Origin of the sequence: Streptomyces sp. NPDC093260 (genome assembly GCF_040683715.1) — a bacterium.
Lineage (GTDB): Bacteria > Actinomycetota > Actinomycetes > Streptomycetales > Streptomycetaceae > Streptomyces > Streptomyces sennicomposti.
The window spans coordinates 56,176-111,926 of the sequence record NZ_JBFBEK010000025.1 but is presented as its reverse complement, the minus strand read 5'-3'; the positions used below and the strand labels follow the sequence as shown (position 1 = coordinate 111,926).

Sequence of the window (55,751 nt, the reverse complement as noted above, 5' to 3'; positions counted from 1 at the left end):
GACCCCGGTGCGCGGTCCGTTGCGTACCTGGTCGGCGGGGACCGGCGTGCCCCGCACGATCCGGATCGGGGTGTCCCCGGGGGCGCAGGCGTCTGCCCCGTCGAGGGCACGGTCCACGTCGAGGGCGGTGGCGAGGCGGGCCGGCCCCTTGGCCAGTGCCTTGTCGCTGCGGGCGGAGGCCCGGCGCAGTCGGGCCAGCTCGGCGCCCTCGACGATCTCGCCGGCGCGCAGCAGCACTCCGCTCGCCTGTCCCTCCGGTCCGCACACCAGGTTCATGCAGTGCCACATGCCGTAGGTGAAGTAGACGTAGACGTGGCCGGGGGGACCGAACATCACGCCGTTGCGGGTGGTGCGGCCGCGGTAGGCGTGGGAGCCGGGGTCGTTCGGGCCGTCGTAGGCCTCCACCTCGGTCAGGCGCAGGGCGATCGGGCCGTCCGGGGTCGTACGGACCAGGACGCGGCCGAGGAGGTCGGGGGCGACCTCCAGAACGGGGCGGTCGAAGAACTCTCTGGGCAGGGGCGTACGGTCCGAGGGCGCGATCATGGCTTCCGAGCGTAGTCCAGACGGGTGCGTTTCAAGGACTGGTCAAAGATCCGCGGGCTTGCCAGGGTGGGGCGCGGAACCGGTCACGGCCGGGTCGCGTTTGTAGGTAGGGCAGGAGCCCCACTTCGTACGAGGGAGAGTCATGGCGTTCAAGAAGCTGCTCGCGAGTCTCGGAGCCGGCGGGGCGTCCGTCGAGACGGAGCTGCACGAGGTCAACGTCGTGCCGGGCGGGGTGGTCCAGGGCGAGGTGCGGATCCAGGGCGGGTCCGTGAACCAGCAGATCGAGGGGCTCTCGGTCGGCCTGCAGGCCAAGGTCGAGGTGGAGAGCGGCGACGAAGAGTACAAGCAGGACATCGAGTTCACCAAGGTGCGGCTCGGTGGCGCCTTCGAGCTGCAGGCGGGCGCGGTGCACGCGGTGCCGTTCGGGCTCGAGATCCCGTGGGAGACGCCGGTCACGATGATCGACGGCCAGGCGCTGCGCGGCATGAACATCGGCGTGACCACGGAGCTGGCGATCGCGCGTGCGGTGGACTCCGGCGACCTGGACCCGGTCAACGTGCACCCGCTGCCGGCGCAGAAGGCGATCCTGGACGCCTTCATCCAGCTGGGCTTCCGCTTCAAGCACGCGGACCTGGAACGCGGTCACATCCGCGGGACGCGGCAGCAGCTGCCGTTCTACCAGGAGATCGAGTTCTACCCGCCCTCGGAGTACCGGGGGCTGAACGAGGTGGAGCTGAGCTTCGTGGCCGACGAGCACGCGATGGACGTGGTGCTGGAGATGGACAAGAAGCCCGGTCTGTTCAGCGAGGGCAGCGACACCTACCGCTCCTTCCAGGTGGGCCTGCACGACTACCAGGCCACCGACTGGTCGGCCTACCTGCACCAGTGGATCTCCGAGGTCGGCAGCAAGCGCAGCTGGTTCTAGTGGTTCTAGGCTCGGGGCGGGGATTCCGCAGGCGGGATCCCGACGCGACGATCCAGGAGGTACCGAGGTGCCCGAGCTGAACAGGCGACCGCTCCCCCACGACTTCCATCCGCCCGTGCCGTCCTTCACGGTCACGAGCGACGACGTCCGGGAAGGGGCGACGCTCAAGGACGCTCAGGTCCAGGCGGCGGGTAACACCTCGCCGCAGCTGCGCTGGGAGGGTTTCCCGTCCGGGACGAAGAGCTTCGCCGTCACCTGCTACGACCCGGACGCCCCGACGGGCAGCGGGTTCTGGCACTGGGTGGTGTTCGACATCCCGGCCTCGGTGACGGAGCTGCCGGCGGGTGCGGGCGGCGGGAAGTTCGAGGGTCTGCCCGAGGGCGCGGTGCACGCGCGCAACGACTACGGGACGAAGGACTTCGGCGGCGCCGCCCCGCCGCCCGGCGACGGCCCGCACCGGTACGTGTTCACGGTGTACGCCGTCGACCAGGAGAAGCTCGGCCCGGACTCGGACGCCTCCCCGGCCGTGGTGGGCTTCAACCTGCGGTTCCACACGCTGGCGCGCGCTCAGCTGATCGGTGAGTACGAGGTGCCCGCCGAGGGCTGACGTGTCCCCTCGCCCGGTTCGGTGTTCACCGGACGTTTGCCCGTCTCCGGTCATGGAAGTGATCGGGGGCGGGCAGTTTTATTGCGTTGTCCATCTCGGCGTGCCCGTCCAGAGTTGATCCGAGCCCGCCGGGGGGTGGGCAGGTGCACACGGGAGGTGGGCCGGATGCGGGACACGCTGGTGCTGAACGCGAGCTTCGAGCCGCTGTCGACGGTGACGTTGAACCGAGCCGTCGTGCTGGTGCTCCAGGACAAGGCCGTCGTGGAGCAGGCCCACCCCGAACTGCGGATGCGCGGGGCCGAGGTGGACATCCCGGCGCCCCGCGTCATACGGCTGTGCCGGTACGTACGGGTGCCGTTCCGAAGACAAGCGCCGTGGTCGAGGCGGGGTGTGCTGGTGCGGGACCGGCACCGGTGCGCGTACTGCGGCGGCCGGGCGACGACCGTGGACCACGTGGTGCCGCGCTCGCGGGGCGGGCAGGACACCTGGCTGAACACGGTGGCCTCCTGCGCGGCCGACAATCACCGCAAGGCCGACCGGACTCCCGAGCAGGCGGGGATGCCGTTGTTGTGGGAGCCGTTCGAGCCGACTCCCGCGGATGCGATGTTGTTCGCCCTGGGAGCGGATGACCGTGCTTCGCTGCCGGAGTGGCTGGTGCGGGACGCGGCGTGATCTGTCGCCGGGGGGCGTTGTGCCGCTCGTCGGGTGCGGGTTCCGTGTGGCTGAGCGCGCAGTTCCCGTGCCCCTTGGGGGGTGGTTCCCCGCGCCCCTTGAGGGTGGGGGCGGGGGACGTCGGTTCGCGGCGTCAGTCGATGCGGGGCTTTTCGCGGCGTTCCGCGGGGTTGTTGCGGCCGTCGTTCTGGGGCGGGACCGTGGTGCCACCGCCTCCGTTGCCGCCTGAATTGCCGCCGAACGAGCCGAAGTTGCCCATCGCGCCGGAGAGGCCCTTGAGGGCGTCGCCGATCTCGCTGGGGACGATCCAGAGCTTGTTTGCGTCGCCCTCGGCGATCTTCGGGAGCATCTGGAGGTACTGGTAGGACAGCAGCTTCTGGTCCGGGTCGCCGGCGTGGATGGCTTCGAAGACCGTACGGACCGCCTGGGCCTCGCCCTCCGCCCGCAGGGCGGCGGCCTTGGCCTCACCCTCGGCGCGCAGGATCTGTGACTGCTTCTCGCCCTCGGCGCGCAGGATCTCGGACTGCCGGACGCCTTCGGCCTGGAGGATCGCGGCGCGCTTGTCACGGTCGGCGCGCATCTGCTTCTCCATCGAGTCCTGGATGGAGGTCGGCGGCTCGATCGCCTTCAGTTCGACGCGGTTGACGCGGATGCCCCATTTGCCGGTGGCCTCGTCGAGGACGCCGCGCAGGGCGGCGTTGATCTCCTCGCGGGAGGTGAGGGTGCGCTCCAGGTCCATGCCGCCGATGATGTTGCGCAGGGTGGTGACGGTGAGCTGCTCGATGGCCTGGATGTAGCTGGCGACCTCGTAGGTGGCGGCCCGGGCGTCGGTCACCTGGTAGTAGATGACGGTGTCGATGTTGACGACGAGGTTGTCCTGGGTGATCACCGGCTGCGGCGGGAACGGCACGACCTGTTCACGCAGGTCGATGCGGTTGCGGATGGTGTCGATGAACGGGACGACGATGTTGAGGCCCGCGTTCAGGGTCCGCGTGTAGCGGCCGAATCGCTCCACGATGGCAGCGCTGGCCTGCGGGATGACTTGGATCGTCTTGATCAGGGCGATGAAGACCAACACCACCAGAACGATCAGGACGATGATGACCGGTGCCATCGTTGCTTCCCGTACCCTTCTCCGCCTCGGCGCTTTCGGAAGATCTTATGGGCTGACGGCCGTTGAAGATCTTGCTGTCGAGTCTGACAGACCCTCACGTGCCGTGTGGGGTGTTCGGGGCAGTCACATGACGATGGCGGTCGCCCCCTCGATGTCCACGACGTCGACTTCCGCGCCCACGTCGTAGGCGTCGCCGGTGCCGAGCGAACGGGCGGACCAGATCTCCCCGGCGAGCTTGATCCGGCCGCCGGAGCCGTCGACGCGTTCCACCACGACGGCCCGCTTTCCCTTCAACGCGTCGATCCCGGTGGCCAGTTGGGAGCGCTGTCGGCTCTGCCGGGCGGCGATGGGCCGGACGACGGCGATGAGGGCGACCGAGACGACGACGAAGGTGAGCACCTGGGCGACGACACCGAGACCGAAGCCGGCCACGACCGCGGCGGCGACGGCTCCGACGGCGAACATGCCGAACTCCGGCATCGCGGTCACGACGAGCGGGATTCCGAGCGCGGCCGCGCCGACGAGCCACCACACCCATGCGTCGATGTCGTTCACATGGTCATGGTAGGGCCGGGGGCCCTGCGACGGACAGGGCGCACGGGGGGCGGCTCACGGCGAAGGGCCGCCGCGCGATGGGGTGTTCGGGATTCCGCGGTCCGGTCCGGCCGGTTCAGTCCGGCCGGTTCACCGCCGGACCGGGGGGCGGGGTCAGGACAGCGGGAGGCCCTGGGCGGTCCAGCGGTCGCCGATCTGCTCGACGACGAGCGGAAGGCCGAAGCAGAGGGAGAGGTTGCGGGAGGTGAGCTCCAGCTCCAGGGGGCCGGCGGCGAGGACCTTGCCCTGACGGATCATCAGGACGTGGGTGAAGCCGGGGGCGATCTCCTCGACATGGTGGGTGACCATGATCATCGAGGGGGCGATGGGGTCGCGGGCCAGCCGGCCGAGACGGCGGACCAGGTCCTCGCGGCCGCCGAGGTCGAGGCCGGCGGCGGGCTCGTCCAGGAGCAGCAGCTCGGGGTCGGTCATCAGGGCACGGGCGATCAGGGTGCGCTTGCGCTCGCCCTCGGACAGGGTGCCGAAGCGGCGGTCGAGGTACTCGGTCATGCCGAGGCGGTCGAGGAAGGCGCGGGCGCGCTGCTCGTCGATGTCCTCGTACTCCTCCTGCCAGCCGGCGGTCATGCCGTAGGCGGCGGTCAGCACGGTCTGCAGGACGGTCTGGCGCTTGGGGAGCTTCTCGGCCATGGCGATGCCGGCCATGCCGATGCGGGGGCGCAGCTCGAACACGTCGGTGCCGGGCCTGCCGAGGGTCTCGCCGAGGATGGTGGCGGTGCCCTGGCTGGGGTACAGGTAGCTGGAGGCGACGTTCAGGAGGGTGGTCTTGCCGGCGCCGTTGGGGCCGAGGATGACCCAGCGCTCGCCTTCCTTGACCGACCAGGAGACCTGGTCCACCAGAGCCCGGCCCTCGCGGACCACGGATACGTCCTGAAGCTCCAGAACATCGCTCATGAGCGCGTTGTCTCCCCTTGCAGTGTGCCGCCGGTCTCGGCTGTCGCGTACGCCTGTGGCTCGGTCCGCCGCGCCGGTGGGCGCAGCCCCCACCGAATCTACGCCACGGGACGGGCGGGCCGTTCCATCGGTCGGTCCTTAGGGTGGGGGCATGCTCTCGGAACCGCGCTCTGGACGCCTCGCCGCTTGGGGAAATGCCTTTCTTGCCGGACTTGTCTCACCGGATGACGCCGTGCTCGCCGTCGTGGGCGAGGACGCCGTCCACCGGGTGGTGGGGCTGCCCGGGGAACCGGAGCCCGTCGGGCTGACGCTCGCGCTGGGGCGGCTGCGGGGGTTGGGGGCACAGGCGCTGCGGGTGGCGCTGCCCGCGCCGGGGCATCCGCTGGGGGCTGAGCGGTCCGCCGGAGTTCAACGCGCGGGCGCTGGAGGCGGAGGAGGCGGTGATCTGTCACGGAGCCGCGTGGGGACTGGTGCCGGAGGTGACGGAGGCCGGGCCCGAGGGTGATGTGCACGTCGAGGTGGTGTGGCGGGCGCTGCCGGTGCGGGAGGCTCCGCCGGCCGATGTGCCGTCGTTGGGTGAGGCGGAGCGGGAGCTGGCGGAGGCGCTGCGGGAGGCGACCGAGGTGCTGGCGCGGCTGGACGTGGCCGGGTCGGGGCCGGTGGCCGAGGCGGCGATCGACGCGTACCGGGCTCGGGCGGAGCGGGGGCGGGAGGTGCTGGCGCCCGGGTATCCGCCCCGGGCGGTGCGGGTGCTGGAACTGGCGCAGCGGGTGGGGCTGCTGGTGTCGCTGGCGTACGGGAACGGGCACGGGGGTGCGGTGAGCGCGTCCGAGATGGCGGCGCGGGGGGCCGCGTTGCGGCCGGTGGAGCGGACGGCTCGGCGGGCGCAGGTCGCCGCGTACAACTCCGTTGTGGAGGAGCGGGAGAAGAGGGTGCGGTGAGGGGGCTTCCGAGGGGGCGGTGAGCCTCGGGACGGGCGGTGCCCGGCGGTATGTGTTTGGGTGCGGGCGTCGATCGGGGCGGCGCCCGGAGATACGTGGCTTCGGACGCGCGGCGAGCTGGACCGGCGCCCGGAGGGGGCGCGGCAGGCGAGGTACGCGGCCCGGCGTGTACGGAGTGCCTCCCCCGAGCTCTTCGAGCAGCGGGACTCCCAGCCCACCCGTGCCGCCCCAGGCGGCACGCATGCCCGCGGGACGGGGGACGAGAGGCGGGGGTGGGGTACGCCAGACGCCCGTGCCGCTCGGTTGTCGTCGCGGCTTTCGCAGCGCGTGTCCGCGCGGTGTGCCGAGGGGACGGCAGCGGCCGCCTGGAGGGGGACGAGAGGGCCCGGGGTCGGACACGCCCTGCGGTGGCATGGGCCCGCGGGGTAGTACGAGGACGAGACTGACGTCATGCACCGGGTGACTCGGCTCAGGGCCGCGGCCCCGGACGGGCGCGGGAGGCCGCGGCAGCGCCGGCCTGGCCAAGGGCCGGACGGCGGCCGGCCCCGCGCTTGCCGGTCGGCGGCCGGAGTGGCGGCCCGGGCCGGACGGTAGCGGCCCGCGCGTGTCGGCTCGCGGCCGGAGTGGGGAGGCGTGGCTCGGCGCAGGGGGCGTGGGGTGGGCCTCCCGGTGGGGGCCGGGAGGCCCTGGGCTCAGTGGTTGAGGCCGAGGTTGCCGAAGGCGGGGTTCAGGACGCCGATGACGTTGACGCTGTTGCCGACGGCGTTGACCGGGACGTGGACCGGGGCCTGGACGACGTTGCCCGAGAGGACGCCCGGGGAGGCGGTGGCGGCGCCGGCCGCGCCGCTGGCGGCGGAGGCCATTCCGGCGCCCGCGGCCACGAGCCCGCCGGTCACCATCGTCACGGCCACTGCCTTCTTCAGGTTCTTCACTTCTGAGCCTTCCTGGTGATCGCGCCGCGGCAGTCGCCGCGGTACGCCCTGGAGAACGGCCGGGCCCGCGGAAGGTTGCGCCATCCGGGGGACATTCCCACGACGGTATGAATCTCAGCCCGGAGGACCCGCCGGGTCAGTCCGTCACCCCGTGGCGTACGGCCCACAGCGCGGCCTGTGTGCGGTCCGCCAGGTCGAGCTTCATCAGGATGTTCGACACATGGGTCTTGACCGTCTTCTCGGACAGCACCAGCGCACGGGCGATCTCCCGGTTGGAGCGGCCGTCCGCTATCAGGCCGAGGACCTCCCGCTCCCGTTCCGTCAGGGTGCCGCCGCGTCCCAGCCCGGACTGCGCCTCCTCCTGGGACAGCAACGCGCCCGCGACCTCCGGCTGGAGCAGGACGTGTCCGGCGTGCACGGACCGGATGGCGCTGGCCAGGGCCTGCGGGTCCACGTCCTTGTAGACGTACCCGGCGGCGCCCGCCCGCAGGGCCGGGACCACCGTGCGCTGCTCGGTGAAGCTGGTCACGATCAGCACCCGCGCGCCGTTGCCGAGGTCGCGCAGCCGGCGCAGCGCCTCGACGCCGTCCAGGACGGGCATCTTCACGTCCATGAGGACGACGTCGGGGCGCAGCTCCTCGGCGCGGGCGACGCCCTCCGCGCCGTCCCCGGCCTCACCGACGACCTCGATGTCGTCCTGCACCTCCAGGAAGGTGCGCAGCCCCCGGCGGACCACCTGGTGGTCGTCGACGACCAGCACCCTGATCGCATCAGCCACCGGGCACCTCCATCTCGATCACGGTGCCCTTGCCGGGCGCCGATTCCACGGTCAGCGTGCCGCCGGCCCCGCCGGCCCGGTCGCGCATCGACACCAGCCCGAGGTGGCGGCCCGCGCCGCGCACGGCGTGCTGGTCGAAGCCGCTGCCGTCGTCGGCGACGCGCAGCACCGCGCCGCAGCCGCGGCGCTCCAGGGTGACGTCCACGTGCTCGGCACCCGAGTGCCGCAGCGCGTTGTGCAGGGCCTCCTGGGCGACGCGCAGCACGGCCTCCTCCTGCGCGGCGGGCAGTGCGCGGACACCGTGGGCGGTGAAGGTGACGCGCGCGCTGTGGGCGCGGTCGAGGACCTGGATCTGGGTGCGCAGGGTGGCGACGAGGCCGTCCTCGTCGAGTGCGGCGGGGCGCAGCTCCACGACGGCGGCCCGCAGTTCCTCGGCGGCCTCGGCGGCGAGCGCGGCCACCTGCTGGAGCTCCCCCTTGGCGCGGGCCGGGTCGCGGTCGACCAGGGCGGCGGCGGCCTGCGCGGTCAGGCGCAGGGAGAACAGCTTCTGGCTGACCGCGTCGTGCAGCTCGTGAGCGAGACGGGAGCGCTCCTCGGCGATGGTCAGCTCACGGCTTCGCTCGTAGAGGCGGGCGTTGGTGAGGGCGATGGCGGCGTGCTGGGCGAGGAGGGCGAGCAGGTCCTCGTCCTCCTGGGTGAAGCCGCAGCCGCCCGCCGGCTTGGCGCAGCGCTTGTTCGCCAGGAAGAGCGCCCCGATGACCTCGTCGCCGTCGCGGATCGGCAGGCCGAGGAAGTCGGACATGTCGGGGTGGGCGGCCGGCCAGCCCTCGAAGCGCGGGTCCTGGCGCACGTCGGCCAGCCGCTCGGCCTCCGCCTGGTGCAGCATCGCGGCGAGGATGCCGTGCTGGCGCGGGAGCGGGCCGATGGCCCGCCACTGCTCCTCACTGACCCCGTCGACCACGAACTGGGCGAAGCCGCCGTGGTCGTCCGGCACGCCGAGGGCGGCGTACTGCGCGTCGAGCAGCTCACGGGCGGAGGCGACGATCGTCTTGAGGACGTCGCGCACCTCCAGGTGCCTGCTCATGGCCAGCAGCGCGGAGCTGACCGCGGTGAGGCCGGACCGGGGGCCTTGGCTCATGCCCTCAAGGTACCGGCGGGGTCCGACAGCGCGGATCGGCCCTGTGGCGGCGTCGCCCCGGGCCGCTGGACCTAGGTCCAGGGCCCCGGCCTCGGTCCCGGCCCGCGGCCTCGGTCCGCCCCGGTGTCCGGGGGGCTCCGGGGCGTCCGGGGGGCTCCGGGGCGTCCGGGGTCGTTGCCGGGCTGTGCGGGAGCCTCCGGACACCCCCGTCGGAATCCGCTCACCGAGAGCATTGCAATGGCAACTTCCCGTAAGGAAGAACCGCTCCCGATGTGAGGACCCGCATAGGACGCACGTCACGTACGAAGGGGCATAGGAGACAAAGACCCCTGGATGAACGGGGCAGATAGCCCATTCTGTCCTGTTTTATGTGTTCCTGATCCACTATCCGGCTTCGTACGTCACACCTTTGCCACGAGATTTTGCGCGAGCTAAGAATTGCACTCGTCGCTCAGCGCCGCGGGTTTTCCGCTCGCGGCGTTCGTGTGGGTAGACCCCCTCCCGCAGTCCGGAGAGCGACCTCCGCGCTACTCGAAGAGGTCCATTTCGCATGTCCAAGAACTTCAGTTTCATCCGCGGTAGTCGTGCTCTGACCAAGACCCAGAAGCTCGCCGCCGCCGGTATCACCACGCTCGGCGCCGCCGCCATCGCCGTCTCCGCCGCCGTGCCCGGCGAGGCCCAGACCACCGTCGCCGCCGACACCGCCGCGGCCCCGGTCTCGGTCGCCTCGCAGCCGGTCAAGGACGTCAAGGCCAGCGTGACCGACCGGCTCGCCGGCGACAGCCTGAAGGTCCAGGCGATCGCGGCCCAGAAGCAGGCCGCCGCCAAGGAGAAGGCCGCCGTGGCCGTCAAGAAGGCCGCCGCCCAGCGCAAGGCCCAGGCCGCACACCACGCCAAGCAGGCCGCCGGCCGCTCCGCGCAGCGTCCGCAGATGCAGACGGTCGCCGCGTCGAAGACCTACGGCGACAACCTGAACGGCTGGATCCAGCAGTCGCTGGACATCATGAAGCAGCACAACATCCCGGGCTCCTACAGCGGCCTGCACCGCAACATCATGCGGGAGTCCTCGGGCAACCCGCGCGCGATCAACCTGTGGGACGTCAACGCCGTCAACGGCATCCCCTCGAAGGGTCTGCTGCAGGTCATCGACCCGACCTTCCGCACGTACCACGTCCCCGGCACCTCGTGGAACATCTACGACCCGGTCGCCAACATCACCGCCGCCTGCAACTACGCCGCCCACCGGTACGGCTCGATGGACAACGTCAACAGCGCGTACTGAGGTCGGCGCGGACCTCTGACAGACGCGGAAGGGCGGCACCGGTCGGGTGCCGCCCTAGGCGTAGCAGGGGACTTCGTGTGACCCGCGCTACTTGCGCATGACCTCCGGCTCGTGGCGCCGCAGGAAGCGGGCCACCAGGAAGCCGCAGACCGCGCCGAGCGCGAGCAGCGCGACCATGTCGATGCCCCAGGCCGAGACCGTATGGTCCCAGAGCGGATCGGTGCTGGTCGGGTCGTCGGTGTTCGGGGCGATGTTGTTGAAGTCCAGCGTGGCGCCAGCGGCGGCGACGGCCCAGCGCGACGGCATCAGATACGAGAACTCGTTCACGCCGAGCGTGCCGTGCAGCGTGAACAGGCAGCCCGTGAACACCACCTGGATGATCGCGAACATCACCAGCAGCGGCATCGTCTTCTCGGCCGTCTTCACCAGCGACGAGATGACCAGGCCGAACATCATCGAGGTGAAGCCGAGCGCCATGATCGGCAGGCACAGCTCCAGCAGCGTGCCGTTGCCCAGGACCAGGCCCTTCTCGGGGATCTCCCGGCTGGAGAAACCGATCACGCCGACCAGCAGGCCCTGGAGCACCGTGACCACGCCGAGCACGACCACCTTGGACATCAGGTACGCCGAGCGCGACAGGCCGGTCGCCCGCTCCCGCTCGTAGATGACCCGTTCCTTGATCAGCTCGCGGACCGAGTTCGCGGCGCCCGCGAAGCACGCGCCGACCGCGAGGATCAGCAGCACCGTGGTGGCCGTGCCGTTCGGGACGTGCAGGCCCGTCTTGGGGTTGACCGGGTTGACCAGCAGGCCCCGGTCGTGGTCGATGAGCAGGCTGACCGCGCCGAGCACCGCCGGCAGGATCACCGTCAGCGCCAGGAAGCCCTTGTCGGAGGCGATCACCGAGACGTACCGGCGGATCAGGGTCAGCAGCTGCGAACCCCAGCCCTGCGGCTTGGGCGGCTTCATGGCCTGCGGCGGGGGCATGGGTACGGACTGCGCGGCCACCGAGTCGATGTCCGCGGCGTACATCTGGTAGTGCTGCGAGCCCTTCCAGCGGCCCGCCCAGTCGTAGTCCCGGTAGTTCTCGAAGGCGGAGAACACATCGGCCCAGCTGTCGTAGCCGAAGAAGTTCAGCGCCTCCTCGGGCGGGCCGAAGTAGGCGACGGAACCGCCCGGCGCCATCACCAGCAGCTTGTCGCAGATCGCCAGCTCGGCCACCGAGTGGGTGACCACGAGCACGGTGCGGCCGTCGTCGGCCAGGCCCCGCAGCAGCTGCATGACATCGCGGTCCATGCCCGGGTCGAGGCCGCTGGTCGGCTCGTCCAGGAAGATCAGCGACGGCTTGGTCAGCAGCTCCAGGGCGACCGAGACGCGCTTGCGCTGGCCGCCGGAGAGCGAGGTGACCTTCTTGTCCTTATGGATGTCGAGCTTCAGCTCGCGCAGCACCTCGTCGATCCGGGCGTCTCGCTCGGCCGCCGTGGTGTCGGCGGGGAAGCGGAGCTTGGCCGCGTACTTCAGCGCCTTCTTGACCGACAGCTCCTTGTGCAGGATGTCGTCCTGCGGGACCAGGCCTATGCGCTGGCGCAGCTCGGCGAACTGCTTGTAGAGGTTCCGGTTGTCGTAGAGGACCTCGCCCTGGTCGGCGGGCCGGTAGCCGGTGAGCGCCTTGAGCAGGGTCGACTTGCCGGAACCGGACGGTCCGATGACCGCGATCAGCGACTTCTCCGGGACGCCGAAGGAGACGTCCTTGAGGATCTGCTTGCCGCCGTCGACCGTGACGGTGAGGTGGCGGGCGGAGAAGGACACCTCGCCGGTGTCGACGAACTCCTCCAGCCGGTCGCCGACGATCCGGAACGTCGAGTGGCCGACGCCGACGATGTCACTGGGGCCGAGCGTCGCCGAGCCGCCCTTGGGGATCGGCTGGCCGTTGACGTACGTGCCGTTGTGCGAACCGAGGTCGCGGATCTCCATACGGCCGTCGGGCGTCGCGTGGAACTCGGCGTGGTGGCGCGAGACCTGGAGGTCGGAGACGACCAGGTCGTTCTCCAGCGCACGGCCGATGCGCATCACGCGGCCGAGGGAGAACTGGTGGAACGTGGTGGGGCTGCGGTCGCCGTGGACCGGCGGCGCCCCCGCACCGACACCGGGCCCGCCCTGCTGCTGGTGCGGGATCGACGGCGCCGGCGGCTGCGCGTGCGCCTGCTGCCAGTCGGCCGGTGCGGCCTGCCGTTGCGCGACGGGCGGCTGCTGCGCCCAGCCGGCGTTCGCGCCCTGCGCGGCGACGGCGGCCGCGGCGGCCGACAGGTTCAGCCGCGGCCCGTCGGTCGCGTTGCCGAGGTGGACGGCCGAGCCCGGGCCGATCTGCACCTGCTGGACGCGTTGTCCCTGCACGAACGTGCCGTTGGTGCTGCCGTGGTCCTCGATGACCCAACTGCGGCCGTCGAAGCCGACGGTGGCGTGGCGCCAGGAGACCCTGGCATCCTCGAACACGATGTCGCCCTGGGGATCGCGTCCCAGGGTGTAGCGCCTGGACGGGTCGAGCGTCCAGGTCCGTCCATTGGTTTCCAGTACGAGTTCCGGCACTCCATGCCCCACTGAGTTGTCCCCCGAGTTACCCCCGTCACAGGGAGTGTAGGGATGTCGAACATCGTGAGGAACTATTTCAGGCTCGGCCCTCTGACCGAAAGCCGGGCCTTGTCATGAGTGGGTAACGCCCGCTCGACTTCCGTTGCACCGCCGGGGGTTGAAAACCGGGCGGAGAGTGGTATTCCCACCCGAGGGGGACCGGCGCGGCGGCCGTGCCGCGCCGCGGATCGGGGGGTCTGCCATGAGTGCTGCCACGGCGGTCGAGGACGGCGGGCGCGGTGCGCGCCCGCCGTGGCGGCACGTCCTGCTGTCCGCCGTCTCCTGCGTGAGCTGGACGTTGACCGGCATGGCCGGCACGGCCGCGCTCGGGCTGCACCTGCTGCGCGCGGACGCCGCCGGTTCGCTCGGCCCGATGACCGCCGCGGCGGTGGCCCTGGGGGCCGGCGGCACGGTGCGGCCCTCGGGCGACGTGTCCGCGTTCGGTCTGCACGGCGCGCAGGCGCACACCGCCGTCGAGATCACGCCACTGGGGGTGAGCCTGGTCGGGGCGCTGCTGCTGTCCTGGCTCTTCCTGCGATCCCTGCGCGCGGCCCCGCTCGGCTTCGGGCCGGCCGAACTCCTGGCCCGGGCGGGGGCGGTGGTGGCGCTGTTCGTGGCGATGCTGGGCGGTCTCGCCTGGGCGGGGCACGACGTCGTGACCCTGGACGGCAGTTCGCTCGGTCCCGACGGACTGCCGGGCGGGGCCGGTTCGGGGGGCGTGCGCGTCCCGGGGGTCGGTGACCTGGGCGACCTCGGCGGGCTGCTGCCCGGCCGGGTCGGCGGGCTCGTCGACGCGAAGGCCGCGGTCGGCTTCGCCGTCGACACCGCGCCCACGCTGCTCGGCGGGCTGGGCTGGTCGGCGGGCGTGCTGCTGATCGCGCTGCTCGCCTCGCGCCGTACCCCGCTGCCACGGGGCTGGGACGCCGTCCACCGGGTCGTACGGCCGGCCGTCTCCGCGCTCGTCGCGGTGCTGCTGGTGGCGGTGGCCGCGGGGCTGGCCGCCGCCGCGTACGCCGCGCTCGGCGACGACCGCCCGGGACGCGTCCTGGGGGCCGCGGTGCTCGGCGCGCCCGACGGGGTGTGGCTCGGCGTGCCGCTCGGGCTGTTCGTCCCCTGGGACGGCACGGCGACGGGCGGACTGGCCCACCTGCTGCCGGCTCCGCTGGACCGGCTGCTGGACGCGCACTCCGGGCGGCCGGTCACGCTGGGCCGTCTGGCCGAACTGGACGGCCGGGTGTGGCTGCTGGCGGTGGCGGCGGCGCTGATGATGCTGCTGGCGGGGGTGCTGACGGCGGTTCGGACGCCGGTGGGAACTCGGGCGGGATCGGCGGCGGGCGCGGGGTGCGCGGCGGGGCCGGGCGGGGCGGTGGCGGGTGCGCTGGTGGGTCCGGGACGGGTGGGGCCGGGCGGAGTCGCGGCTGGTGGAGGCAGCGGTCCGCCGACGGCGGGGGCGTCGGGCTTCGTGGGGCGGTGTGCGCTGCGGCTCGGGGCGGTCACCGCCCTCGCGTTGCCGCTGCTCGTCCGGCTGACCCGGGTTTCGGTGAACGCCTCGCTGTCCGTGTTCGGCCTCGACGCCTTCGGCACGGGGATCGAGTTGCACGGGCACCTGGGCGCGTCGCTGCTGCTGGGCGCGGTGTGGGGATGCGGGGCGGGGGCCGCCGGGGCCGTGCTGGCGACGGCGACCGGAGCGGCGGGGCGCCGGGCGGCGCCTTTCGCGCGGGGGACGGAAGACGCGCCCGGTGCCGTAGGGGTGGGCGGTCCGGGGGGCGTACGGGACGGTGCGGGTCGCGTAAGGGGTGCTGGGGACGTACGTGGGGCGGCGGGGGTGCCGGATACGGGCGCCGTGCGGGATGCCGCGGGCGGTCCCTACTCCCCCGCTGCTCCCTACCGGCCGCCGAACCCGGCGACCAACCCGTACCTCCGTCTCCCCGGCGGGCCGGCCTCCCGGGAGGAGGAGCGGGGCGGGGGCGGTGGGGCCGCGCGCCCGCCCCGGCCGACGAGCGCTCCCGACGACGTGCACGGCGCGCCCACACTGGCCGGCCCCCTGCCCCCGCCGCCCGGCAGGGGCACACCGTCCGGACGGACCCGGCCGTCCGGCGTCTGGCCGCCACCGCCGCCGGACGACGCGCCGCCGCCCCCGAAGCCCTCGGGACCCCCGCCTGCGCCGCGTCCGCCGGGGAAGTGAGCCGGCCCGAGACCGCGCCGCCGACGGGCCGTGTGTCTCCGGTGACGTACCACCGCAGACACACGGCCCGTGGGGGCGCCGGACCTCGCTCCGCGGCGCGGGCGGGTGGCCGCTACTTCGGCTCGCGGTCGAAGAGCGACCGGGACCAGAAGTAGCCGAGCAGGGCCAGCGCGAGGCACCAGACGACGGCCAGCCAGGCGTTGTCGCCGATCTCGGTGCCGAGGAGCAGCCCGCGGAGCGTCTCGATGGCCGGGGTGAACGGCTGGTACTCGGCGATCGGCCGGAACCAGCCCGGCATCGCGTCGACCGGCACGAAGGCGCTGGACAGGAGCGGCAGGATCATCAGCGGCAGGGCGTTGTTGCTGGCCGCCTCCGCGTTCGGGCTGGACAGGCCCATGCCGACCGCGATCCAGGTGAGGGCGAGGGAGACGAGCGTCAGCAGGCCCACCGCCAGCAGCCAGTCGAGGGCGGTGGCGTCCACGGACCGGAAACCGATGGCCACCGCCACGGCCCCGACGAGGACCACGCTCAGCACGCACTGGAGCACGCTGCCGGCGACGTGCCCGATGAGCACCGAGCCGCGGTGGATCGCCATCGTCCGGAAGCGGGCGACGATGCCCTCGTTCATGTCCGTGGAGACGGACACCGCGCTGCCGATCGTGGTGCCGCCGATGGTCAGCATCAGGATGCCCGGGACGAGGTAGGCCAGGTACCCGGACCGTCCCGCCCCGCCGCCCGTGATGCCGGCGCTCATCACGTCGCCGAAGATGTAGACGAAGAGCAGGAGCAGCATCACCGGGGTGAGCAGCAGGTTCAGGGTGAGGGACGGGTAGCGCCGGGCGTGCAGCAGGTTGCGGCGCAGCATCGTGGAGGCGTCGCGGGCGGCGAGGGAGAGGGAACTCATCGGGCGGTCTCCTCAAGGGGGTGGGGGTCGTCGGCGCTGCCGGTCAGGGCGAAGAAGACGTCGTCGAGGTCGGGGGTGTGGACGGTCAGTTCGCTCGCCTCGACGCCGGCCGAGTCCAGCCGGTCGAGGAGGGAGCGCAGGGCGCGCTGGCTGCCGTCGCCGGCGAGTTGGAGGGTGAGGGACTCGTCGTCGCGGGTGGCGTCGCCGAGGGCCGCGGCGGCGCGGCGGTGGGCGGCCGGGTCGGTGAAGCGGAGCCGGATGTGTCCGCCGGGAACGAGCCGTTTGAGTTCCTCGGCGGTGCCCTCGGCGGCGATCCTGCCGTCGTTCAGGACCGCGATGCGGTCGGCGAGTTCGTCGGCCTCCTCCAGGTACTGGGTGGTGAGGAAGACGGTGACGCCGCCGCTGACGAGGTCGCGGACGATCTGCCACATGGTGTGCCGGGAGCGCGGGTCGAGGCCGGTGGTCGGCTCGTCGAGGAAGATGATCCGCGGGGCGCCGACCAGGGTCATGGCGATGTCGAGGCGGCGCTTCATGCCGCCGGAGTAGGTGGCGGCGGGCTTCTTCGCGGCCTCCGTCAGGCCGAAGCGCTCCAGCAGTTCGGCGGCGACCCGCCTCCCCTCGCGCCGGGGGAGGTGGTGCAGGTCCGCCATGAGGAGCATGTTCTCCTCTCCGGTGATCAGGCCGTCCACGGCGGAGAACTGTCCGGTGACGCCGATCGCGGCGCGTACGGCCTGCGGTGCGGTGGCGAGGTCGCGACCCGCGACCTGGGCCTGTCCGGCGTCGGCCGTGACGAGCGTGGAGAGGATCTTGACGGTGGTGGTCTTGCCGGCGCCGTTGGGTCCGAGCAGTGCGAACACGGAGCCGGCCGGGATGTGCAGGTCGATGCCGTCGAGCACGGTCCTGTCGCCGTAGGACTTGCGCAGACCGAGGGCGGAGACGGCGGCGGGCGGTCGCGGGCCACCGCTCCTGCTGGACGTGGGCATGACAGATGAAGGCATGGTGCCTTCCCCCCTGGAGGCTGAAGTGACTGGGTGGGTGGTCGAGTTCACTGGCCGGCGGTCAGGGCCGGGCGCGGCGGACGTCGATGGTGCCGTAGCGGGTGCGGGCGTGGATCTTGACGGTCTCCTCGGTCTCCACCGGGGCCTCGGAGGCGGTGAGCGCGTTGCGCACCTGCCCGGAGTCCGAGTGGGCGTCGAGCCAGGCGGCCGTGCCTTCCCGGATACCGACCTCGATGGCACCGTAGGAGGTCTTCAACTGCACGCTGCCGCGTACCACTTCGCCCACGCGCAGGGTGCCGTTGGCGGTGGTGGCGGTGACGGAGTCCTCGGCGCTCCGGATCTCGATGTCCCCGTTGGCACCGCTCACCCGGAGTTCGCCGGTCGCGGTGCCGACGACGGTGGTGCCGTGCGAGTTCTTCAGGACGGCGGGGCCGTCGACGCTGCCGACGCGCACACTGCCGGAGCTGGTGGTGATCTCGGCCCGACCATCGACGCGATCCACGGTGATCGAGCCGTGGGAGGCGGTGAGCTGGAGCGGCCCGGTGGCGTCGAGGCGGACGTCGCCGCCGGAGGTCTTCATCCGCACCTCGCCGAGCGGACCCTCGCCGAGCACCTGGGTCCAGGAGCCGGTCATGTCGATGCCCGAACCCGCGGGCAGGTCCACCGTCACGGCGACGGCGCCGGTGGGGCCGATGAAGAGGCGCTCCTTCGTCCGGAGGGTCAGGACGCCGTTCGCGTAGGAGACCTCCGTCTGTTCGGCGGCCCGTACGTCCTTGTCCCGCCCCGGGTCGGCGGGCCGCACCTCGACGACCGTGTCGGAACGGTCGCTCGCGGTGAAGTGGAGGGACCCGGCGCCCACGTGGGCGGTGACCGCGATCGGGGCGGGAGTGTCGAAAGAAGGCATGGCTGTACCGTCCTCGTGAGTCCTGGGTGCGTCCCCGCTGGTGGGACGTGGTGTGGGTGAAGGGGTGCGGGTGGTGCCGTGCGGGTGGTGAAGCGGTGCGGGCGGTGAGGTGGCGCGCGGCGGGCGCGCGCCACCTGGGCGCGGGGCGCGGGTTCGGCTAGCGCACCCAGCCCGTGAAGCTCTGGCCGATGCTCTTGGTCTTCTCCGTCGTGCGCGGCCGGGCGCCGCCGTCGACCGCGGCGGAGACGGCGCGCACCAGCCACGCGTTGACCGACAGGCCCTCGCGGTTCGCGGCCTCCTCCGCGCGGGCCTTGAGGTGGGCCGGCAGACGCAGGTTGACGCGGGCGGTGCCGCCCTCGTCGCCCTCGGCGGACACCGGGGCCGTGAGCGGTTCGGCGGGCACGGGCGGGGCCTCGACGGGGGCGCGGTCGGCGGGCGGCGGGGTCACCACGAAATCGGGGTCGAGCCCGCGCAGCCGTACGTCGACCGAGCCGGGGGCGAGTTCACGGGTGATCTCGTCCATCGCGGCGGAGAGCACGTGGAGCATCGTCAGCCGGGTCGCCGACTCCAGGGGGGCGGTGAGCCGTTCGGCGAGCTCGCGGGCTTCGTCGCCGCCGGCTTCGGCGGCCACCGCGAGTTCGCGGCGGAGGGTGTCGACGTACGGGGTGAGGTCCATAACGCCATCATGGCACCACGGTGGCACCATCGCAAGCCCCTATGGCACCGCCGGGGTGCCGGATACCTTACGTAGGGCCTCTGAGCTGGTCCGATGCCAGAAAAATCACTCTTTTGATCACGCCACAGCCTGCACTGGCGCTCACTCACGGGCCCACAGTGGCACCACTTGGTGCATCGGATGACATCACATGGTGCCGTCCGGTCATGCCAGATGGCACCACGGTCTCGGCGCGCCCCTCGTGCAGGGGGATGTCATCTGATCGACGCGCAGTGTTTCCTGTCCGCCAGGCGGACCTGAGGGGCGACGGGCACTGCGTGCCGGATACGGTGGGAAGCACCATGAGCGCTTCGCAGAGTTCCGATGACCTCACCCTTCTCGTCAAGATCTTCGGGAAGGACAGGCCCGGCATCACGGCCGGTCTCTTCGACACCCTCGCCGCCTACTCCGTGGACGTGGTCGACATCGAGCAGGTCGTCACCCGTGGCCGGATGGTGCTGTGCGCGCTCGTCACCCAGCCGCCCGCCGGGCTGGAGGGTGATCTGCGGGCCACCGTGCACAGCTGGGCCGAATCGATGAAGATGCAGGCGGAGATCCTCTCCGGCCGTGGCGACAACCGGCCGCGCGGCCTCGGCCGCTCCCTGGTCACCGTGCTCGGCCACCCGCTCACGGCGGAGGCCACCGCTCAGATCGCCGCGCGGATCACCAAGGCCGGCGGCAACATCGACCGTATCTTCCGGCTCGCCAAGTACCCGGTGACCGCCGTGGAGTTCGCGGTGTCCGGAGTGGAGACGGAGCCGCTGCGCACCGCCCTGGCGAAGGACGCGGCGGCGCTGGGCGTCGATGTCGCGGTGGTGGCCGCGGGTCTGCACCGGCGCGCGCAGCGGCTGGTCGTCATGGACGTGGACTCGACGTTGATCCAGGACGAGGTCATCGAACTGTTCGCCGCGCACGCCGGCTGCGAGGACAAGGTCGCCGAGGTGACGGCGGCCGCCATGCGCGGGGAGCTGGACTTCGAGCAGTCGCTGCACGCGCGTGTGGCGCTGCTGGCGGGGCTGGACGCCTCGGTGGTGGACAAGGTGCGCAGCGAGGTGCGGCTGACGCCGGGCGCCCGCACCCTGATCCGGACGCTGAAGCGGCTCGGCTACCAGGTCGGTGTCGTCTCGGGTGGCTTCACCCAGGTCACGGACGATCTGCAAGAGCGGCTCGGGCTGGACTTCGCGCAGGCCAACACGCTGGAGATAGTCGACGGGAAGCTGACGGGCCGGGTCACCGGGGAGATCGTCGACCGGGCGGGCAAGGCCCGGCTGCTGCGGCGGTTCGCCGCCGAGGCGGGCGTTCCGCTGGCGCAGACCGTGGCGATCGGCGACGGCGCGAACGACCTGGACATGCTGAACGCCGCGGGTCTCGGCGTCGCCTTCAACGCCAAGCCGGTGGTGCGGGAGGCCGCGCACGCCGCGGTGAACGTGCCCTTCCTCGACACGGTCCTGTATCTGCTCGGCGTCACCCGCGAAGAGGTCGAGGCGGCCGACGCGCACGAGGAGCGCTGAGCGGCCCGGTCCGGACACGCCCGGACCGAGTCGCACCGCCTCTCGCCGCGGGGTGCCCGGGGGTCTGAGCGTGCTCGGGCGGTCCGCGTGGACCGGTCGCGGTCGTGAGGCCCGGCTGCCGGGGGACGGTGTGCCGGGCCCCGTGCACGAACGGTGGGGGCTGCTTCGAGCGGGGTTACTTCGAGGGGGCCCAGTAGTCGCTCAGCGTGGCCGTGCCCGGTTCGAGGGTCTTCCAGGAACCGTCGAAGGTCAGGACGGCGAAGGCGGCGGTCGGGAAGCCCCGGCCGCTCATGCGCTCGCGGGCGTCGCCCTCGGCGGAGCCGGCGAGCACCTCGGTCAGTCCCTGCATGCCCGGGTTGTGGCCGATCAGGATGACGTTCTGCACGTCGTCCTGGATCTCGTTGAGCACGGCGATCAGCTCGCCCGGGGAGGCCTCGTAGATCCGCTCCTCGTAGACGGTCCTCGGCCGGTGCGGCAGCTCGTGGACCGCGAGCTTCCAGGTCTCCCGGGTCCGGGTCGCGGTCGAGCACAGGGCAAGGTCGAAGGAGACTCCGGAGTCGGCCAGCTTGCGGCCGGCCACCGGGGCGTCCTGACGACCCCGCTCGGCGAGCGGTCGTTCGTGGTCGGTCACCTGCGGCCAGTCGGCCTTCGCATGCCGGAAGAGGACGATCCTGCGGGGGTCTGCGACGCTCATGGAACCCAGCTTCGCACGAAACAGGCCACGCGGCGCAGGTAGTTGACATGCGCCTTCTCGGCCGGCGCGGCGGACGCCGGGCCGTTCCCCGGCCGGGGCGGGCGCCTCATCGCGTCAGCAGTTCCCGCACGTGCTGCCACAGCTGCGCGGTCGCGGGGTCGGCGGCCGCCGCATGTGCGTTCGACGGGTTCCATATGAGGGCGAGCAGTGCCGCGAAGGCGAGAGCCGGAAGCGCCAGGGCCCACCAGGGCAGCCTGGTGTCGACGCCGCCCGTGTTCACCGGGCGGGTCCGGGTGTGCGTAGGGGCCGGCATGTCGCCTCCGCGGGTCTCGAGTCGGATCGGTCGTCCACGGACCGCTGCTCGCGGTCACACCTCGACGTTACGGAACCGGCGGGCCCCCGCCCATCCGGTGATCCACCCACTCGACCCTGACCCTCACCCCCTAGGGGACAGGGGGGCCAGCCCCACCATCGGCGGGGTCGGCCCGCCACCGCCGCGGTGGGGGCCGCCCGGCCGCGGGCGTGGATCAGGGGGAGGCGATGGTCGCGACGATGGCGATGACCACGAAGATGGCGAGGAACGCGCCGAAGACGATCAGCATCTTCTTCTGGCCGTTCGGCGGGTTCGGATCGAGCACAGGCTGCATGGCCACCAGTGTGGCACCCCGCGTCCGGGGCGGCTGCGCGGGGGCCGCCGCTCAGCGCGCCGCCTCCTCCTCGACGGTGCGGTTGCGGCCTGCCACCCAGCCGACCAGCATCTGCGGGATCATCAGGGCGGTCATCAGGGCGATCGGCAGGCCCCAGCCGCCGCTGCTCTGGTAGAGGACGCCGACCAGCAGCGGACCGGGAATGGAGATCAGGTAGCCGGTGCTCTGCGCGAACGCCGACAGCTGCGCCACGCCCGGGCCGGTCCTGGCGCGCATGCCGACCATGGTGAGGGCCAGCGGGAAGGCGCAGTTGGAGATGCCGAGGAGCACCGCCCAGGCCCAGGCGCCGCCGGCCGGCGCGAGGTACAGGCCCGCGTAGCCGGCCAGGCCGCAGACGCCGAGGGCGAGGACGATCGGGCCCTGGTGGGGCAGCCGGGTGGCCAACCGGGGGATGACGAAGGCCAGCGGCACGCCCATCACCATGGTGACGGCGAGCAGCAGCCCGGCCGTGCCGGCCGCTACGCCCGCGTCCCGGAAGATCTGCGCCATCCAGCCCATCGTGATGTAGGCGGCGGTGGCCTGGAGGCCGAAGAACACGGCCAGCGCCCAGGCGGTGCGGCTGCGGGTGACGCGCAGCGCGGGGGCATGCTCCTCCTGAGCGGCCTTCGCCCGTACGGAGTCCTCGCGCGAGGTGTCGTGCCGCGTCTGACCGGGCTCCTGGGAGACCGCGGGCCGTACGGCGGGGGCGGCGCCCCGGCCCTTGTCCCGGTCCCGCAGGAGTGGCAGCCAGGGGAGGACGGCCACGGCCGCGAGGAGCGCCCAAACGGCCAGTCCCGGCTTCCAGCCGCCGAGCGCGTCGGTCATCGGGACGGTGACGGCGGCGGCGGTCGAGGTGCCGAGGGCGAGGGCCATCGAGTAGAGGCCGGTCATGGAGCCGACCCGGTCGGGGAACCAGCGCTTGACGATGACCGGCATCAGGACGTTGCTGACGGCGATGCCCATGAGGGCGAGCGCGCTGGCGGCCAGGAAGGCGACGGTGCCGCCGGCGTAGGGCCGGATCACCAGGCCCGCGGCGATGGCGGCCATGCCCGCGCACACCACCGCGGCGGGCCCGAAGCGGCGGGCCAGCCGGGGGGCCATGACGCCGAAGACGGCGAAGCACAGCGGGGGCACGGAGGTGAGCAGGCCGGCCACGCTGCCGCTCATCCCGAGGCCGTCGCGCACCTCTTCGAGGAGCGCGCCGAGGCTGGTGATGGCGGGCCTGAGGTTCAGGGCGGACAGCACGATGCCGACGACGACCAGACGCGTCGCCCACGCGCGCGTGGGCGCCGTCCGGGGCTCTCGGTGCGCCCCGGCCTCCCGGGGGGCGGCGGTCGCGGCCGGGGGCTGCTGCTCGGTCGGTGGCGTCGTCGTCCGGGTCGTTTCCTCACTTACCATGAGACCCATCATAGAATCATAGGATGATTGACTGTCCATGGCCCGCGAGCAGCATTCCGGGCCGCACGTGCGAAGGTGTGCCATGCCCCTGAGCCATCCGCGCCGGTCGGCGCTGTCCGAGCAGGTCATCGCCGCGTTGCGGAACCAGATCACCTCGGGCGAATGGCCGGTCGGTTCCCGTATCCCGACGGAACCCGAGCTGGTGGAGCAGCTGGGCGTCGCCCGCAACACCGTCCGTGAAGCGGTCCGCGCGCTCGCCCACAACGGTCTGCTGGACATCCGACAGGGCTCGGGCACCTACGTCGTGGCGACCAGCGAGCTGGCGGGCGTGATGCACCGCCGGTTCGCCGGGACCGACCCCCGGCACATCGCCGAACTGCGCGCCACGCTGGAGTCCGGGGCGGCGAAGCTGGCCGCCGAGCGGCGCGGCGAGAAGGACCTCAAGCAGCTCGACGCGCTGCTCCTGCGGCGCGCGGAGGCCTGGGAGTCCGGTGACGCGGAGGCCTTCGTGACGGCGGACGCCACCTTCCACCTGGCCGTCGTCGCCGCCTCGCACAACGACGCGATGACCGCGATGTACGCGGACCTCGGCGAGGTGATGCGAGACTGGCTGCGTGCGGACGTCGGCGCGGAGCTGACGCCGGACACGCACATGGACCACACGCGCCTGGTCGACGCGATCCGCGCGGGCGACGCGGAGGCCGCCGCCGCGGAGGCGGCGAGCTACCCCTTCCTGTGCCGCCGCGGCCGCCTCCCCGCGCCCCCGCCCGCCCGGGACTGACCCCCGCCCGCCCCCGCGAACGCGGAGGGCCCGGCATCCCTGGGATGCCGGGCCCTCCGCGTCAGTTCGACCCCGCGGCGGCGGTCACGCTCCGATGGCGTGCAGGCCGCCGTCCACGTGGACGATCTCGCCCGTGGTCTTCGGGAACCAGTCGCTCAGCAGGGCGACGATGCCCCGGCCGGCCGGCTCGGGGTCCTTGAGGTCCCACTCCAGCGGAGAGCGGGAGTCCCACACCGAGGCCAGGTCGCTGAAGCCCGGGATGGACTTGGCGGCCATGGAGCCGAGCGGGCCCGCCGAGATCAGGTTGCAGCGGATGTTCTGCTTGCCGAGGTCGCGCGCCAGGTAGCGGCTGGTGGCCTCCAGGGCGGCCTTGGCCGGGCCCATCCAGTCGTACTGCGGCCAGGCGAACTGCGCGTCGAAGGTGAGGCCGACGACCGAGCCGCCGTTCTGCATCAGCGGCAGGCAGGCCATGGTGAGCGACTTCAGGGAGAACGCCGAGACGTGCATGGCGGTGGCGACCGACTCGAACGGCGTGTTGAGGAAGTTGCCGCCGAGGGCGTCCTGCGGCGCGAAGCCGATGGAGTGGACGACGCCGTCGAGGCCGCCGAGCTCCTCGCCGACGATGTCGGCCAGGCGGCCGAGGTGCTCGTCGTTGGTGACGTCCAGCTCGATGACCTTGGCCGGCTTGGGCAGCTTCTTGGCGATGCGCTCGGTCAGCGTGGGCCGCGGGAAGGCGGTGAGGATGACCTCGGCGCCCTGCTCCTGGGCCAGCTTCGCGGCGTGGAAGGCGATGGAGGCCTCCGTCAGCACACCGGTGATCAGGACGCGCTTGCCCTCGAGAATTCCGCTCATGGTGATCAGTGACCCATTCCCAGTCCGCCGTCAACGGGGATGACGGCTCCAGTGATGTACGAGGCGTCGTCCGAGGCGAGGAACCGCACCGCGGCGGCGATCTCCTCCGGTCGCGCGTACCGGCCGAGCGGCACCTGCGACATGATGGCCTCGCGCTGGTCGTCGCTGAGCGCCCGGGTCATGTCGGTGTCGACGAAGCCGGGGGCGACGACGTTGAAGGTGATGTTGCGCGAGCCCAGCTCACGGGCGAGGGAACGCGCGAAGCCGACCAGACCGGCCTTGGAGGCGGCGTAGTTCGCCTGCCCCGCCGAGCCGAGCAGGCCGACCACCGAGGAGATCAGGACGACGCGGCCCTTCTTGGCCCGCAGCATGCCGCGGTTGGCGCGCTTGACCACCCGGAAGGTGCCGGTGAGGTTGGTGTCGATGACCGACGCGAAGTCCTCCTCGGACATCCGCATCAGGAGCTGGTCCCTGGTGACGCCCGCGTTGGCGACGAGGACCTCGACCGTGCCGTGCCGGTCCTCGATCTCCTTGTAGGCCTGCTCCACCTGCTCGGGGTCGGTGATGTCGCACTTGACGGCGAGGAAGCCCTCCGGCGGCTCCCCCGACCGGTACGTGATCGCGACCTTGTCGCCGGCGTCGGCGAACGCGCGGGCGATGGCGAGGCCGATGCCCCGGTTGCCTCCGGTGACGAGAACCGAGCGGCTCAACGGATCACCCTTTCATAGCGGTCTCAAGCGGTTCTTCAGCACGCCCGATCACGTCGGTGACAGGCGGCTTCACCGGAAACCTATCGGTCCGCCCGGCGCGGCGGACAATCGGGCACCGACAGTGGCGTGCGGGTCGTGCTGTCGAGTCCCTACAGAAAACGGCCGACCGGGCCCGCAAACGTGTGGTCTCCCCCGCCGCCCGCGCGACATGATCGGTCCGACAGGCGACGAGAGCAGGGAGACCCCCGTGCCACATACGATCGACGAGGCCTTCACGGCCCTTCCACTGCGCGCCCTGGCCGACGCCGCGCTGGCACGCGCGCGTGCGCTGGGGGCCGAACACGCGGACTTCCGGCTGGAGCGGGTGCGCGACGCGTCCTGGCGGCTGCGGGACGCGCGGCCGGCCGGGTCGTCGGACACCACCGATCTGGGGTACGCGGTGCGGGTCGTGCACGGCGGTGCCTGGGGGTTCGCCTCGGGCGTGGACCTGACGATGGACGCCGCCGCGCGGGTCGCCTCGCAGGCGGTGGCCATGGCCAAGCTGTCGGCCCAGGTGATCAGGGCCGCCGGTTCGGACGAGCGCGTGGAGCTGGCCGACGAGCCCGTGCACGCCGAGAAGACGTGGGTGTCGGCGTACGAGACCGACCCGTTCACCGTGCCGGACGAGGAGAAGGCCGCGCTGCTCGCGGACTGGAGCGCGCGGCTGCTGGCCGCCGACGGCGTCGACCACGTGGACGCCTCGCTGCTGACCGTGCACGAGAACAAGTTCTACGCCGACACCGCCGGGACCGTGACCACCCAGCAGCGGGTGCGGCTGCATCCGCAGCTGACGGCCGTGTCGGTGGACGACTCCAGCGGCGAGTTCGACTCCATGCGCACCCTCGCCCCGCCGGCGGGCCGCGGCTGGGAGTACCTCACCGGCACCGGCTGGGACTGGGACGGCGAGCTGGAGCGGATCCCGGAGCTGCTCGCCGAGAAGATGCGCGCCCCGAGCGTCGAGCCCGGCGTCTACGACCTGGTCGTGGACCCCTCCAACCTGTGGCTGACGATCCACGAGTCCATCGGGCACGCCACCGAGCTGGACCGGGCGCTCGGCTACGAGGCGGCCTACGCGGGCACCTCCTTCGCCACCTTCGACCAGCTGGGCAAGCTGCGCTACGGCTCCGAGCTGATGAACGTCACCGGCGACCGCACCGCCGAGCACGGCCTGGCCACCGTCGGCTACGACGACGAGGGCGTCGAGGCGCAGTCGTGGGACCTGGTGAAGGACGGCACGCTGGTCGGCTACCAGCTGGACCGCAGGATCGCTCGGCTGACCGGCTTCGAGCGGTCCAACGGGTGTGCCTTCGCCGACTCCCCCGGCCATGTGCCCGTGCAGCGGATGGCCAACGTGTCGCTCCGGCCCGACCCGGCCGGGATGTCCACCGAGGACCTCGTCGGCGGCGTCGAGCGTGGCATCTACGTCGTCGGGGACCGGTCCTGGTCCATCGACATGCAGCGCTACAACTTCCAGTTCACCGGCCAGCGGTTCTACCGGATCGAGAACGGGCGGCTGGCCGGGCAGCTGCGGGATGTCGCCTACCAGGCGACGACGACCGACTTCTGGGGCTCCATGGCAGCCGTGGGCGGCCCGCAGACGTACGTCCTGGGCGGCGCCTTCAACTGCGGCAAGGCACAGCCGGGCCAGATCGCGGCCGTCTCCCACGGCTGCCCGTCGGCCCTCTTCAAGGGCGTCAACATCTTGAACACCACCCAGGAGGCCGGTCGATGAGCACGCGTACCACCAAGCCGCACGAGATCGTCGAACGCGCCCTCGAACTGTCGCGCGCCGACGGCTGCGTCGTCATCGCGGACGAGCAGTCGTCCGCCAATCTGCGCTGGGCGGGCAACGCGCTCACCACGAACGGCGTCACGCGCGGGCGCACGCTCACCGTGATCGCGACCGTGGACGGCAAGGAGGGCACCGCCTCGGGTGTGGTGTCGCGTGCCGCGGTGACCGCGGACGACCTGGAGCCGCTGGTGCGGGCCGCCGAGGCCGCCGCGCGCGGGGCGGGTCCCGCCGAGGACGCGCAGCCGCTGGTCACCGGTGTGCCCGCCGCGCCCGACTTCACCGACGCGCCCGCCGAGACGTCCTCGGCGGTGTTCGCCGACTTCGCGCCGGCGCTCGGCGAGTCGTTCGCACGCGCGCGTGCCGGCGGCCGTGAACTGTACGGCTTCGCCCACCACGAACTGGTGTCCACGTATCTCGGTACCTCGACGGGGCTGCGGCTGCGGCACGACCAGCCCAGCGGCACGCTGGAGCTGAACGCCAAGTCGCCCGACCGCACCCGCTCGGCGTGGGCCGGGCGGTCCACGCGGGACTTCAAGGACGTCGATCCGGCGGCGCTGGACGCGGAGCTGGCCGTACGGCTGGGCTGGGCCGGGCGGCGCGTGGAGCTGCCGGCGGGGCGCTACGAGACGCTGCTGCCGCCGACGGCGGTGGCGGACCTGCTGATCTACCAGCTGTGGTCGTCCTCGGGGCGGGACGCGGCCGAGGGGCGCACCGTGTTCTCCAGGCCGGGCGGGGGCACCCGGATCGGCGCGAAGCTGACCGGGCTGCCGCTGAACCTGCGCAGCGATCCGCACGAGAGCGGCCTGGAGTGCGCGCCCTTCGTGGTCGCGCACTCCTCGGGCGGGGACCGGTCGGTGTTCGACAACGGGCTGCCCGTGGCGCCCACGCAGTGGATCGCCGGCGGTGAGCTGCGGCACCTGCTGACCACCCGGCACAGCGCGGCCCTGACGGGGCTGCCGCTCGCGCCGGAGGCCGGGAACCTGATCCTGGACGGCGGCGCGGACCGCTCGCTGGACGAGATGGTCGCCGACACCGAGCTGGGGCTGCTGCTGACCTGCCTGTGGTACATCCGCGAGGTGGACCCGGCGACGCTGCTGCTGACCGGGCTGACCCGCGACGGGGTGTACCTGGTGGAGAACGGCGAGGTGACCGGCGAGGTGAACAACTTCCGGTTCAACGAGTCGCCGGTGGACCTGCTGGGCCGGGCGACGGAGGCGGGGCGCACGGAGAAGACGCTGCCGCGCGAGTGGAGCGACTACTTCACCCGGGCCGCGATGCCGGCGCTGCGCGTTCCCGATTTCAACATGAGCTCTGTCAGTCAGGGCGTATAACCTCGTAGGCGGCTGTCACCCGACCGCCCCACGATCACCGAGGAGACACGAGAACCGTGACGGACATCGTCGACGAGCTGAAGTGGCGGGGCCTGTTCGCCCTGTCCACCGACGAGGACGCCTTGCGCAAGGCGCTCGCGGACGGTCCCGTCACGTTCTATTGCGGCTTCGACCCGACCGCGCCGTCGCTGCACGTGGGGCACCTGGTGCAGGTGCTCACCGTGCGCCGGCTCCAGCAGGCCGGGCACCGGCCGCTGGCGCTGGTCGGCGGCGCCACGGGTCTGATCGGCGATCCCCGCCCGACCGCCGAGCGCACGCTGAACGACCCGGAGACGGTGGCCGGCTGGGTGGACAGGCTGCGCCGCCAGATCGAGCCGTTCCTGTCCTTCGAGGGCGAGAACGCCGCGGTCATGGTGAACAACCTCGACTGGACCCAGGGCCTGTCGGCGATCGAGTTCCTGCGGGACATCGGCAAGCACTTCCGGGTCAACAAGATGCTGACGAAGGACTCAGTGGCCCGCCGGCTGGAGTCCGACCAGGGCATCAGCTACACCGAGTTCAGCTACCAGATCCTCCAGGGCATGGACTTCCTCCAGCTCTACCGGCGCTACGGCTGCACCCTCCAGCAGGGCGGCAGCGACCAGTGGGGCAACCTCACGGCCGGCCTGGACCTGATCCACCGCCTGGAGCCGGACGCGAGCGTGCACGCGCTGGCGACGCCGCTGATGACGAAGGCGGACGGCACCAAGTTCGGCAAGACCGAGGGCGGCGCCGTCTGGCTGGACGCGGAGATGACGACGCCGTACGCGTTCTACCAGTTCTGGCTGAACGTGGACGACCGGGACATCTCGACGTACATGCGCATCCTGTCCTTCCGCTCCCGCGAGGAGCTGGAGGAGCTGGAGCGGCAGACCGAGGAGCGGCCGCAGGCCCGGGCCGCGCAGCGGGCGCTGGCCGAGGAGCTGACGACGCTGGTGCACGGCGCCGACCAGACGGCCGCCGTGATCGCCGCCTCCAAGGCCCTCTTCGGGCAGGGCGAGCTGGCGGAGCTGGACGAGCGCACGCTGGCCGCGGCCCTCTCCGAGGTGCCGCACGTCCGGGTCGCCGAACTCGGGCAGGTCGTGGACCTGTTCGCCGAGGTGGGCCTGGTGGCCAGCAAGTCGGCCGCGCGGCGCACGGTCAAGGAGGGCGGCGCCTACGTGAACAACGTCAAGGTCACCGCCGAGGACGCGGTCCCCGCCCGCGAGGACCTGCTCCACGGCCGCTGGCTGGTCCTGCGCCGGGGCAAGAAGAACCTGGCCGCGGTGGAGGTCACCGGCGCCTGAGGGACGCGTCGCGAGGGGGCGGTTCCCGCATTCCGGGGCCGCCCCCTCGCCCGTGCCCGGCGCGCTGCCCGGCCCTCGCGCGCTACATCCGCTGCCGCTGCTTCCGGTGGCCCCACATCTTCAGGTACAGCATGTCGCCGACGGCGACGATGACGATGGCGGCCACGAGCTGGAAGATGTGCCGGCTCCAGTCGATGCCGCGGGTCTCCGCGACGCCGAGGCCGCGGGCGATCGCGTTGCCGACGATGGCCCCGAGCATGCCGAAGATGGTCGTCAGCCAGAGCGGACTGTGCTGCTTGCCGGGGATGACCGCCTTGGCGATCAGGCCCAGGATGAAACCCACGATGATGGCCCACAACCAGCCCATGGCCGCCTCCTCGTCCGGTTCGACGTGAGCATTAGCGCCAGTGTCGGCCCGCCACTGCTACGCCGCATGCCGGACAGGGCCGTACGCGTGGGGCGCAGTCCGGTCGGTCCGGGGCGCGGGGGGCGCGCGGACGGTGGTGGACGGTGCGTTCGCGCAGGCCGGCGGTGCCCCGGCCGCGATGGCAGGGCCGGGGCGGCGTAACGTGGAGGGCGAGGTTGTGCGGGCGTGGTGTCCCGGCCCGGTCGTGGACCGGGTACGGGCCGGGGAGCTGTCCGGTACGGACGAATGGTGGAATGCGATGCGGAAGCAGCATGGCGGGGGCAGCGCCCAGGTGTTCCGGATCACGGGCGCCCGGACGGGCCTCCAGGAGGACGTGCGCGGCCGGCAGCGCCGATACGTGATCTCGATGTCGATCCGTACGGCGTCGGTGCTCCTCGCGGTGGCGCTGTGGAACGTCGAACGGTACGTCGCCATCGTGGCGTTGGTGCTCGGCGCGGTCCTGCCTTACGTCGCCGTGGTGATCGCGAACGCCGGCCGGGAGAACGCCCCGGGTCTGCCGTCGACGTTCGTGACGGTCCCGATGAAGCCGATGATCACCGGGCCGCGGACGGCGGAGGACGGCTTTGCGGAATCCGTTCCGGAGGACGCGGCCGGAGATCCCGCGGCCGGTACGGCGCGCGAGTCCCGCGACGGGGCCTGACGTCCGGCCGCCGCGCGGGCGCCGTGGAACCTGGACGGGGCTGTGCCGGAACTGTGCGGTGACTGTGCGTGAAGCTCAGGAAATGCTCAGATCAATCATGCTGTTCCGGTGCCGGGCTGCGGGTCTCCCGTGACATACTTCGTACGCGCTCCGCATCCCCCGTCGGAGCGACAGACCGACGCCGGGCAGCTCCCCCCGTGGCTGCTCGGCGTCGCCTTGTTCATGCCGTGGTTGTGAGACGCACCAGTGACTGACGAGACCCCCATCTGCTCCGCCAAGGGCTGCCGCGCCGCCGCCGTGTGGGTGCTGGCCTGGAACAACCCCAAGGTGCACACGCCCCAGCGGCGCAAGACGTGGCTGGCGTGCGAGGAGCACCGGGAGCATCTGTCGCACTTCCTCGGGGTGCGCGGCTTCCTCAAGGACGTCGTCCTGCTGACGGAGTGGACGGCCGCCGAGGCGGCGCGGGAGGGGACGACGCCGCCCGGCGCCTCCCCCGCCTGATCCCGGGCCCCGTGCGGTTCCGGGCGGGGGGCGCGGGCCCCGAGTGCTCCCGGGCGGGGTGCGTCAGCCGCCGATCGCCGACATCGGGCGGTCGGGCTGGACGAACGACGGGTCGTCGAGGCCGGCGCCGGCCTTCTTGCCCCACATCGCCTGCCGCCACAGCCGGGCGATCTCCTCGTCCGGGGCCCCGGAGCGCAGCGCGCCGCGCAGATCGGTCTCCTCGGTGGCGAACAGACAGGTGCGGACCTGGCCGTCGGCGGTGAGGCGGGTGCGGTCGCAGGCCGCGCAGAACGGCCGGGTGACGGAGGCGATGACGCCGACGCGGTACGGGCCGCCGTCGACGAGCCAGCGTTCGGCGGGGGCCGAGCCGCGCTCCTCGGCACCCTCGGGGGTCAGGTCGAAGCGGGTGCGCAGGGCGGTGAGGATGTCGCCCGCGGTCACCATGCCCTCGCGCTTCCAGCCGTGCTGGGCGTCCAGCGGCATCTGCTCGATGAACCGCAGTTCGTAGCCCTCCTCCATCGCCCAGGCCAGCAGGTCGGGGGCCTCGTCGGCGTTGAGGCCGGGCATCAGGACGGTGTTGACCTTCACCGGGGTCAGTCCGGCGTCCTGGGCGGCCCGGAGGCCGTCGAGGACGTCCCTGTGCCGGTCGCGGCGGGTGAGGGTCTTGAACACGTCCGGGCGCAGCGTGTCGAGGGAGACGTTGACCCGGTCCAGGCCGGCCTCCTTGAGCGCCGCAGCGGTGCGCTTGAGGCCGATGCCGTTGGTGGTCAGGGAGGTGACGGGGCGGGGCTCCAGAGCCGTGACGCGCTCCACGACGCCGACGAGTCCGGGCCGCAGCAGCGGTTCGCCGCCGGTGAAACGGACCTCCTCGATACCGAGGGAGGTGACCGCGATGTCGATGAGGCGGACGATCTCGTCGTCGGTGAGGAGGTCGGGCTTGGCCAGCCACTGCAGGCCCTCCTCGGGCATGCAGTAGGTGCAGCGCAGGTTGCACCGGTCGGTGAGCGAGACCCGCAGGTCGGTGGCCACCCGGCCGTAGGTGTCGATGAGCACGTGGGCCCCCTCCCGTGTCGCGGACCAGTTGTGTTCCGACACCTGTGAGCCTACGCGACGGCACCGACAGCCCGCAGTGCCCGATCCGACGGAGTGGGCGCGGCCGTGTCGTAGGGACCTACGATCCCCGCGGCACGGCCGCCGGTGTGAACCGCTCGGCGGGCGCCTGCGTACCACTCGGTGCGAGCCGGTGAGGACCGTTCAGTGCGCGCCGGTGCCCGTCAGGGAGCGCACCTCCAGTTCGGCGTACTTGGCGCTGTCCGGTCGCTCCTTGGACAGCAGGGTGCCGACGGCGCCGAGCAGGAAGCCGACCGGGATGGAGATGAGGCCGGGGTTCTCCAGCGGGAACCAGTGGAAGTCGACGTCCGGGAACATCGAGGTGGGCTTGCCGGAGACGACGGGCGAGAACAGCACCAGGCCGACCGCGGTCACCAGGCCGCCGTAGATCGACCACAGGGCGCCGGCGGTGGTGAACCGCTTCCAGAACAGGCTGTAGAGGATCGTGGGCAGGTTGGCGGAAGCGGCGACGGCGAAGGCGAGGGCGACCAGGCCGGCCACGTTGAGGTCGCGGGCGAGCGCGCCGAGGACGATGGAGACCGCGCCGATGCCGACGGTGGCCCAGCGGGCCGCGCCGAGTTCCTGCTTCTCGGTGGCCGCGCCCTTCTTGATGACGTTGGCGTAGATGTCGTGGGCGAAGGACGACGACGAGGCCAGGGTGAGGCCGGCGACGACGGCGAGGATGGTGGCGAAGGCGACGGCGGAGATGGAGGCGAGCAGGACGGCGCCCCAGTTGGAGTCCACTCCGCCGAGGTGCAGGGCGAGCAGTGGGGCCGCGGTGTTGCCCGCCTTGTTGGAGGCGATGATCTCGTCCGGCTTGATCAGCGCGGCGGCGCCGAAGCCGAGGGCGAGGGTCATCAGGTAGAAGGCGCCGATCAGGCCGATCGCCCAGATGACGGACTTGCGGGCTGCCTTGGCGGTGGGGACGGTGTAGAAGCGGATCAGGATGTGCGGCAGTCCGGCGGTGCCGAGCACCAGGGCGATGCCGAGCGAGAGGAAGTCCAGCTTGGTGGTGCCGGTGGCGCCGTACTTCAGTCCGGGCTCCAGGAAGGCGGCGCCCTTGCCGCTGTTGTCGGCGGCGCTGCCGAGCAGGTCGGAGACGTTGAAGTCGAACTTCAGCAGCACCAGGAAGGTCAGCAGCAGGGCGCCCGCCATCAGCAGCACGGCCTTGACCATCTGCACCCACGTGGTGCCCTTCATGCCGCCGATGGTGACGTAGACGATCATGAGGAGGCCGACCAGGGCGACGATGCCGATCTTGCCCGCGTCGCTGGTGATGCCGAGCAGCAGGGAGACCAGGACGCCGGCGCCGGCCATCTGGGCCAGCAGGTAGAAGATCGACACCACGATGGTGGAGGTGCCGGCGGCGGTGCGCACCGGGCGCTGGCGCATGCGGTAGGCGAGGACGTCGCCCATGGTGTAGCGGCCGGAGTTGCGCAGCGGTTCGGCGACCAGGAGCAGGGCGACCAGCCAGGCGACGAGGAAGCCGATGGAGTAGAGGAAGCCGTCGTAGCCGAAGAGGGCGATGGCGCCGGCGATGCCGAGGAAGGACGCGGCGGACATGTAGTCGCCGGAGACGGCGAGTCCGTTCTGGAATCCGGTGAACTGGCGTCCGCCGGCGTAGAAGTCGGCGGCGTCCTTGGTCTGCCGGCCGGCCCACACGGTGATGACGAGGGTCGCGGCGACGAAGACCGAGAACAGGGTGATGATCAGCGTGCGGTGGTCGCTCGCGGCACCGCCTGCGGCCAGCAGGGGGTGCGCTGCGGGGTGCGTCGTGGGGCTCATTCTCCGCCCTCCATCCGGGACTTGATGGCTTCGGCCCGGGGGTCGAGCTTGGCGGCGGCGTGCCGCGCATACCACCAGGCGATGAGGAACGTGGTGAGGAACTGGGCCAGGCCGAGAGCGAGGGCGACGTTGACGTTGCCTACCAGCTTGGTGCCCATGAAGCCGCCCGCGTAGTTGGAGAGCAGGACGTAGAGCAGGTACCAGGCGATGAAGGCGACGGTCAGCGGGAAGGCGAACGACCGGTGGGAGCGGCGCAGTTCGGCGAACTCCGCGCTCTCGCGCACCGCGGTGAACTCCTCGGCGGAGGGCAGTGCGACCTGGGTCTTCGAGGGTGGCGGTGTCTCGGTGGCCACGTCTGTCTCCTCGTGTTGCGGATGGGGATGCGACAGGGGGCTCGATCGTGCTCGGGCTCCCTGCCCAAGGTCCACGGCGCCACGCGAGGTGCGGTTCAAGTCCTATGAGTTGTTTCGCAAGCGGCCTTGAGGAGTCATTGCCAAGTCATTGCTGACGGGCGGGACGGCGGGATAGCTTCGGCCTGCGCAACTCGTCATGTACCTGCCTGAACAGCATCGTCGTGTCAGGCGGGTCCTGCTTCCGGATGATGTGGAGACCCCATGGCTCATCTGCGTTCGAGACGTCGACTCGCCCTGGCGGTGCCGGTCGTGCTGTCGCTGACCGCCTCGCTCGGCTTCCTTCCTGGGCCGGCCTCGGCCGCCCCGCGGGCGACGTCCGCCGCGCAGACCGCGGACGCGTCCACTCTCACGTACGTCGTCAACGCCAAGACCGACCGTCACACGCTCGCCGACGTGCGGCGGGCGGTCGCCGCGGCCGGCGGCACGGTCGTGGTGACGTACGACCGGATCGGCGTGATCGTCGCCCACTCCGCGAACCCCGACTTCGCCAGGAAGATCCGCGGGGTGCGCGGCGTGGACTCGGCGGGCGCGACGCGCACCGCGCCGCTGCCCGCGCAGTCCACCACCGACACGGGCGCCCCGCAGCCGCTCACCGCGGCCCAGTTGAGCCGGGCGAAGAGCGAGGCCGCGGCCGGACAGGACCCGCTGGAGCCGCTGCAGTGGGACCTGCCCGCCATCAAGGCGGACAAGGCGCACGAGAAGACCCTCGGCAGCTCGAAGGTCACCGTCGCCGTCCTCGACACCGGCGTCGACGACACCCACCCCGACATCGCGCCGAACTTCGACCGCGCGGCCTCCGTCAACTGCGTCTCGGGCAAGCCGGACACCACGGACGGCGCCTGGCGGCCGAGCGCCGCCGAGAGCCCGCACGGCACGCACGTGGCCGGTGAGATCGCGGGCGCCAAGAACGGCGTCGGCATCACGGGGGTGGCGCCCGGCGTGAAGGTGGCCGGCGTCAAGGTGGGCAACCCGGACGGGTTCTTCTACACGGAGGCCGTGGTGTGCGGCTTCGTGTGGGCGGCCGAGCACCACGTCGACGTCACCAACAACAGCTACTACACCGACCCGTGGTACTTCAACTGCGCCGACGACCCGGACCAGAAGGCGCTGGTGGACGCCGTGCGGCGGGCCTCGCTGTACGCCGAGAGCAAGGGCACGGTCAACGTCGCGGCGGCCGGCAACGAGAACTACGACCTGGACTCCCGCTCGATCACCGATCCGTCCTCCCCGAACGACTCGACCCCCGGGGACCGCACGGTCGACCCGCACAAGTGCTTCGACATACCCACCCAGCTCCCGGGTGTCGTCACGGTCGCGGCGACCGGCGCCAAGGGCGTCAAGTCGTCCTTCTCCAACTACGGCCTCGGCGTCATCGACATAGCCGCGCCCGGCGGCGACTCGACGGCCTACCAGACCCCGGCGCCCCCGGCGACCAGCGGTCTGATCCTCGGCCCGCTGCCGGGCGGCAGGTGGGGCTACATGGCGGGCACCTCCATGGCGAGCCCGCACGTGGCCGGTGTTGCGGCGTTGATCAAGTCAACCCATCCGCACGCTCCGGCCGCGCTGGTCAAGGCGCTGCTGTACGCGGAGGCGACCGCCACGCCGTGCGCCGACCCGTACGACATCGACGGGGACGGCAAGGTCGACGCGGTGTGCAAGGGGACGAAGAACCACAACGGTTTCTACGGCTGGGGCACCGCGGACGCGCTGGCGGCGGTGACCAGGTAAGGACCGGGCCCGAGAAGGGTTGCGGGGTCATGGCGGTCACAGCGGTACATTGATTGAGTCAATACTGCATAGTGAAGTCATGACTCGGATCGACTCCACAGGGGCCGCGATCGACTCCGCATGGGCCGCGCTGGGCGGCGACCCCGCCCTTCTCCCGCGGGTCGCCGTCGTCGAGCGGGAAGGCGCGCTGCCGGCGCGCCTTCCCGTACGGCGGCTCGCACGCGCGTGCGTGGGCGCGTGCGCACTGGCCGCCGCCGAGCTGGGCGCACGTCGGGCCGGGCTCGGCGAGACGCCGGCGGTGCGCGTGGACGACGGAGCGGTGGCCACGGCGTTCGCCAGCGAACGGCATCTCCTGGTCGACGGGCGGGCGCCCGTGAGTTTCGCGCCGCTGTCGCGGTTCTGGCCGGCGGCGGACGGCTGGGTGCGCACCCACGCCAACTACCCGCACCACCGGGAGCGGCTGCTGCGCGCACTCGGCATCGCGGGGGCGCGCGCCTCGGCGGAGACCGTCGGGGCCGCGCTGGCCGAACGGTCCGCGCACGACATCGAGGAGAGCGTGTACGCGGCCGGCGGCCTCGCCGTGGCGCTGCGGACCCCTGAGCAGTGGGCCGCCCATCCGCAGGCGGCGGTGGCCACCCGGCCGCTGGTCGAGCGCGAGCGGCTGGATGAGACGCACGCGCGCGTGCTGCCGCCCCTCCCGGACGACGCCGCGGCCCTGCTGCCCGCCGCCGGACTGCGCGTGCTGGACCTGACCCGGGTACTGGCCGGTCCGGTCGCCACCCGCACGCTCGCCCTGCTCGGCGCGGACGTGCTGCGCCTGGACGCCCCGCACCTGCCCGAACTGGCCGACCAGCACGCGGACACGGGCCTCGGCAAGCGGTCGGCGACGCTGGACCTCACGGCGGAGCGGGCGGCGTTCGAGGAGTTGCTGGCCGCCGCGGACGTCGTCGTCACCGGGTACCGGCCGGGCGCCCTCGACCGGTTCGGCCTCTCCCCCGAGGCGCTGACCGAGCGGTGGCCCGGACTGGTCGTCGCGCAGCTGTCGGCGTGGGGCGGGTTGGGTCCCTGGGGCGGGCGGCGGGGCTTCGACAGCCTCGTCCAGGCCGCCACCGGCATCGCCGCGACCGAGGGATCGCGGGAGCGGCCGGGCGCGCTGCCCGCGCAGGCGCTGGACCACGGCACGGGCTATCTGCTGGCGGCGGCGGTGCTGCGGGCGCTGACCGAACAGTCCTCCGAGGGCGGCAGCCGGGTCGTACGGCTGACGCTGGCGCGGACGGCGGCGTGGCTGACGGGGGCGGCGGCCGCCGGGGCGGATGCGGCGCGGGCGGCCGACAGCGCGTCGGACGCGGCCGGGGCGGCGCCCGAGGGCGTCGGGACGGTGGCGGGTGCGCCGTACGACGGTCCCGGGCCGTGGCTGGCGGAGACGGACAGCCCGATCGGGCGGCTGCGGTACGCCCGCTCGCCCGTCGCCTTCACCGGCGGCCCCGCCGGCTGGTCCCGCCCGCCCGGCCCCTGGGGAGCGGAAGCGGCCCGCTGGCTGTGACCCGCGGGCGACGGGCGGGCGGCGGAGGCCGGTCGCGCGGTCCGCGGAGGCCGGTCGCGCGGTCCCCGGAGGTCAGTCCGTGGTGACGAGCACCTTCAGGGCGACGCGCTCGTCCATGGCCTTGTAGCCGTCGGGCACGCCTTCCAGACCGACCGTCATGTCGAAGACCGGCGAGGGGTCGATCGTGCCGTCCAGGATGTCGGGCAGCAGCTCGGGGATGTACGTGCGGACCGGGGCGACGCCGCCGCGCAGGGCGACGTTCCGGTTGAACATGACGCCGAGGTCGACGCCGGTGCCGCTGCCGTGGGGCACCCCGACGAAGCCGATCGCACCGCCGTCGCGGGCGATGTGCAGGGCGGTCCGCATGGACTGCTCGGTGCCGACCGCCTCGACCACGGCGTGCGCGCCCTGGCCGCGGGTGAGTTCGCGGACCGCCTCGACGGCCGCGTCCCCGCGCTCGGCGACGACGTCGGTGGCGCCGAAGCGGCGGGCGATGTCGGTACGGGCCTCGTGCCGGCCGAGGGCGATGATCCGCTCGGCGCCCAGCCGGCGGGCGGCCAGCACCGCGCACAGCCCGACGGCGCCGTCGCCGACGACCGCGACCGTGGCCCCGGGCCGGGCGCCCGCGCCGAGGGCGGCGTGGTGGCCGGTGCCGAGGACGTCGGACAGGGTGAGCAGGGCGGACAGCAGCCGCGGGTCGGAGGCGGCGTCCTTGGGCAGCCGGACCAGGGTGCCGTCGGCGAAGGGCACCCGCACCGCCTCGCCCTGGCCGCCGTCGTAGCCCACCGAGCCCCAGAAGCCGCCGTGCTCGCAGGAGGTGGTCAGGCCCTCACGGCAGTAGTCGCACACGCCGTCGGACCACACGAAGGGAGCGACCACCAGATCGCCGGGCCGCACGCCCGTCACGTCGGAGCCGGTCTCCTCGACCACGCCGAGGAACTCGTGCCCGATGCGCTGACCGGGCTGACGGGCCGCCTCCCCGCGGTACGCCCACAGGTCGCTGCCGCAGATGCAGGCGCGCAGCACCCGCACCACGGCGTCGGTGGGTAGCTGCACCAGCGGCTCGGGCACGTCCTCCACCCGCATGTCGTACGGGGCGTGGATGGTGGTGGCGCGCATGACGGGGTCCTTCTCACTTCACTGGGGGGCGTACGGGGGTGCGCCGGGGGCGCTCCTCTGCCCGGGAGCGATCCCGGGCGCACTTCACCGTACGCCGCCTCCGGGCGCCCCGCGCACGAGGGGCTCGCGACCTGCCCGGACGGGGGCGTCAGACTCCCGTGGCACCCAGCAGGGCGCCCGCCGCGTAGGTGACGGCCATGGCCAGGGCGCCGCCGGCCACGTTGCGCGTCACGGCCCGGCCGGGCGGCGCCGCGCCGAGGCGGGCGCTGCTGAAACCGGTGAGGACGAGGGCGGCCAGCACGGACAGCACCGTGATCACCAGCCGCAGGCCGGCCGGCGGCAGCACGATCGCCAGCAGCGGCAGCAGCGCGCCGACCGTGAATGCCAGGAAGCTCGCCCCGGCCGCGTGCCAGGGGTTGGTCAGCCGGTCGGGGTCGATGCCCAGCTCGACGCTGGCGTGCGCCCGGAGCGCGTCGCGCTCGGTGAGCTGGCGGGCCGCGTCACGGGCCACCTCGGGGGAGAGCCCGCGCCGTTCGAGGAGTCCGGCCAGTTCCCGCAGCTCGGCCTCGGGCTGGTCGCGCAACTCCCGCCGCTCCTCGGCCAGTGCGGCCGTCTCCGCGTCCCGCTGGGTGGACACCGAGACGTACTCCCCCGCCGCCATCGACATCGACCCGGCCAGCAGACCGGCCAGTCCGGCGGTCAGCAGCGCCGAGCGGGAGTCGGTCGCCCCGGCGACGCCGACGACGAGTCCCGCGGTGGAGACGATGCCGTCGTTCGCGCCGAGGACCGCGGCCCGCAGCCAGTTGAGACGGGAACCGAGGGCGCCGCCGTGCGGCTCGTCATGCGTTGGTTCGGTCACAGCACGGAGGATCGCACGGCCGCGGTGCGTGGAGGGCCAGGGAGCGGGCGCGGGGCGGGCGCGCCGCGCACACCGCCCACGATGTGAACTGCAGTCCGATTTCGGCCATTTGCGCTGGAGTGCGCGCGCCCGGGGTGCGGGGCGGTCGTGAGCGGGCGCGCCGGGGGCGTGCGAGGGGCGCGTCGGGCCCCTGCGGGACGGGGTTGTCAGTCGCGGCCCGTATCCTCATGGACCATGCTCGAAGACCGCACGCTCGCAGGGGCCCTTCCCACTCCGTGGCCGGCCGCGTATCCGCAGGGATACGCGGTCGTTGACGTGGAGACCACCGGCCTGGCCCGCGACGACCGCATCATCTCCGCGGCGGTCTACCGGCTGGACGCGCGCGGCGAGGTCGAGGACCACTGGTACACCCTGGTCAACCCGGAGCGCGATCCGGGGCCGGTGTGGATCCACGGGCTGACGAGCGAGGCGCTGGAAGGGGCACCGCTCTTCACGGACGTCGCCGAGGAGTTCGCGGCCCGGCTGGCGGACCGCGTGCTCGTCGCGCACAACGCGGTCTTCGACTGGCAGATGATCGCCCGGGAGTACGCGCGGGCACGGCGGGAGGCGCCGGTGCGGCAACGCCTGTGCACCATCGCGCTCTCCAAGGAGCTGGGGCTGCCGCTGCCCAACCACAAGCTGGAGTCGCTGGCGGCGCACTTCGGGGTGGTGCAGCGGCGCGCGCACCACGCGCTGGACGACGCGCGGGTGCTGGCGGAGGCGTTCCGGCCGAGCCTGTGGGCCGCGGCGGCGGGCGGGGTGCGGCTGCCGCTGCTGGAGTGCCGGCCGCTGACCGAGTGGTCCGACCGGCCGGTGCCCCGGCAGCAGTCGGGCGGCTACGGCGGCTACCGGGCGAGCAGTTGGCGGCCGTCCCGCAAGAGGCCCGCGTGCCCCTATCCCAACCCGGGCCGTTACGAACCGGGCAAACGGCTCAAGCAGGGCATGCGGGTCGCCTTCTCCGGCGACACCTCCACCGAGCGGGAACTGCTGGAGGACCGCGCGACCGAGGCGGGGCTGCACGTCGCCACCAGCCTCTCCCGGCTGACCAGCCTGCTGGTGACGAACGATCCGGACTCGGGCACGACGAAGACGGCCAAGGCCCGCCAGTACGGCACCCCGGTCGTCGACGAGGCGGCCTTCGGCCAGCTCCTGGCGGACGTGGAACCGGCGGACGGCGACTGACGCACGCTCGGACCGCCGCCGCGGACCTGCACGGGACCGCCCCCGCGGACCTGCACGGGGCCGCTCCCACGAGCAGGACCGTCGCGACGGAGCGGACGGCGGCCACGAAGAGCCGGGCCACGGGCACGGGGCGGACGCCGCGCGCGGGTGGGGGCCCGCGCGCGTACGGGTGATTGGCGGGCGACTCGCCCGCGGCCATCACACCCGGGCGACGGCCACCGCTCACCCTGTGGCGCATGGCGAGATGTGAAGTATGCGGAAATGACTACGGTATGACCTTCGAGGTCCATGCCCAGGGAGCGGTGCACGTCTTCGACTGCTTCGCCTGCGCGATCCACCGCATGGCGCCGATCTGCGAGCACTGCCGGGTCCAGATCATCGGGCAGGGCGTCGAGGTCGAGGGCCACTGGTACTGCGGCGGACACTGCGCCCGCGCGGAGGGGAGGGTGGGGATCGTCGACAGTGTCTGAGCCGGCGGCGGGCCGGGCCGGCCGGCTCCGGACCGACCCGATCCGACTCGGGCGGGGCCGAGGACACCCCTGCCGAAAACACCCCACGGCGGGCGCGGTACCGTCGTGGGGTGTACCGCTTCCTGTTGACCCGCCAGTGGGTGATCCTGACCCTCGTGGCTCTGCTGCTCATCCCGACGATGATCTGGCTGGGTTTCTGGCAGCTGCACCGCCACGACCACCGGCAGAAGCTGAACGCGGTGATCACCGCCTCGCTGGCGGCGAAGCCCGTGCCGGTCGAGTCGCTCACCTCCGTGGGCGGGGCGGTCGCGCACGACGACATCTACCGCCGGGTCACCGCCGAGGGCCACTTCGACACGGCCCACGAACTGGTCGTGCGCCGCCGCACCAACAGCGACGACCAGGTCGGCTACCACGTGCTGACCCCGTTCGTGCTGGCGGACGGCAGGATGCTCCTCGTCAACCGCGGCTGGATCCCCTCCCCCGCCTCGCAGACCGCCTTCCCGAGGATCCCCGCCCCTGCCCGGGGCCAGATCACGGTCACCGGCCGGCTGATGCAGGACGAGACGACGGCGGCCAGCGGCATCAAGAACGTCGCGGGACTGCCGGACCGCCAGATCATGCTGATCAACAGCGGTCAGGTCGGCGCGCTCCTGCGGGGCTCGGGCGACAGCGCCGCCAGGTCCGTCCTCGGCGGCTACGTCGAGCTCGTCTCCCCCGCCCCCGAGGGCGGCAGCCCCCGGCTGCTCCCCTCGCCCAAGGAGGACACCAGCTGGATCGGCGTCGGCGACATCAACCTGCCGTACGCGATCCAGTGGTGGCTGTTCGCCGCGTGCGTCCCCGTCGGCTGGCTGGTGCTCGCCCGCCGCGAGGTGCGGGACCAGCGGCGGAAGGACGGGACGGACACCCCGGTGACGGCGGCCGAGAGCGAGACCGCGGCCGTGTAGCCGCGTGGCCGTACAGCGCGCGACCTCCGGCCGGGCTGATTGCGGCGCGGTCCGCCGGGAAGCCGGTCATCCATGTGGCCCCGGATCGAGGACTACGCCCTCATAGGCGACCAACAGACCGCCGCGCTGGTCGGCAGGGACGGCTCCGTCGACTGGCTCTGCCTGCCCCGCTTCGACTCGGCGGCCTGCTTCGCCCGACTGCTGGGCGACGAGGACAACGGGCACTGGCGCATCGCCCCCGTGGGCGTCGACGGCCCGTGCACCCGCCGCGCCTACCGCCACGACACCCTCGTACTGGACACCGAGTGGGACACGCCCGGGGGCTCCGTCCGCGTCACCGATCTGATGCCGCAGCGCGACCGGGCCCCCGACCTCGTCCGGATCGTCGAGGGGCTGAGCGGCCGGGTGACGCTGCGCAGTACGTTACGGCTGCGCTTCGACCACGGTTCCGTCGTCCCCTGGATGCGCCGCTCGGACGGCCACCGGGTCGCCGTCGCCGGACCGGACTCGGCGTGGCTGCGCAGCGAGCCGCCGGTGCGCACCTGGGGCGAGGACTTCGGGACGCACGCCGAGTTCGAGATCGCCGAGGGCGAGAAGGTGGCGTTCGTGCTGACCTGGCACCCCTCGCACGAGCCGCGCCCGCCGTTGATCGACCCGTACGAGGCGCTGGAGCACAGCGTCGCCGACTGGCGGGCGTGGGCGGCGCGCTGCCGCTACAGCGGCCCGCACCGGGACCTGGTCGTGCGGTCCCTGATCACCCTCAAGGCGCTCACCTACGCCCCCACCGGCGGCATCGTCGCGGCCCCGACGACCTCGCTGCCCGAGGAGCTGGGCGGCGTACGGAACTGGGACTACCGCTACTGCTGGCTGCGCGACTCCACGCTCACCCTCGGCGCGCTGCTGTCGGCGGGCTACCAGGAGGAGGCCGAGGCGTGGCGGAACTGGCTGCTGCGCGCGGTCGCCGGCAACCCGGCGGACCTGCAGATCATGTACGGGCTGGCGGGCGAGCGGCGGCTGCCGGAGTTCGAGCTGCCGTGGCTGCCCGGCTTCGCCGGCTCGGCCCCGGTGCGCATCGGCAACGAAGCGGTGCTCCAACGCCAGCTCGACGTGTACGGCGAGGTCATGGACACGCTGTCACTGGCCCGCCGCTCGGGCCTGTCGGCCAAGCCGCACATCTGGTCGATGCAGCGTGCGCTGCTGGACTTCCTGCGCGGGGTCTGGCGGGAGCCCGACGAGGGGCTGTGGGAGGTGCGCGGCGGACGGCGGCACTTCGTGCACTCCAAGGTGATGGTGTGGGTGGCCGCCGACCGGGCGGTACGCACCCTGGAGGAGGAACCGGAGCTGCGCGGGGACCTCGCCGGCTGGCGTCAGCTGCGCGCCGAGGTGCACCGGGAGGTGTGCGAGAAGGGCTACGACCCGCGCCGGGGCACGTTCACCCAGTCCTACGGCTCGCGTGAGCTGGACGCGGCCCTGCTGCTCATCCCGCGGGTGGGCTTCCTGCCGCCCGACGACCCGCGGGTGACCGGCACCATCGACGCCGTCCGCGCGGAGCTCGGCGAGGGCGGTCTGGTGCGCCGCTACAGCACCGACACGGCGGCCGTGGACGGGTTGCCCGGCGGCGAGGGCACGTTCCTGGTGTGCTCGTTCTGGCTCGCCGACGCGCTGCACATGACGGGGCGCACGAAGGAGGCCGAGGAGCTGTTCGAGCGTCTGGTGGGGCTGGCGAACGACGTGGGGCTGCTGGCGGAGGAGTACCTGGTGGACGACGGGTCGGGGGCCGGGCGGCAGCTCGGCAACTTCCCGCAGGCGTTCAGCCACATCGGCCTGGTGAACACCGCCCTCGCCCTGTACGGGGACGAGCGGGCAGGATAGGGGTCATGGATCTTGGACTGAAGGACCGGGTGTACGTCGTCACCGGGGCGACGCGCGGGCTGGGCAACGCCACCGCGCGCGAGCTGGTCGCCGACGGGGCGAAGGTGGTCATCACCGGGCGGGACGAGCAGCGGGTCGCCGACGCGGCCGCCGAACTCGGCCCGAACGCCGTCGGGGTGGCCGTGGACAACGGGGACGCCTCGGCGGCCGAGCGGCTGATCGCCACCGCGCGGGAGCGCTTCGGCGGCTTCCACGGGGTGCTGATCAGCGTCGGCGGGCCGCCGCCCGGGTTCGTCGCGGACAACACCGACGAGCAGTGGCGGTCGGCGTTCGAGACGGTGTTCCTGGGCGCGGTGCGGCTGGCCCGCACCGCGGCGGCGGAGCTGGAGACCGGCGGCGTCATCGCCTTCGTGCTGTCCGGTTCGGTGCACGAGCCGATCCCCGGGCTGACCATCTCCAACGGTCTGCGGCCGGGCCTCGCCGGGTTCGCCAAGTCCCTCGCGGACGAGCTGGGGCCGCGCGGCGTGCGGGTCGTCGGGGTGCTGCCGGGCCGGATCGACACCGACCGGGTGCGGGAGCTGGACGCGCTGTCCGCGGACCCGGAGGCGACGCGGGCGGCGAGCGAGTCGCGCATCCCGCTGCGCCGCTACGGCACCCCGCAGGAGTTCGGGCGCGCCGCGGCGTTCCTGCTCTCGCCGGCGGCGTCCTTCGTCACGGGCGTGATGCTGCCGGTGGACGGCGGCGCCCGGCACGGCTTCTGACCGCGCCGGCGGCCGGCCTCCCGGTAGCGGGGCACCGCGCCGACGGCCGGCCGTCGCAGGCGGATGCCTGCGGCGGCCGGGTTCGTACGGAGAGGTCGGGCTATTCGCCGAGGCCCGCGAGGTCCCGCAGGCGGCGGCCCTGGGCCTGGCGTTCGGCGGTGCGCTGCTCCTCGTGGGAGCGGCCCTGGACGCCCTGGAGCAGCGCCTTGGTCTCGATGACCGCGTCGCGGGGCGCGGCGAGGATCGCCGAGGCGAGGTCCGTCGCGGCGGCGTCGAGCTGGTCGCGGGGCACGGCGATGTTGGCCAGGCCACTGCTCACCGACTCCTCGGCGGTGACGAACCGGCCGGTGACGCAGATCTCCAGCGCCCGGGCATAGCCGACCAGCCCCACCAGCGGATGCGTGCCGGTGAGGTCGGGCACCAGTCCGAGGCTGGTCTCGCGCATCGCGAACTGCACGTCGTCCGCGACGACGCGCAGGTCACAGGCGAGCGCCAGCTGGAAGCCCGCCCCGATGGCGTGCCCCTGGACCGCGGCGACGGTGACGATGTCGCTGCGCCGCCACCAGGTGAACGCCTCCTGGTACTCGGCGATGGTCGCGTCCAGTTCCTTGTCGCCACCGCGTGCGAGGTCGAGGAAGGACGGTTCGCCGTCGAAACCCTCCGGCGTGAACGCCTGCCGGTCGAGCCCGGCGGAGAACGACTTGCCCTCCGCACGCAGCAGCACGACGCGGACGGTGCCCGGCAGCAGCCGGCCGGCCTCGGTGAGCGCGCGCCACAGAGCGGGGCTCTGCGCGTTGCGCTTGGCCGGGTTGGTCAGCGTCACCGTGGCGAGCGCGTCGTCGACGGTGAGCCGTACGCCGTCCTTGTCGAGAACCGGGTCGAGCGGTGCGAGGTCGTGCTCGGGCGAAGCCATGGTGCGCCTCCGATGCGTGCGGTCAGCCGCGATGCCCTGCGCGGACATCGTAAGTGACTGCACAGTAACCACCCGGTGGACCTGCGGACCGACCGGGTGGTCACCATCGAAGCCGATGGGCCGCCCGGGATCAGGCCGAAGCGGCCTTCTTGCCCCGCGTCGCCCCGCCACGCCCACGGAGCGTGACGCCCGACTCGCTGAGCATCCGGTGCACGAAGCCATACGAGCGGCCGGTTTCCTCGGCCAACGCCCGAATGCTCGCACCGGCGTCGTACTTCTTCTTCAGGTCTGCCGCGAGCTTGTCGCGCGCGGCGCCGGTCACCCGGCTGCCCTTCTTCAGAGTCTCGGCCACCCGTGCCTCCTCATGGGAAGTGCGCTCTGGTCTCCTCATGATCACCCCTCCGGGGCCTCATGGCCACCCATTCGGCAAGGTCCGTGAGACACGGTTGTGACGACAGGAGTCCGCCCCCACAAGCGGAACCGAGCATTCCATCCGATGCTGTTCGTACCGCCGAACGGGTTCTTCCGAGAAACGCCAGGTCAGAGACGCACGACGGCCGAGCCCTTGGCGGATAAGGGCTCGGCCGGAAAATCCGTGTACGACACACCCCGATACGAGGAGATCTCACGCAGATGATGGATCACCGATGGGCCGAATGATCCATGCGGCGTTGATCAGGGCCCGCTCCGAGCCCGTTTAGACGCCCGGTCACGGCCCGTTCCAGGTCCGGTCGGGCCCGGTTCGAGCCCCGCACCGGACTCCGCCGTCGGCCGAGGACGTCAGGCGAGGGCGACCAGGTCCGCGTAGTCGGCGCCCCACAGGTCCTCGACGCCGTCGGGCAGCAGGATGATCCGCTCGGGCTGGAGCGCCTCGACGGCGCCCTCGTCGTGGGTGACGAGGACGACCGCGCCCTTGTAGGTGCGCAGCGCCCCGAGGATCTCCTCCCGGCTGGCCGGGTCGAGGTTGTTGGTCGGCTCGTCCAGCAGCAGCACGTTGGCGGAGGAGACCACCAGGGTGGCGAGCGCGAGACGGGTCTTCTCGCCGCCGGAGAGGACCCCGGCCGGCTTGTCGACGTCGTCGCCGGAGAACAGGAAGGAGCCCAGCACCTTGCGGACCTCGACCAGGTCCATGTCGGGCGCGGCCGACCGCATGTTCTCCAGCACCGTGCGGTCCGGGTCGAGGGTCTCGTGCTCCTGCGCGTAGTAGCCGAGCTTGAGACCGTGCCCGGGGACGACCTGACCGGTGTCGGGCTCCTCCACGCCGCCCAGCAGGCGCAGCAGCGTGGTCTTGCCGGCGCCGTTGAGGCCGAGGATGACGACCCGCGAGCCCTTGTCGATGGCCAGGTCGACGTCGGTGAAGATCTCCAGGGAGCCGTACGACTTCGACAGGCCCTCGGCCATCAGCGGCGTCCTGCCGCACGGCGCGGGCTCGGGGAAGCGCAGCTTGGCGACCTTGTCGGACTGGCGCACGGCCTCGAGGCCCGCGAGCAGCTTGTCGGCGCGGCGGGCCATGTTCTGCGCGGCGACGGTCTTGGTGGCCTTGGCGCGCATCTTGTCGGCCTGGGAGTGCAGCGCGGCGGCCTTCTTCTCGGCGTTGGCGCGCTCGCGCTTGCGGCGCTTCTCGTCGGCCTCGCGCTGCTGCTGGTAGAGCTTCCAGCCCATGTTGTAGACGTCGATCTGGGAGCGGTTGGCGTCCAGGTAGAACACCTTGTTGACGACCGTCTCGACCAGGTCGACGTCGTGGGAGATGACGATGAAGCCGCCGCGGTAGGTCTTGAGGTAGTCGCGCAGCCAGACGATCGAGTCCGCGTCGAGGTGGTTGGTGGGCTCGTCCAGCAGCAGGGTGTCCGCGTCGGAGAACAGGATCCGGGCCAGCTCGATCCGGCGGCGCTGACCGCCGGAGAGCGTGTGCAGGGGCTGGCCGAGCACCCGGTCGGGCAGGTTGAGCGCGGCGGCGATGGTGGCGGCCTCGGCCTCGGCGGCGTAACCGCCCTTGGTGAGGAACTCCGTCTCCTGGCGCTCGTACTGCCTGAGGGCCTTCTCACGGGTGGCGCCCTGGCCGTTGGCGATGCGCTGCTCGTTCTCCCGCATCTTGCGGATCAGGACGTCCAGGCCGCGGGCGGACAGGATGCGGTCGCGGGCGAGCACGTCGAGGTCGCCGGTGCGCGGGTCCTGCGGGAGGTAACCCACCTCGCCGGAGCGGGTGATGGTGCCGGCGGCGGGGATACCCTCGCCGGCCAGGCACTTGGTGAGGGTGGTCTTGCCTGCGCCGTTGCGGCCGACCAGACCGATGCGGTCGCCCTTGGCGACGCGGAAGGTGGCGTTCTCGATGAGGATGCGGGCGCCGGCGCGCAGCTCGATGCCGGTGGCGGAGATCACGGACAGACTCCAGGGCGGGTGGGGGCGGGATGGACGGCTGAGGACGTTCCCGCTGGTCTAATGCGCGAGGAGAATGGCCATGCGGAACAGTCTAACGGGGGGCCGCAAGCGGTTTTCCCAGGCGTGCGCGCGGGCCGGGGGCGGGCGGCTCCGGCGCGCGCGGACCCGCTCGCCGGCCGCCGGCAGGCGCACCGGGCGGGGCGCGGGCCGGACGGCACGTGCGCGGGAACGGCCGCGGGGCGTGCGAGGACGGGCGCCGGGCGGGCGGGAACCGCCTGCCGGACGGACCGACGGGAGGACAGCCCAGCAGGACGTCGGCCGGCCGGCAGGACGTCAGTCAGCGGGAGAGCCGCGACCACCGGAACCTGCCGGCCCTACCGATGTCAGTGGGCGGTGCCACACTGGGCGCCGGGCCGGAGAAACCGGCCGAAACCGGGTCACGAGGGAGTGGTCGGCATGGCGGACGCGGTCGCGGGCGGGCGCCCGAGCATCTACCCGACACTGCTGTACGCGGACGCGAAGGCCGCCGTCGGGCAGCTGACCGAGGCCCTCGGTTTCACGGAACTGTCGGTGTACGAGGGTGAGGACGGCCTCGTCCACCACGCCGAGCTGGTGCAGGGCAACGGCGCGGTGATGCTCGGTTCCAGGGGCCGTGGCGGACGGTTCGACGAGGCGATGCGCGGCGCGGGCCCGGCGGGGGTGTACGTCGTCGTGGACGACGTGGACGGCCACTACCAGCGCGCGGTGGACCACGGCGTGGAGATCCTGATGCCCCCGACCGACCAGGAGTACGGGTCCCGGGACTACATGGCCCGGGACCTGGAGGGCAACGTCTGGAGCTTCGGCACGTACGCGCCGCGCACGGAGGGCTGAGCCCGCCGCCGCGGGCCCGCGTCCGCTCCGGGCCGCTCAGCTGCCGCCGGTGTGGACCTGGAAGGCCGCCCGGCGCACGGCCTTGGCCAGGGCCGGATCGGGGTGCGCGGCGGCGAGCGCGACCAGCACCTGCACGGTGCGCGGGTGCCCCACGGCCCGCACCTCGTCCAGCAGGGCGGGGACGGTGGGCTGCACCGCGGCCTCCAGGTGGCGCACCAGCATCGGGGCCTCGCCGTGGTCGGCGACGGCGGCCGCGGTGTCCACCCACAGCCAGGTCGCCTCCTCGCGGGTGAGGACCTCGTGCGCGTCCTCCGGGTCCACGCCGTCGTGCTCGGCCAGCCACAGCAGGGCGTACGGCCGCAGCGCCGGCTCGTCCAGCACGGCCCGTACGTCCGGCTCGGCGGGGGCGCCCACCACGCGCAGCGCCTCGAAGGCGAGGCCGCGCAGCAGGGCGTCCTCGCCGCGGGCGGCGGCGAGGAGTTCGGTGACGGCGCTGCCGACGGGGCGGGCGGCGAGCCAGGCGCGGTACTCGGCGCGGGCCGCGTTGGGGCGCAGTTGCGCGCAGCCGCGCAGCATGTCCTCGGCGGCCTGCTCGATGTTCCCGGCCGGGCTCTGCGCGGCGACGCAGATCTGCTCCAGCTTCACCCAGACCGCCCAGCTGCCGAGCGGGGTGAGGGTGGCCTGGCCGTCGCCGTAGGTGAGCGCGCCGACGGAGGCGAGCGCGCCGAGGGCCCAGTCGAGCAGGGGCGCGAGCGGGGCGTCGTCGGCCTCGGCGGGCTCGGCGGGCTCCGCTGCTCCCGGGGCGGGCGGACCAGCGGGTTGGAGCTGCGGGTCGTAGGGGACCTCGCAGCGGGCGGTGCGCAGCTCGGTGACGCGCTGCTGGAGCAGGTCCAGGAGCTGTTCGACGGGGACGGGTCCGGCCGAGAGCTGGAGGAAGGAGAGGACCTGCGGCATGGCCGAGACGACCTCGGCGACGGCGGCGGCCTCGTGCTCCGCGGGCTCGGGGCAGGCCAGAGACCAGGCGTCGAACAGGGCCACCCAGCCGCGCAGCACCGCGCTGTCGTCGCGGTCCCAGGCGCGCAGCCGCCAGCCGGGGCGGGCGCTGTCGCCGTGCACCTCGATGAGGCCGGCCAGCCGGGCCGTGTCCCAGTCGGCGCGGACCTCGGCGGCGGTGAGGCCCAGCTCGGCGGCGGCGCGTTCGGCGGTGCTCGCGGAGAGGGTGGCCTTGCCGTCGGCGGTGGCCCCGGCCCGGCCGGGTCCGAGGGCGGCGTCGGCCCAGCGGGCGACGCGGGCCGCGCCGGCCAGGCCGGAGCGCGCCATTCTGGCCAGCTCCGCGGGGGCCGGTGTGCCCTCCGGTGGGCGGGGCGCGGGGCGGCGCGAGCGCCGCTGGTTCACGGCTCGGGGGGCGGCGGCCAGGGGTCGTGGGCGGACGAGTCGAAGCCTGGAGTCGCGCGGGATACGGGACGTCACAGGTGCAGTCTTCCGGTTGACGGTCCGAAAACCCAAACGGAATGTCACGGCGGGCGACGGGGATGGCCAACGCAGGGGGCCGCGGGGCGTGCGAAACGGCGGGATCCGGCCAGCCGGGCAGGAGGATCCGCGGGGCGCGGGAGCGGCCGGCGCGGGAGCGGCGGCCGCGCGCCGGGGCCGGGAGCGGAATCGCCGCGCGCCCCGGGGCGGCGCGCCGGGCCCGGCGCGCCGCGGCGGTCACATCAGCGGGGTCAGGAAGCGGCGCAGCGCCTCCTCGTACCCCTCGGGGTCGGCGTTCCACATGGCGCCGTGGGGGGCGTCGGGGACCGTGTGCAGGGCGATGAGGTTGGGGCGCTGCTCGGCGAGACGGCGGGAGAAGCGCCAGGGGGCGACCTCGTCGGCCGGGCCGTGGAAGATCAGGGTGGGCACCGTGAGCAGCGCGGCGTCGGCGGCCACGGTGACGCGATCCGCGTGCAGTCCGGTGCGGCCCTGGGCGGCGCGCACCGCGAGCGGCAGCAGGGCGTTCGGGGTGTGCCGCGCCCTGGCCAGGGCGCGCAGGGTGGCCTCCCAGTCGAGGACGGGCGAGTCCAGGACCAGTCCGGAGACGCGGTCGCGCAGCTCCGAGTGGAGGGCGGCGCGCAGCGCCATGGTGGCGCCGGTGGACCAGCCGTGCAGGACGACCCGTTCGGCGCCGTGGCGCACGGCGTAGCGGATCGCCGCGTCCAGGTCGCGCCACTCGGTCTGGCCGAGATGGCTCAGGCCGTCCGGGGAGCGGGGCGCGCCGAGGTCGCCGCGGTAGGCCGGGTCCAGCACCGGGAAGTGTCTGCGGTGCAGGAACTCCATGATGTTCAGGGGAAGTTCCCGGGTGGTGCCGAGCCCGTGCACGGTGATCACCCAGGTCTCGCGGACGGCGGGCACCAGCCAGGCCGGCATGTCGCCGAGTTCGCCGGGGATCTCCACGTCCCGGTACCGCAGGCCGAGGGCGGCGTGCGGGTCGCCCACGTACAGGTTGGGGGTGAACCAGACCTTGTCGCGGGGGCGCAGGTCGCCGTGGGTGACCCGGTCGAGGCGGCGGACGACGGTGTCCGGCAGGTGCGGGGCGCCGTCCAGGACGGGCCCGACGACCGCGTGGGAGCCGTTGCCGGCCAGGCCGTAGGTACCGCGGCGCAGGGAGGCCAGATCGCGGGTGAGGGTGATCTGGCCGTCGGCCGTGCCGTGCACGGTGAGGCGGTGATCGGTGGGCAGGGGGCGGCCCGGAGGCGCCTTGAGCGCGGCGTCGCTGGCCAGCCGGCCCGCGGCGACGCTCGCCGCGCCGGCCGCCAGGGCCGCGGTGACGGCCGCTGCCGTCGCTTTCACTGTGCGCACAGGACCAGTGTCACGGTGTACCGGCTCACCGGCCAGCGGAAGGAAGGGTCGGGGTGACATGCCCCTGCGGGTTCCAGGAAGAGCGGGGTTCATCCCTGGACGGGCCGGCGAGGTTCGTTCTCCGGCCGGGGTTCCGGGGCCCGGCTTGCGGGCGGCTGGCCGTAGGCGCGCAGGCGGCGGGTCGCCTCCTCGAGCTGCTCCGGGGTGAGCAGGGACGGGGTGCGGCCGGGGATCGCGGAGGCGGTCAGCCACAGGCGGCACATCCACTCCAGCTGGGCGGTGCGGTCGTACGCCTGGTCGAGGGTGGCGCCGTGGGTGAGGGTGCCGTGGTTCTGGAGGAGGCAGCCGGAGCGGCCGGCGAGGGCCCGGAGCGTGTGCGCGGCCAGTTCCTCGGTGCCGTACGTCGCGTACGGGGCGACCCGCACCGGTCCGCCGAGGGCGCCGGCCATGTAGTGGACGAGCGGCAGCTCGGGGACGAGGGTGGAGACGGCCGTGGCGTGCACGGCGTGGGTGTGCACGACGGCGCCCGCGTCGGTGGCGCGGTAGACGGCGAGGTGCATGGGCAGCTCGCTGGTCGGGGCGAGCGAGCCGAGCACCTGGCGTCCGTCGAGGCCGACGCCGGTCACGTCGCCGGGGGTGAGCCGGTCGTAGGGCACGCCGGACGGGGTGACCAGCACGGTGTCGCCGACCCGTACCGACACGTTGCCGGAGGTGCCGACGACCAGTCCGTCGGCGACGGTGCGGCGGGCCGTCGCCACCAGGTCGCGCCAGGCGCGGATCTCCTCGGGCCGGGGCTCCCGGCGACCGTTCGGCCGCGGACGGTCACCGTGTCGCCGGTCCTGCTCTTCAGTCATGCGGTGATCCTGCCAGCGGTGTGAAGTGGGCAACAGAATCGGACACCGCCCATACCGGCTCAGTTCATCTTCCGTTCACCCTGGTTACCTACGTTCAACGAGCCAATGACGCTCGAACGATTGCCTGGGTAAATGGAAAGCTTCTCGCTGATCCTCGCGATCGTGGTGATAACCGCACTCGCGTTCGATTTCACGAACGGTTTCCACGACACCGCCAACGCGATGGCCACCACCATCTCCACCGGCGCGCTCAAGCCCAAGGTCGCCGTGGCCATGTCGGCCGCGTTGAACCTGGTGGGCGCCTTCCTCTCCGTGGAGGTCGCGAACACGATCTCCAAGGGTCTCGTCGACGAGGCCGGCATCCGTCCCGAGGTCATCTTCGCCGCCCTGGTCGGCGCGATCCTCTGGAATCTGCTGACCTGGCTGGTCGGGCTGCCGTCCAGTTCCTCGCACGCCCTGATGGGCGGCCTGATCGGCGCCACCGTCGCCTCCGCCGGCTTCGGCGCGGTGCACGGCGGGGTACTGGTCACCAAGGTCATGATCCCGGCCGTCGCCGCCCCGGTCGTCGCGGGCGTCGCCGCGCTGGCCGCGACCCGGCTGTCGTACACGATCGGCGCGAAGTCCGACGGCAAGGCGGCCGAAAAGGGCCACCGGGCCGGGCAGATCGCCTCCGCCGGTCTGGTATCGCTGGCGCACGGCACCAACGACGCGCAGAAGACGATGGGCATCATCACCCTCGCCCTGATCGCCGGCGGCGCCATCGCCCCCGGTTCCAACCCTCCCACCTGGGTGATCCTCTCCGCGGGCCTGGCCATCGCGCTCGGCACGTACATCGGCGGCTGGCGCATCATCCGCACCATGGGTTCGGGTCTGACCGACCTCCAGCCGCAGCAGGGCTTCGCCGCGCAGACCAGCTCGGCGGCCGCGATCCTGGCCTCCTCCCACCTGGGCTTCTCGCTCTCCACCACGCACGTCGTCTCCGGTTCGGTGATGGGCGCGGGACTCGGCCGCAAGGGCGGCGTGGTCCGCTGGTCCACCGCGGGCCGGATGGCCGTCGCCTGGGTGCTGACGCTGCCGGCCGCGGCACTGGTGGGCGCGGGCGCGGAGGCCGTGACGGGCCTCGGCGACTGGGGCACCGCGCTGGTCGCCGTGTTCCTCGTCGCCTCCTCCGCGGCGATCTGGAAGATCTCCCGCCGCCAGGTCGTCGACCACACCAACGTCACCGCGACCCCCGCCGGGTCCGAGGAGCCGGCCGGCGTGGTGACCCAGGCGATCGCCGCCGTGGCCCCGCCCCCGTCGGCCCCGGCCCCGGAGTTCCCGGCGCAGGCCACCGAGCCCCCGGCGCACGTCCTGGACATCCCGGCACAGGCCGTCGGCTCCCCCGCCGCGGCGCTCGCCGCCCCGATCGGCGCGGCCCCGGCCGCCGCCCTGCTCGCCGAGGACCTCGCGGCGACCATCCCCGCCCCGGCGTCCGCGCCGCGCACCGACCCGGCGTCCTCGGCTACCCCCACGGGCGCGGCGGTGCCGCCGGCCGCGACCGTCTGAGCCCCGCACCCCGGCCTCCCAAGGAAGCATCACCATGAAGATCGACTGGGCAGCTCTCGGCTCCGTCTTCGGCGTCAGCCTCGTGGTCACCGTGGGCCTCGTGGCCCTGTTCACCCTCGGCATCGTCGGCCTCTCCCGCCGCGAGCGGGCCTCCGTCCAGGGCGACGGCGGCGGGGCGCTCGCCGTCACCGGCGCCTACGTCTGCTTCGCGGCGTGCGCCGCGGCGGTGGGCTACGGCATCTACCTGATCATGGGCAAGGGCTGACCCGGCCCCGGTCCGGGGACAGGGCCCGCCCCTCCCCGGACCGGTCACGGCCCCTGCCCTGACCGCCCTTCAGCCCACTCCTCCGCCCCGTGCGAGGACCGCAACCGAGCGGCCGGCGCGGGGCGGAGCCGTGTCCGGGGCAGGGCGCGGAGCGGGGCCCACGGCTGCGCGCCGGGGCGCGAGCGGGCGCGTACACGGCGCGGGGAGGGCGGGAGCCGCACGCGGGGCGCGGAGCCGGTGTGGGCCTCATCTCAGTCGTGCGACGCAGGTCAACGGCAAGTTGACGGGTGTTCGCGGCCCGTGGTGGACTGCCGGGGCCATGTACGGCGGCAGGAGAGGAAGCCCGGTGCGAATCCGGCGCGGTCCCGCCACTGTGACCGGGGAAGAACCCCCGGGAGCCAGGAACTCTCACCGCCGGTCTCGTCGAACCAGGGCGTGGACACCCTGAGTGAGGACATATCGCCATGCGCGGCTGCCGACCGAGAGTCACCGGCGACACCTTGACCGTCCCCGCGGCGGGCTGACCCGATGGGTGCCGATCGCGTCTTCGCGTACGGCGCCGCCGCCGGCCTCCTCGGCGACCTCCTCCTCGGCGATCCGCGCCGCGGGCACCCGGTCGCCGCGTTCGGCCGTGCCGCGGGCGCCGTGGAACGCGTGCTGTGGCGGGACCACCGCGGGTGGGGCGCCCTGCACACCGCGGTGTGCGCGGGCGGCGCCGCCGCGCTCGGCGCCGTCGCCGCCCGCGCCGTCCGCACCTCCCCCACCGCCTCCGTCGCACTGACCGGCGTCGCCACCTGGTCCGT

The 55,751-nt window shown here is 72.9% G+C and carries 52 protein-coding genes, 2 pseudogenes and 1 riboswitch (2 of these 55 only partly in view); of the genes and pseudogenes, 24 read left to right on the top strand and 30 right to left on the bottom strand.

Annotated elements, in window-relative coordinates; all coding sequences use genetic code 11:
* On the bottom strand, positions 1–543 hold the 5' portion of the coding sequence (locus tag AB0N63_RS27375; protein ID WP_365532684.1) for a DNA-3-methyladenine glycosylase. 129 nt of this gene lie to the left of the window's left edge; 543 of the gene's 672 nt are visible here — the first part of the coding sequence; it begins with the start codon at positions 541–543; its stop codon lies beyond the left edge, outside the window.
* 142 nt (positions 544–685) lie between these two features.
* Here AB0N63_RS27375 and AB0N63_RS27370 point away from each other — a divergent pair, with 142 nt between their 5' ends.
* The 3 genes from AB0N63_RS27370 (at position 686) to AB0N63_RS27360 (ending at position 2,747) form a co-directional block, all read left to right on the top strand.
* Entirely contained in the window at positions 686–1,468 is a 783-nt protein-coding gene (locus AB0N63_RS27370) for a sporulation protein (protein WP_365532682.1), read from the top strand.
* A 67-nt stretch (positions 1,469–1,535) separates the two neighbouring features.
* Complete coding sequence (locus tag AB0N63_RS27365) at positions 1,536–2,075, top strand: YbhB/YbcL family Raf kinase inhibitor-like protein (protein WP_365532679.1); 540 nt, start codon at positions 1,536–1,538, stop codon at positions 2,073–2,075.
* A 165-nt stretch (positions 2,076–2,240) separates the two neighbouring features.
* Entirely contained in the window at positions 2,241–2,747 is a 507-nt protein-coding gene (locus tag AB0N63_RS27360; RefSeq protein WP_365532677.1) for an HNH endonuclease, read from the top strand.
* Between the two features lie 133 nt (positions 2,748–2,880).
* Here the strand turns inward: AB0N63_RS27360 and AB0N63_RS27355 are convergent, their stop codons facing one another.
* From AB0N63_RS27355 to AB0N63_RS27345, 3 genes are all read right to left on the bottom strand, one after another.
* Entirely contained in the window at positions 2,881–3,861 is a 981-nt protein-coding gene (locus AB0N63_RS27355) for an SPFH domain-containing protein (RefSeq protein ID WP_365532675.1), read from the bottom strand.
* A gap of 123 nt (positions 3,862–3,984) precedes the next feature.
* Positions 3,985–4,416 (bottom strand): NfeD family protein, encoded by a 432-nt coding sequence (locus AB0N63_RS27350; protein ID WP_365532673.1) that lies wholly within the window; start codon positions 4,414–4,416, stop codon positions 3,985–3,987.
* A gap of 153 nt (positions 4,417–4,569) precedes the next feature.
* The gene (locus tag AB0N63_RS27345; protein ID WP_365532670.1) at positions 4,570–5,367 is read right to left on the bottom strand and encodes an ABC transporter ATP-binding protein; all 798 of its coding nucleotides are present in this window, start codon (positions 5,365–5,367) and stop codon (positions 4,570–4,572) included.
* Positions 5,368–5,518: 151 nt separating this feature from the next.
* Between AB0N63_RS27345 and AB0N63_RS27340 the strand changes: the two are divergent.
* Positions 5,519–6,308 (top strand): annotated as a pseudogene (locus AB0N63_RS27340) (hypothetical protein).
* Positions 6,309–7,000: 692 nt separating this feature from the next.
* Here AB0N63_RS27340 and AB0N63_RS27335 read toward each other — a convergent pair.
* From AB0N63_RS27335 to AB0N63_RS27325, 3 genes are all read right to left on the bottom strand, one after another.
* Entirely contained in the window at positions 7,001–7,240 is a 240-nt protein-coding gene (locus AB0N63_RS27335; protein ID WP_019982935.1) for a chaplin, read from the bottom strand.
* A 136-nt stretch (positions 7,241–7,376) separates the two neighbouring features.
* Entirely contained in the window at positions 7,377–8,018 is a 642-nt protein-coding gene (locus tag AB0N63_RS27330; protein WP_365532668.1) for a response regulator transcription factor, read from the bottom strand.
* Positions 8,011–9,156, bottom strand: a complete 1,146-nt coding sequence (locus tag AB0N63_RS27325) for a GAF domain-containing sensor histidine kinase (RefSeq protein ID WP_365532666.1) — start codon at positions 9,154–9,156, stop codon at positions 8,011–8,013. The genes AB0N63_RS27330 and AB0N63_RS27325 overlap by 8 nt, the downstream gene beginning before the upstream one ends.
* Before the next feature lie 550 nt (positions 9,157–9,706).
* Between AB0N63_RS27325 and AB0N63_RS27320 the strand changes: the two genes are divergently transcribed.
* Entirely contained in the window at positions 9,707–10,438 is a 732-nt protein-coding gene (locus AB0N63_RS27320) for a transglycosylase SLT domain-containing protein (protein ID WP_365532664.1), read from the top strand.
* A gap of 87 nt (positions 10,439–10,525) precedes the next feature.
* Here AB0N63_RS27320 and AB0N63_RS27315 read toward each other — a convergent pair whose 3' ends face one another.
* Positions 10,526–13,021 (bottom strand): FHA domain-containing protein, encoded by a 2,496-nt coding sequence (locus AB0N63_RS27315; protein WP_365532662.1) that lies wholly within the window; start codon positions 13,019–13,021, stop codon positions 10,526–10,528.
* A gap of 244 nt (positions 13,022–13,265) precedes the next feature.
* Between AB0N63_RS27315 and AB0N63_RS27310 the strand changes: the two genes are divergently transcribed.
* A complete protein-coding gene (locus tag AB0N63_RS27310) occupies positions 13,266–15,248 on the top strand; it encodes a streptophobe family protein (RefSeq protein ID WP_365532659.1) in 1,983 nt (660 codons plus the stop codon).
* 112 nt (positions 15,249–15,360) lie between these two features.
* Here the strand turns inward: AB0N63_RS27310 and AB0N63_RS27305 are convergent, their stop codons facing one another.
* The 4 genes from AB0N63_RS27305 to AB0N63_RS27290 all read right to left on the bottom strand — a co-directional run bounded on the left by AB0N63_RS27305 (position 15,361) and on the right by AB0N63_RS27290 (position 18,730).
* Positions 15,361–16,152: an ABC transporter permease gene (locus AB0N63_RS27305; RefSeq protein WP_365532657.1), complete on the bottom strand. Its 792-nt coding sequence runs from the start codon at positions 16,150–16,152 to the stop codon at positions 15,361–15,363.
* Positions 16,149–17,135: an ATP-binding cassette domain-containing protein gene (locus AB0N63_RS27300; protein ID WP_365532655.1), complete on the bottom strand. Its 987-nt coding sequence runs from the start codon at positions 17,133–17,135 to the stop codon at positions 16,149–16,151. Before AB0N63_RS27300 ends, AB0N63_RS27305 begins: the two co-directional genes overlap by 4 nt.
* A gap of 76 nt (positions 17,136–17,211) precedes the next feature.
* The gene (locus tag AB0N63_RS27295) at positions 17,212–18,054 is read right to left on the bottom strand and encodes a DUF4097 family beta strand repeat-containing protein (protein WP_365532652.1); all 843 of its coding nucleotides are present in this window, start codon (positions 18,052–18,054) and stop codon (positions 17,212–17,214) included.
* A 157-nt stretch (positions 18,055–18,211) separates the two neighbouring features.
* The gene (locus tag AB0N63_RS27290; protein ID WP_365532650.1) at positions 18,212–18,730 is read right to left on the bottom strand and encodes a hypothetical protein; all 519 of its coding nucleotides are present in this window, start codon (positions 18,728–18,730) and stop codon (positions 18,212–18,214) included.
* 341 nt (positions 18,731–19,071) lie between these two features.
* Here AB0N63_RS27290 and serB point away from each other — a divergent pair, with 341 nt between their 5' ends.
* Positions 19,072–20,280 carry a phosphoserine phosphatase SerB gene (gene serB / locus AB0N63_RS27285; RefSeq protein WP_365532648.1) on the top strand — a complete coding sequence of 403 codons (1,209 nt, stop codon included), beginning with the start codon at positions 19,072–19,074 and terminating at the stop codon, positions 20,278–20,280.
* Positions 20,281–20,455: 175 nt separating this feature from the next.
* Here the strand turns inward: serB and AB0N63_RS27280 are convergent, their stop codons facing one another.
* From AB0N63_RS27280 to AB0N63_RS27265, 4 genes are all read right to left on the bottom strand, one after another.
* Positions 20,456–20,974 carry a histidine phosphatase family protein gene (locus tag AB0N63_RS27280; protein ID WP_365532646.1) on the bottom strand — a complete coding sequence of 173 codons (519 nt, stop codon included), beginning with the start codon at positions 20,972–20,974 and terminating at the stop codon, positions 20,456–20,458.
* Between the two features lie 106 nt (positions 20,975–21,080).
* The gene (locus tag AB0N63_RS27275; RefSeq protein WP_365532644.1) at positions 21,081–21,287 is read right to left on the bottom strand and encodes a hypothetical protein; all 207 of its coding nucleotides are present in this window, start codon (positions 21,285–21,287) and stop codon (positions 21,081–21,083) included.
* A 214-nt stretch (positions 21,288–21,501) separates the two neighbouring features.
* Positions 21,502–21,621: an SGM_5486 family transporter-associated protein gene (locus AB0N63_RS27270; RefSeq protein WP_106962043.1), complete on the bottom strand. Its 120-nt coding sequence runs from the start codon at positions 21,619–21,621 to the stop codon at positions 21,502–21,504.
* A 51-nt stretch (positions 21,622–21,672) separates the two neighbouring features.
* Complete coding sequence (locus AB0N63_RS27265) at positions 21,673–23,070, bottom strand: MFS transporter (RefSeq protein WP_365532642.1); 1,398 nt, start codon at positions 23,068–23,070, stop codon at positions 21,673–21,675.
* A gap of 70 nt (positions 23,071–23,140) precedes the next feature.
* Between AB0N63_RS27265 and AB0N63_RS27260 the strand changes: the two genes are divergently transcribed.
* Complete coding sequence (locus AB0N63_RS27260) at positions 23,141–23,839, top strand: FadR/GntR family transcriptional regulator (RefSeq protein ID WP_365532640.1); 699 nt, start codon at positions 23,141–23,143, stop codon at positions 23,837–23,839.
* Positions 23,840–23,923: 84 nt separating this feature from the next.
* Here AB0N63_RS27260 and fabI read toward each other — a convergent pair whose 3' ends face one another.
* Both fabI and fabG read right to left on the bottom strand, forming a co-directional pair.
* Positions 23,924–24,691, bottom strand: a complete 768-nt coding sequence (fabI, locus tag AB0N63_RS27255) for an enoyl-ACP reductase FabI (RefSeq protein WP_365532638.1) — start codon at positions 24,689–24,691, stop codon at positions 23,924–23,926.
* A gap of 5 nt (positions 24,692–24,696) precedes the next feature.
* Complete coding sequence (gene fabG, locus AB0N63_RS27250) at positions 24,697–25,401, bottom strand: 3-oxoacyl-[acyl-carrier-protein] reductase (RefSeq protein ID WP_365532636.1); 705 nt, start codon at positions 25,399–25,401, stop codon at positions 24,697–24,699.
* A gap of 247 nt (positions 25,402–25,648) precedes the next feature.
* On the opposite strand from fabG, the gene AB0N63_RS27245 reads away from it, so the two are divergent.
* From AB0N63_RS27245 to tyrS, 3 genes are read left to right on the top strand one after another with little or no spacing between them, the layout of a single operon-like run.
* On the top strand, positions 25,649–27,172 hold the full coding sequence (locus tag AB0N63_RS27245) for a TldD/PmbA family protein (protein WP_365532634.1): 1,524 nt from the start codon (positions 25,649–25,651) through the stop codon (positions 27,170–27,172).
* Positions 27,169–28,563 (top strand): TldD/PmbA family protein, encoded by a 1,395-nt coding sequence (locus AB0N63_RS27240; RefSeq protein WP_365532632.1) that lies wholly within the window; start codon positions 27,169–27,171, stop codon positions 28,561–28,563. The genes AB0N63_RS27245 and AB0N63_RS27240 overlap by 4 nt, the downstream gene beginning before the upstream one ends.
* Positions 28,564–28,619: 56 nt before the next feature.
* Complete coding sequence (tyrS, locus tag AB0N63_RS27235) at positions 28,620–29,888, top strand: tyrosine--tRNA ligase (RefSeq protein WP_365532630.1); 1,269 nt, start codon at positions 28,620–28,622, stop codon at positions 29,886–29,888.
* Positions 29,889–29,970: 82 nt separating this feature from the next.
* Here the strand turns inward: tyrS and AB0N63_RS27230 are convergent, their stop codons facing one another.
* Positions 29,971–30,255 (bottom strand): GlsB/YeaQ/YmgE family stress response membrane protein, encoded by a 285-nt coding sequence (locus AB0N63_RS27230; RefSeq protein ID WP_365532628.1) that lies wholly within the window; start codon positions 30,253–30,255, stop codon positions 29,971–29,973.
* Positions 30,256–30,553: 298 nt separating this feature from the next.
* Between AB0N63_RS27230 and AB0N63_RS27225 the strand changes: the two genes are divergently transcribed.
* Both AB0N63_RS27225 and AB0N63_RS27220 read left to right on the top strand, forming a co-directional pair.
* Positions 30,554–30,955: a DUF3099 domain-containing protein gene (locus AB0N63_RS27225; protein WP_365532626.1), complete on the top strand. Its 402-nt coding sequence runs from the start codon at positions 30,554–30,556 to the stop codon at positions 30,953–30,955.
* 246 nt (positions 30,956–31,201) lie between these two features.
* Positions 31,202–31,456 (top strand): hypothetical protein, encoded by a 255-nt coding sequence (locus AB0N63_RS27220; protein ID WP_365532624.1) that lies wholly within the window; start codon positions 31,202–31,204, stop codon positions 31,454–31,456.
* A 63-nt stretch (positions 31,457–31,519) separates the two neighbouring features.
* Here the strand turns inward: AB0N63_RS27220 and moaA are convergent, their stop codons facing one another.
* The 3 genes from moaA to AB0N63_RS27205 all read right to left on the bottom strand — a co-directional run bounded on the left by moaA (position 31,520) and on the right by AB0N63_RS27205 (position 34,704).
* Positions 31,520–32,509: a GTP 3',8-cyclase MoaA gene (gene moaA / locus AB0N63_RS27215; RefSeq protein WP_365532622.1), complete on the bottom strand. Its 990-nt coding sequence runs from the start codon at positions 32,507–32,509 to the stop codon at positions 31,520–31,522.
* A gap of 201 nt (positions 32,510–32,710) precedes the next feature.
* On the bottom strand, positions 32,711–34,351 hold the full coding sequence (locus AB0N63_RS27210; RefSeq protein WP_365532620.1) for a cation acetate symporter: 1,641 nt from the start codon (positions 34,349–34,351) through the stop codon (positions 32,711–32,713).
* Positions 34,348–34,704, bottom strand: a complete 357-nt coding sequence (locus AB0N63_RS27205; protein ID WP_365532618.1) for a DUF485 domain-containing protein — start codon at positions 34,702–34,704, stop codon at positions 34,348–34,350. Before AB0N63_RS27205 ends, AB0N63_RS27210 begins: the two co-directional genes overlap by 4 nt.
* A gap of 261 nt (positions 34,705–34,965) precedes the next feature.
* On the opposite strand from AB0N63_RS27205, the gene AB0N63_RS27200 reads away from it, so the two are divergent.
* Both AB0N63_RS27200 and AB0N63_RS27195 read left to right on the top strand, forming a co-directional pair.
* A complete protein-coding gene (locus AB0N63_RS27200; RefSeq protein WP_365532616.1) occupies positions 34,966–36,492 on the top strand; it encodes a S8 family serine peptidase in 1,527 nt (508 codons plus the stop codon).
* Between the two features lie 79 nt (positions 36,493–36,571).
* Positions 36,572–38,035, top strand: a complete 1,464-nt coding sequence (locus tag AB0N63_RS27195) for a CoA transferase (RefSeq protein WP_365532614.1) — start codon at positions 36,572–36,574, stop codon at positions 38,033–38,035.
* A gap of 72 nt (positions 38,036–38,107) precedes the next feature.
* On the opposite strand, the gene AB0N63_RS27190 is transcribed toward AB0N63_RS27195, so the two are convergent.
* A complete protein-coding gene (locus AB0N63_RS27190) occupies positions 38,108–39,154 on the bottom strand; it encodes a zinc-dependent alcohol dehydrogenase family protein (RefSeq protein ID WP_365532612.1) in 1,047 nt (348 codons plus the stop codon).
* A gap of 148 nt (positions 39,155–39,302) precedes the next feature.
* The gene (locus AB0N63_RS27185; protein ID WP_365532610.1) at positions 39,303–40,013 is read right to left on the bottom strand and encodes a VIT family protein; all 711 of its coding nucleotides are present in this window, start codon (positions 40,011–40,013) and stop codon (positions 39,303–39,305) included.
* Between the two features lie 234 nt (positions 40,014–40,247).
* Between AB0N63_RS27185 and AB0N63_RS27180 the strand changes: the two genes are divergently transcribed.
* From AB0N63_RS27180 to AB0N63_RS27160, 5 genes are all read left to right on the top strand, one after another.
* Positions 40,248–41,234, top strand: a complete 987-nt coding sequence (locus tag AB0N63_RS27180) for a DEDDh family exonuclease (protein WP_365532608.1) — start codon at positions 40,248–40,250, stop codon at positions 41,232–41,234.
* Between the two features lie 236 nt (positions 41,235–41,470).
* A complete protein-coding gene (locus tag AB0N63_RS27175) occupies positions 41,471–41,704 on the top strand; it encodes a hypothetical protein (protein WP_009187919.1) in 234 nt (77 codons plus the stop codon).
* 110 nt (positions 41,705–41,814) lie between these two features.
* Positions 41,815–42,651: an SURF1 family protein gene (locus AB0N63_RS27170; RefSeq protein ID WP_365532605.1), complete on the top strand. Its 837-nt coding sequence runs from the start codon at positions 41,815–41,817 to the stop codon at positions 42,649–42,651.
* Between the two features lie 72 nt (positions 42,652–42,723).
* Entirely contained in the window at positions 42,724–44,523 is a 1,800-nt protein-coding gene (locus tag AB0N63_RS27165) for a glycoside hydrolase family 15 protein (RefSeq protein WP_365532603.1), read from the top strand.
* Between the two features lie 5 nt (positions 44,524–44,528).
* Positions 44,529–45,284 carry an SDR family oxidoreductase gene (locus tag AB0N63_RS27160; RefSeq protein WP_365532601.1) on the top strand — a complete coding sequence of 252 codons (756 nt, stop codon included), beginning with the start codon at positions 44,529–44,531 and terminating at the stop codon, positions 45,282–45,284.
* 100 nt (positions 45,285–45,384) lie between these two features.
* Here the strand turns inward: AB0N63_RS27160 and AB0N63_RS27155 are convergent, their stop codons facing one another.
* From AB0N63_RS27155 to AB0N63_RS27145, 3 genes are all read right to left on the bottom strand, one after another.
* Positions 45,385–46,197, bottom strand: a complete 813-nt coding sequence (locus tag AB0N63_RS27155) for an enoyl-CoA hydratase/isomerase family protein (protein ID WP_365532599.1) — start codon at positions 46,195–46,197, stop codon at positions 45,385–45,387.
* A gap of 130 nt (positions 46,198–46,327) precedes the next feature.
* Entirely contained in the window at positions 46,328–46,549 is a 222-nt protein-coding gene (locus AB0N63_RS27150) for a helix-turn-helix domain-containing protein (RefSeq protein ID WP_018567695.1), read from the bottom strand.
* 428 nt (positions 46,550–46,977) lie between these two features.
* On the bottom strand, positions 46,978–48,576 hold the full coding sequence (locus tag AB0N63_RS27145; RefSeq protein WP_365532597.1) for an ABC-F family ATP-binding cassette domain-containing protein: 1,599 nt from the start codon (positions 48,574–48,576) through the stop codon (positions 46,978–46,980).
* Between the two features lie 456 nt (positions 48,577–49,032).
* Between AB0N63_RS27145 and AB0N63_RS27140 the strand changes: the two genes are divergently transcribed.
* A complete protein-coding gene (locus AB0N63_RS27140) occupies positions 49,033–49,449 on the top strand; it encodes a VOC family protein (RefSeq protein ID WP_365532595.1) in 417 nt (138 codons plus the stop codon).
* Positions 49,450–49,485: 36 nt separating this feature from the next.
* Here the strand turns inward: AB0N63_RS27140 and AB0N63_RS27135 are convergent, their stop codons facing one another.
* From AB0N63_RS27135 to AB0N63_RS27125, 3 genes are all read right to left on the bottom strand, one after another.
* Entirely contained in the window at positions 49,486–50,919 is a 1,434-nt protein-coding gene (locus tag AB0N63_RS27135) for a hypothetical protein (RefSeq protein WP_365532593.1), read from the bottom strand.
* A gap of 237 nt (positions 50,920–51,156) precedes the next feature.
* On the bottom strand, positions 51,157–52,284 hold the full coding sequence (locus AB0N63_RS27130; RefSeq protein ID WP_365532591.1) for an alpha/beta fold hydrolase: 1,128 nt from the start codon (positions 52,282–52,284) through the stop codon (positions 51,157–51,159).
* An 89-nt stretch (positions 52,285–52,373) separates the two neighbouring features.
* The gene (locus tag AB0N63_RS27125; protein WP_365532589.1) at positions 52,374–53,138 is read right to left on the bottom strand and encodes a class II aldolase/adducin family protein; all 765 of its coding nucleotides are present in this window, start codon (positions 53,136–53,138) and stop codon (positions 52,374–52,376) included.
* A gap of 132 nt (positions 53,139–53,270) precedes the next feature.
* Here AB0N63_RS27125 and AB0N63_RS27120 point away from each other — a divergent pair.
* The 3 genes and pseudogenes from AB0N63_RS27120 to AB0N63_RS27110 all read left to right on the top strand — a co-directional run.
* A pseudogene (locus AB0N63_RS27120) lies at positions 53,271–54,437 on the top strand (inorganic phosphate transporter); the annotation flags it as partial.
* 280 nt (positions 54,438–54,717) lie between these two features.
* A complete protein-coding gene (locus tag AB0N63_RS27115) occupies positions 54,718–54,948 on the top strand; it encodes a hypothetical protein (RefSeq protein WP_365532587.1) in 231 nt (76 codons plus the stop codon).
* Between the two features lie 334 nt (positions 54,949–55,282).
* Positions 55,283–55,356, top strand: a riboswitch (cobalamin riboswitch).
* Between the two features lie 120 nt (positions 55,357–55,476).
* Positions 55,477–55,751 carry the 5' end (the start) of a cobalamin biosynthesis protein gene (locus AB0N63_RS27110; protein WP_365532585.1) on the top strand. The gene runs 754 nt beyond the window's last position, so 275 of the gene's 1,029 nt are visible here — the first part of the coding sequence; the start codon lies at positions 55,477–55,479; its stop codon lies off the right edge, out of view.

Bases quoted from the DNA above. Each gene is read 5' to 3' on its own strand.
- AB0N63_RS27370 (WP_365532682.1), top strand. From the start codon at position 686: ATGGCGTTCAAGAAGCTGCTCGCGAGTCTCGGAGCCGGCGGGGCGTCC.
- AB0N63_RS27360 (WP_365532677.1), top strand. From the start codon at position 2,241: ATGCGGGACACGCTGGTGCTGAACGCGAGCTTCGAGCCGCTGTCGACG.
- AB0N63_RS27355 (WP_365532675.1), bottom strand. From the start codon at position 3,861: ATGGCACCGGTCATCATCGTCCTGATCGTTCTGGTGGTGTTGGTCTTC.
- AB0N63_RS27345 (WP_365532670.1), bottom strand. From the start codon at position 5,367: ATGAGCGATGTTCTGGAGCTTCAGGACGTATCCGTGGTCCGCGAGGGC.
- AB0N63_RS27325 (WP_365532666.1), bottom strand. From the start codon at position 9,156: ATGAGCCAAGGCCCCCGGTCCGGCCTCACCGCGGTCAGCTCCGCGCTG.
- AB0N63_RS27320 (WP_365532664.1), top strand. From the start codon at position 9,707: ATGTCCAAGAACTTCAGTTTCATCCGCGGTAGTCGTGCTCTGACCAAG.
- AB0N63_RS27310 (WP_365532659.1), top strand. From the start codon at position 13,266: ATGAGTGCTGCCACGGCGGTCGAGGACGGCGGGCGCGGTGCGCGCCCG.
- AB0N63_RS27305 (WP_365532657.1), bottom strand. From the start codon at position 16,152: ATGAGTTCCCTCTCCCTCGCCGCCCGCGACGCCTCCACGATGCTGCGC.
- AB0N63_RS27300 (WP_365532655.1), bottom strand. From the start codon at position 17,135: ATGCCCACGTCCAGCAGGAGCGGTGGCCCGCGACCGCCCGCCGCCGTC.
- AB0N63_RS27295 (WP_365532652.1), bottom strand. From the start codon at position 18,054: ATGCCTTCTTTCGACACTCCCGCCCCGATCGCGGTCACCGCCCACGTG.
- AB0N63_RS27290 (WP_365532650.1), bottom strand. From the start codon at position 18,730: ATGGACCTCACCCCGTACGTCGACACCCTCCGCCGCGAACTCGCGGTG.
- serB (WP_365532648.1), top strand. From the start codon at position 19,072: ATGAGCGCTTCGCAGAGTTCCGATGACCTCACCCTTCTCGTCAAGATC.
- AB0N63_RS27280 (WP_365532646.1), bottom strand. From the start codon at position 20,974: ATGAGCGTCGCAGACCCCCGCAGGATCGTCCTCTTCCGGCATGCGAAG.
- AB0N63_RS27275 (WP_365532644.1), bottom strand. From the start codon at position 21,287: ATGCCGGCCCCTACGCACACCCGGACCCGCCCGGTGAACACGGGCGGC.
- AB0N63_RS27270 (WP_106962043.1), bottom strand. From the start codon at position 21,621: ATGCAGCCTGTGCTCGATCCGAACCCGCCGAACGGCCAGAAGAAGATG.
- AB0N63_RS27265 (WP_365532642.1), bottom strand. From the start codon at position 23,070: ATGATGGGTCTCATGGTAAGTGAGGAAACGACCCGGACGACGACGCCA.
- AB0N63_RS27260 (WP_365532640.1), top strand. From the start codon at position 23,141: ATGCCCCTGAGCCATCCGCGCCGGTCGGCGCTGTCCGAGCAGGTCATC.
- fabI (WP_365532638.1), bottom strand. From the start codon at position 24,691: ATGAGCGGAATTCTCGAGGGCAAGCGCGTCCTGATCACCGGTGTGCTG.
- AB0N63_RS27240 (WP_365532632.1), top strand. From the start codon at position 27,169: ATGAGCACGCGTACCACCAAGCCGCACGAGATCGTCGAACGCGCCCTC.
- AB0N63_RS27230 (WP_365532628.1), bottom strand. From the start codon at position 30,255: ATGGGCTGGTTGTGGGCCATCATCGTGGGTTTCATCCTGGGCCTGATC.
- AB0N63_RS27225 (WP_365532626.1), top strand. From the start codon at position 30,554: ATGCGGAAGCAGCATGGCGGGGGCAGCGCCCAGGTGTTCCGGATCACG.
- AB0N63_RS27210 (WP_365532620.1), bottom strand. From the start codon at position 34,351: ATGAGCCCCACGACGCACCCCGCAGCGCACCCCCTGCTGGCCGCAGGC.
- AB0N63_RS27200 (WP_365532616.1), top strand. From the start codon at position 34,966: ATGGCTCATCTGCGTTCGAGACGTCGACTCGCCCTGGCGGTGCCGGTC.
- AB0N63_RS27195 (WP_365532614.1), top strand. From the start codon at position 36,572: ATGACTCGGATCGACTCCACAGGGGCCGCGATCGACTCCGCATGGGCC.
- AB0N63_RS27190 (WP_365532612.1), bottom strand. From the start codon at position 39,154: ATGCGCGCCACCACCATCCACGCCCCGTACGACATGCGGGTGGAGGAC.
- AB0N63_RS27180 (WP_365532608.1), top strand. From the start codon at position 40,248: ATGCTCGAAGACCGCACGCTCGCAGGGGCCCTTCCCACTCCGTGGCCG.
- AB0N63_RS27175 (WP_009187919.1), top strand. From the start codon at position 41,471: ATGGCGAGATGTGAAGTATGCGGAAATGACTACGGTATGACCTTCGAG.
- AB0N63_RS27165 (WP_365532603.1), top strand. From the start codon at position 42,724: ATGTGGCCCCGGATCGAGGACTACGCCCTCATAGGCGACCAACAGACC.
- AB0N63_RS27160 (WP_365532601.1), top strand. From the start codon at position 44,529: ATGGATCTTGGACTGAAGGACCGGGTGTACGTCGTCACCGGGGCGACG.
- AB0N63_RS27155 (WP_365532599.1), bottom strand. From the start codon at position 46,197: ATGGCTTCGCCCGAGCACGACCTCGCACCGCTCGACCCGGTTCTCGAC.
- AB0N63_RS27140 (WP_365532595.1), top strand. From the start codon at position 49,033: ATGGCGGACGCGGTCGCGGGCGGGCGCCCGAGCATCTACCCGACACTG.
- AB0N63_RS27125 (WP_365532589.1), bottom strand. From the start codon at position 53,138: ATGACTGAAGAGCAGGACCGGCGACACGGTGACCGTCCGCGGCCGAAC.
- AB0N63_RS27115 (WP_365532587.1), top strand. From the start codon at position 54,718: ATGAAGATCGACTGGGCAGCTCTCGGCTCCGTCTTCGGCGTCAGCCTC.